Annotated in this window: 44 protein-coding genes (1 of these 44 running past the window's edge); 23 read left to right on the top strand and 21 right to left on the bottom strand. The window is 70.9% G+C overall.

The window, feature by feature from the left end:
* Positions 1 to 100: 100 nt before the first annotated feature.
* Positions 101 to 283 carry a hypothetical protein gene (locus tag WH85_RS50835; RefSeq protein ID WP_045745517.1) on the bottom strand — a complete coding sequence of 61 codons (183 nt, stop codon included), beginning with the start codon at positions 281 to 283 and terminating at the stop codon, positions 101 to 103.
* 251 nt (positions 284 to 534) lie between these two features.
* Between WH85_RS50835 and WH85_RS30580 the strand changes: the two genes are divergently transcribed.
* The 5 genes from WH85_RS30580 (at position 535) to cspE (ending at position 9,736) form a co-directional block, all read left to right on the top strand.
* Complete coding sequence (locus WH85_RS30580) at positions 535 to 1,299, top strand: LOG family protein (RefSeq protein WP_045745518.1); 765 nt, start codon at positions 535 to 537, stop codon at positions 1,297 to 1,299.
* On the top strand, positions 1,299 to 1,847 hold the full coding sequence (locus WH85_RS30585) for an LOG family protein (protein ID WP_045745519.1): 549 nt from the start codon (positions 1,299 to 1,301) through the stop codon (positions 1,845 to 1,847). Before WH85_RS30580 ends, WH85_RS30585 begins: the two co-directional genes overlap by 1 nt.
* Positions 1,848 to 1,876: 29 nt before the next feature.
* Positions 1,877 to 5,836, top strand: coding sequence for an ATP-dependent helicase (locus tag WH85_RS30590; RefSeq protein ID WP_045745520.1), 3,960 nt, complete (start codon positions 1,877 to 1,879; stop codon positions 5,834 to 5,836).
* Positions 5,833 to 9,231, top strand: coding sequence for an ATP-dependent helicase (locus WH85_RS30595; RefSeq protein ID WP_045745521.1), 3,399 nt, complete (start codon positions 5,833 to 5,835; stop codon positions 9,229 to 9,231). The genes WH85_RS30590 and WH85_RS30595 overlap by 4 nt, the downstream gene beginning before the upstream one ends.
* Before the next feature lie 298 nt (positions 9,232 to 9,529).
* Positions 9,530 to 9,736, top strand: a complete 207-nt coding sequence (cspE, locus tag WH85_RS30600; protein ID WP_045745522.1) for a transcription antiterminator/RNA stability regulator CspE — start codon at positions 9,530 to 9,532, stop codon at positions 9,734 to 9,736.
* A gap of 105 nt (positions 9,737 to 9,841) precedes the next feature.
* Here the strand turns inward: cspE and WH85_RS30605 are convergent, their stop codons facing one another.
* The gene (locus tag WH85_RS30605) at positions 9,842 to 10,117 is read right to left on the bottom strand and encodes a chorismate mutase (protein WP_245674161.1); all 276 of its coding nucleotides are present in this window, start codon (positions 10,115 to 10,117) and stop codon (positions 9,842 to 9,844) included.
* A 290-nt stretch (positions 10,118 to 10,407) separates the two neighbouring features.
* Positions 10,408 to 12,234, bottom strand: a complete 1,827-nt coding sequence (locus WH85_RS30610; protein ID WP_045745523.1) for a bifunctional metallophosphatase/5'-nucleotidase — start codon at positions 12,232 to 12,234, stop codon at positions 10,408 to 10,410.
* Between the two features lie 167 nt (positions 12,235 to 12,401).
* Between WH85_RS30610 and pcrA the strand changes: the two genes are divergently transcribed.
* A complete protein-coding gene (gene pcrA, locus WH85_RS30615) occupies positions 12,402 to 14,831 on the top strand; it encodes a DNA helicase PcrA (protein WP_245674156.1) in 2,430 nt (809 codons plus the stop codon).
* Here pcrA and WH85_RS52420 read toward each other — a convergent pair.
* Positions 14,802 to 16,433 (bottom strand): M23 family metallopeptidase, encoded by a 1,632-nt coding sequence (locus tag WH85_RS52420; RefSeq protein WP_211275496.1) that lies wholly within the window; start codon positions 16,431 to 16,433, stop codon positions 14,802 to 14,804. The two genes, pcrA and WH85_RS52420, sit on opposite strands and share 30 nt — an antisense overlap.
* Before the next feature lie 349 nt (positions 16,434 to 16,782).
* Positions 16,783 to 17,520 (bottom strand): M23 family metallopeptidase, encoded by a 738-nt coding sequence (locus WH85_RS30625; protein ID WP_045745557.1) that lies wholly within the window; start codon positions 17,518 to 17,520, stop codon positions 16,783 to 16,785.
* Positions 17,521 to 17,941: 421 nt separating this feature from the next.
* Here WH85_RS30625 and icmB point away from each other — a divergent pair, with 421 nt between their 5' ends.
* From icmB to WH85_RS53845, 4 genes are all read left to right on the top strand, one after another.
* Positions 17,942 to 18,346 carry a coenzyme B12-dependent isobutyryl CoA mutase small subunit gene (gene icmB, locus WH85_RS30630; RefSeq protein WP_045745524.1) on the top strand — a complete coding sequence of 135 codons (405 nt, stop codon included), beginning with the start codon at positions 17,942 to 17,944 and terminating at the stop codon, positions 18,344 to 18,346.
* 550 nt (positions 18,347 to 18,896) lie between these two features.
* Positions 18,897 to 20,075, top strand: a complete 1,179-nt coding sequence (gene sucC / locus WH85_RS30635) for an ADP-forming succinate--CoA ligase subunit beta (RefSeq protein WP_045745525.1) — start codon at positions 18,897 to 18,899, stop codon at positions 20,073 to 20,075.
* Positions 20,076 to 20,079: 4 nt separating this feature from the next.
* Positions 20,080 to 20,961, top strand: coding sequence for a succinate--CoA ligase subunit alpha (sucD, locus tag WH85_RS30640; RefSeq protein ID WP_045745526.1), 882 nt, complete (start codon positions 20,080 to 20,082; stop codon positions 20,959 to 20,961).
* 109 nt (positions 20,962 to 21,070) lie between these two features.
* Positions 21,071 to 22,834: a cell division protein PerM gene (locus tag WH85_RS53845; RefSeq protein WP_211275497.1), complete on the top strand. Its 1,764-nt coding sequence runs from the start codon at positions 21,071 to 21,073 to the stop codon at positions 22,832 to 22,834.
* Positions 22,835 to 22,927: 93 nt separating this feature from the next.
* Here the strand turns inward: WH85_RS53845 and WH85_RS30650 are convergent, their stop codons facing one another.
* On the bottom strand, positions 22,928 to 23,248 hold the full coding sequence (locus WH85_RS30650) for a DUF4190 domain-containing protein (RefSeq protein WP_045745527.1): 321 nt from the start codon (positions 23,246 to 23,248) through the stop codon (positions 22,928 to 22,930).
* 180 nt (positions 23,249 to 23,428) lie between these two features.
* On the opposite strand from WH85_RS30650, the gene purN reads away from it, so the two are divergent.
* Positions 23,429 to 24,046: a phosphoribosylglycinamide formyltransferase gene (purN, locus tag WH85_RS30655; protein ID WP_045745528.1), complete on the top strand. Its 618-nt coding sequence runs from the start codon at positions 23,429 to 23,431 to the stop codon at positions 24,044 to 24,046.
* The gene (gene purH / locus WH85_RS30660; RefSeq protein WP_045745529.1) at positions 24,043 to 25,608 is read left to right on the top strand and encodes a bifunctional phosphoribosylaminoimidazolecarboxamide formyltransferase/IMP cyclohydrolase; all 1,566 of its coding nucleotides are present in this window, start codon (positions 24,043 to 24,045) and stop codon (positions 25,606 to 25,608) included. Before purN ends, purH begins: the two co-directional genes overlap by 4 nt.
* Positions 25,609 to 25,729: 121 nt before the next feature.
* Here the strand turns inward: purH and WH85_RS30665 are convergent, their stop codons facing one another.
* Positions 25,730 to 26,611 carry an endonuclease domain-containing protein gene (locus tag WH85_RS30665; RefSeq protein WP_045745530.1) on the bottom strand — a complete coding sequence of 294 codons (882 nt, stop codon included), beginning with the start codon at positions 26,609 to 26,611 and terminating at the stop codon, positions 25,730 to 25,732.
* Positions 26,612 to 26,790: 179 nt separating this feature from the next.
* Here WH85_RS30665 and mdh point away from each other — a divergent pair, with 179 nt between their 5' ends.
* The 3 genes from mdh to adhE all read left to right on the top strand — a co-directional run bounded on the left by mdh (position 26,791) and on the right by adhE (position 32,211).
* The gene (gene mdh / locus WH85_RS30670) at positions 26,791 to 27,741 is read left to right on the top strand and encodes a malate dehydrogenase (protein WP_045745531.1); all 951 of its coding nucleotides are present in this window, start codon (positions 26,791 to 26,793) and stop codon (positions 27,739 to 27,741) included.
* Between the two features lie 483 nt (positions 27,742 to 28,224).
* Positions 28,225 to 29,442, top strand: a complete 1,218-nt coding sequence (locus WH85_RS30675; protein WP_045745532.1) for an NADP-dependent isocitrate dehydrogenase — start codon at positions 28,225 to 28,227, stop codon at positions 29,440 to 29,442.
* A 162-nt stretch (positions 29,443 to 29,604) separates the two neighbouring features.
* On the top strand, positions 29,605 to 32,211 hold the full coding sequence (gene adhE, locus WH85_RS30680) for a bifunctional acetaldehyde-CoA/alcohol dehydrogenase (RefSeq protein ID WP_281179103.1): 2,607 nt from the start codon (positions 29,605 to 29,607) through the stop codon (positions 32,209 to 32,211).
* A gap of 305 nt (positions 32,212 to 32,516) precedes the next feature.
* Here adhE and galT read toward each other — a convergent pair whose 3' ends face one another.
* From galT to WH85_RS30700, 4 genes are all read right to left on the bottom strand, one after another.
* Positions 32,517 to 33,608 carry a galactose-1-phosphate uridylyltransferase gene (gene galT / locus WH85_RS30685; RefSeq protein ID WP_045745534.1) on the bottom strand — a complete coding sequence of 364 codons (1,092 nt, stop codon included), beginning with the start codon at positions 33,606 to 33,608 and terminating at the stop codon, positions 32,517 to 32,519.
* Positions 33,605 to 34,381 carry a DeoR/GlpR family DNA-binding transcription regulator gene (locus WH85_RS30690; RefSeq protein ID WP_045745535.1) on the bottom strand — a complete coding sequence of 259 codons (777 nt, stop codon included), beginning with the start codon at positions 34,379 to 34,381 and terminating at the stop codon, positions 33,605 to 33,607. The genes galT and WH85_RS30690 overlap by 4 nt, the downstream gene beginning before the upstream one ends.
* 91 nt (positions 34,382 to 34,472) lie before the next feature.
* Positions 34,473 to 35,387 carry a glycosyltransferase family 2 protein gene (locus tag WH85_RS30695; RefSeq protein ID WP_045745536.1) on the bottom strand — a complete coding sequence of 305 codons (915 nt, stop codon included), beginning with the start codon at positions 35,385 to 35,387 and terminating at the stop codon, positions 34,473 to 34,475.
* Positions 35,384 to 36,313: a sulfotransferase gene (locus tag WH85_RS30700; protein ID WP_045745537.1), complete on the bottom strand. Its 930-nt coding sequence runs from the start codon at positions 36,311 to 36,313 to the stop codon at positions 35,384 to 35,386. Before WH85_RS30700 ends, WH85_RS30695 begins: the two co-directional genes overlap by 4 nt.
* Before the next feature lie 64 nt (positions 36,314 to 36,377).
* On the opposite strand from WH85_RS30700, the gene WH85_RS30705 reads away from it, so the two are divergent.
* A complete protein-coding gene (locus WH85_RS30705; protein WP_045745538.1) occupies positions 36,378 to 37,169 on the top strand; it encodes a WecB/TagA/CpsF family glycosyltransferase in 792 nt (263 codons plus the stop codon).
* A gap of 29 nt (positions 37,170 to 37,198) precedes the next feature.
* Here the strand turns inward: WH85_RS30705 and WH85_RS30710 are convergent, their stop codons facing one another.
* From WH85_RS30710 to cysC, 9 genes are all read right to left on the bottom strand, one after another.
* Entirely contained in the window at positions 37,199 to 37,735 is a 537-nt protein-coding gene (locus tag WH85_RS30710; RefSeq protein ID WP_063775561.1) for a DUF4262 domain-containing protein, read from the bottom strand.
* A 106-nt stretch (positions 37,736 to 37,841) separates the two neighbouring features.
* Positions 37,842 to 38,834, bottom strand: a complete 993-nt coding sequence (locus WH85_RS30715; protein WP_045745539.1) for a glycosyl hydrolase — start codon at positions 38,832 to 38,834, stop codon at positions 37,842 to 37,844.
* Positions 38,827 to 39,561: a methyltransferase domain-containing protein gene (locus tag WH85_RS30720; protein ID WP_045745540.1), complete on the bottom strand. Its 735-nt coding sequence runs from the start codon at positions 39,559 to 39,561 to the stop codon at positions 38,827 to 38,829. The genes WH85_RS30715 and WH85_RS30720 overlap by 8 nt, the downstream gene beginning before the upstream one ends.
* Entirely contained in the window at positions 39,558 to 41,123 is a 1,566-nt protein-coding gene (locus WH85_RS30725) for an MATE family efflux transporter (RefSeq protein WP_045745541.1), read from the bottom strand. The genes WH85_RS30720 and WH85_RS30725 overlap by 4 nt, the downstream gene beginning before the upstream one ends.
* Positions 41,120 to 41,998 carry a sulfotransferase family protein gene (locus tag WH85_RS30730; protein ID WP_045745542.1) on the bottom strand — a complete coding sequence of 293 codons (879 nt, stop codon included), beginning with the start codon at positions 41,996 to 41,998 and terminating at the stop codon, positions 41,120 to 41,122. The genes WH85_RS30725 and WH85_RS30730 overlap by 4 nt, the downstream gene beginning before the upstream one ends.
* Positions 41,999 to 42,003: 5 nt before the next feature.
* A complete protein-coding gene (locus WH85_RS30735) occupies positions 42,004 to 43,233 on the bottom strand; it encodes a hypothetical protein (protein WP_052720915.1) in 1,230 nt (409 codons plus the stop codon).
* The gene (locus WH85_RS30740) at positions 43,230 to 44,597 is read right to left on the bottom strand and encodes an O-antigen ligase family protein (RefSeq protein ID WP_245674157.1); all 1,368 of its coding nucleotides are present in this window, start codon (positions 44,595 to 44,597) and stop codon (positions 43,230 to 43,232) included. Before WH85_RS30740 ends, WH85_RS30735 begins: the two co-directional genes overlap by 4 nt.
* Entirely contained in the window at positions 44,594 to 46,165 is a 1,572-nt protein-coding gene (locus tag WH85_RS30745; RefSeq protein ID WP_245674158.1) for a lipopolysaccharide biosynthesis protein, read from the bottom strand. The genes WH85_RS30740 and WH85_RS30745 overlap by 4 nt, the downstream gene beginning before the upstream one ends.
* A gap of 174 nt (positions 46,166 to 46,339) precedes the next feature.
* The gene (gene cysC / locus WH85_RS30750; RefSeq protein ID WP_045745544.1) at positions 46,340 to 47,860 is read right to left on the bottom strand and encodes an adenylyl-sulfate kinase; all 1,521 of its coding nucleotides are present in this window, start codon (positions 47,858 to 47,860) and stop codon (positions 46,340 to 46,342) included.
* Between the two features lie 160 nt (positions 47,861 to 48,020).
* Between cysC and WH85_RS30755 the strand changes: the two genes are divergently transcribed.
* From WH85_RS30755 to WH85_RS30775, 5 genes are all read left to right on the top strand, one after another.
* Positions 48,021 to 49,046 (top strand): glycosyl hydrolase, encoded by a 1,026-nt coding sequence (locus WH85_RS30755; protein ID WP_245674159.1) that lies wholly within the window; start codon positions 48,021 to 48,023, stop codon positions 49,044 to 49,046.
* 80 nt (positions 49,047 to 49,126) lie between these two features.
* Positions 49,127 to 50,041: an ABC transporter ATP-binding protein gene (locus tag WH85_RS30760; protein WP_045745546.1), complete on the top strand. Its 915-nt coding sequence runs from the start codon at positions 49,127 to 49,129 to the stop codon at positions 50,039 to 50,041.
* Positions 50,034 to 50,897: an ABC transporter permease gene (locus tag WH85_RS30765; protein WP_045745547.1), complete on the top strand. Its 864-nt coding sequence runs from the start codon at positions 50,034 to 50,036 to the stop codon at positions 50,895 to 50,897. Before WH85_RS30760 ends, WH85_RS30765 begins: the two co-directional genes overlap by 8 nt.
* A gap of 11 nt (positions 50,898 to 50,908) precedes the next feature.
* Positions 50,909 to 51,847, top strand: a complete 939-nt coding sequence (locus WH85_RS30770; protein WP_425394674.1) for an ABC transporter ATP-binding protein — start codon at positions 50,909 to 50,911, stop codon at positions 51,845 to 51,847.
* Positions 51,847 to 52,557: an ABC transporter permease subunit gene (locus tag WH85_RS30775; protein WP_045745549.1), complete on the top strand. Its 711-nt coding sequence runs from the start codon at positions 51,847 to 51,849 to the stop codon at positions 52,555 to 52,557. The genes WH85_RS30770 and WH85_RS30775 overlap by 1 nt, the downstream gene beginning before the upstream one ends.
* A gap of 76 nt (positions 52,558 to 52,633) precedes the next feature.
* Here the strand turns inward: WH85_RS30775 and WH85_RS47550 are convergent, their stop codons facing one another.
* Positions 52,634 to 54,166: a S1 family peptidase gene (locus WH85_RS47550; RefSeq protein WP_052720916.1), complete on the bottom strand. Its 1,533-nt coding sequence runs from the start codon at positions 54,164 to 54,166 to the stop codon at positions 52,634 to 52,636.
* 526 nt (positions 54,167 to 54,692) lie between these two features.
* Here WH85_RS47550 and WH85_RS30790 point away from each other — a divergent pair.
* Positions 54,693 to 55,199, top strand: coding sequence for a hypothetical protein (locus WH85_RS30790; protein WP_157411307.1), 507 nt, complete (start codon positions 54,693 to 54,695; stop codon positions 55,197 to 55,199).
* A gap of 337 nt (positions 55,200 to 55,536) precedes the next feature.
* Positions 55,537 to 57,671, top strand: the 5' portion of a protein-coding gene (locus WH85_RS30795; RefSeq protein WP_052720918.1) for an ALF repeat-containing protein. 1,537 nt of this gene lie beyond the right edge of the window; only the first 2,135 of its 3,672 coding nucleotides appear in the window; its start codon is at positions 55,537 to 55,539; the stop codon falls past the right edge of the window.

Raw genomic sequence — 57,671 nt, forward strand, 5'->3', positions numbered from 1 at the left:
CTTGGAGTGACAAACCTTGATACCGGAACTCCGCTTCTTACTCCCCGATCAACACACCCCTTGACCAGCCACACCAACGCCTAACTGAACGGCGTTGCGACTAGATGTGGGGAACGGCGACCCGGCCTATCGCCGCGGGCGTTATCTCGATCGTCGTTTCCGGATCCATCGCCTGATCGGAGGCGTCGCGGGCCGCAAAGGCGACCCGCCGTTCCTCCACCACCAGGCGGATCCGGCGCTGCATGCGGCGCTGCATCTTGAGGCGTTCGAATCGGTTCGTCACGGTGGCCGCTCCTTCGCCGGCACCCGGTCAGGCCGGGCGAAACCCGTGCCTGCCGCGTGGTCGCGGTCGGTAACTGTGCATGGCCCGGTAACTGAAGAGCCTGATAACTGAAGAGCCCGGTAACTGAAAAGACGTAACAGAGCTACCGTCGGTTGCTTCAATCTGGCAAAAAGGTCTGCGGGTCGCAATGCTCTTGCCGAAACGCAGCCCGTTGTTCACCGGGTCCTGACCGTCCGCACTACCTTGGTGGCATGACGGAGAGCACCAACGGGCGACCGCCGGCGTCCCCGGAACGTCACCGCGGCGCGGTCACGTTGCGCCGGGATGCCATCCCACCCAGCACCGCCGACGCCAAACTGCTCGACTCACCCCACCGCGGGGAGTGGAAGACCAAGGACGCCTGGCGTGCCCTGCGGATCCTCTCCGAGTTCGTCGAGGGCTTCGACACCCTGGCCGACCTGCCGCCCGCGGTCAGTGTCTTCGGCTCGGCCCGCAGCCGCCCGGACAGCTACGAGTGCGAACTGGCCGAGAGCGTCGGCGCCGCCCTGGCCCATGCCGGGTACGCGGTGATCACCGGTGGCGGTCCGGGCGTGATGGAGGCGGCCAACCGTGGCGCCACCGAAGCCGGCGGGATGTCCGTCGGCCTCGGCATCGAACTCCCCTTCGAACAGGGCCTCAACGACTGGGTGGACGTCGGCATCGACTTCCGCTACTTCTTCGTCCGCAAGACCATGTTCGTCAAGTACGCGCAGGCCTTCATCGTGCTGCCCGGCGGCTACGGCACCCTCGACGAACTGTTCGAGGCGATCACCCTGGTGCAGACCAAGAAGGTCACCCGCTTCCCGGTGATCCTGATGGGCGTCGACTACTGGAGCGGCCTGCTCGACTGGATGAAGACCCGGATGCTCGACGACGGCAAGATCAGCCCGGCGGACCTCGACCTGATCCAGGTCACCGACGACGTCGCCGAAGCGGTCCGGATCATCATGGACGCCGACGAACGGGACACCCACTGATGGCCGCCATCTGCGTGTTCTGCGCCTCCTCCACCACCCTCGAACAGCGCTGGCTCGACCTGGCCACCGAAACCGGCCGGGCCCTCGCCGAACGCGGGCACACCCTGGTCTCCGGCGGCGGTTGCGTCGGCATGATGGGCACCGTCGCCGACGGCGCCCGCTCCGCCGGCGGGCACACCCTCGGCATCATCCCGCAGTGTCTGGTCGACCTGGAGGTCGCCGACATCGCCTCGGACGAACTCGTCGTCACCACCGACATGGGCGCCCGCAAGAACGTGATGATCGAGCGCTCGGACGCGTTCATCACCCTGCCCGGCGGCCTCGGCACCCTCGACGAACTGTTCGAGGTCTGGACCACCGCGACCCTGGCCGTACACCGCAAACCGATCGTCCTGCTCGACCCGGACGGCTTCTACGACGGCCTGGTCACCTGGCTCGGCGGCCTGGTCGACGACAAGTTCGTCCGCCCCGCCGCGATGGAGATGCTCCGGGTGACACGCTCCGTCCCCGAGGCTCTCGATGTGATCGAGCAGGTCCTGGGCGAATAACGTCATACCGGCGTGCTCTCATAGATGCCGTGAGCACGCCGGCCCCCCAGTCCCCGGTGCGCCGGCCGGCCTATCGCCTGGTGCGGCGTCCCCGCCCGGTCGTGCCCGCGTTGCCGGCCGACGACATCCAGCGCCGGATCGCCGGGCACACCAGCGGTCCGCTGCTGGTCGTGGGCGGTCCCGGCACCGGCAAGACCAGCGTGCTCGTCGAGTCGGTCGCCGCGCGCATCGCCGAGGGGGCCGACCCGGAACGGATCCTGGTGCTCACGTTCGGGCGCCGCGCCGCCGCGTCCCTGCGGGACGGCATCGAGGCGCGGATCGCCGACAACCCCGGGCGCATCGTGCACGAGCCGCTGGTGCGGACGTTTCATGCGTATGCGTTCGGTCTGCTGCGCCGGGCCGCGGCCGAACGGGGCGAGCCGTCGCCGCGGCTGCTCACCGGTCCCGAACAAGACCTGATCATCCGGGAGCTGCTGTCCGCCGTCGGCGACCCGGAGACCCCCGACGCCATCGGCTGGCCGGACGCGCTCCGGCCGGCCCTGCCCACCAAGGCGTTCGCCCAGCAGCTGCGCGACCTGATGCAGCGCGCCGCCGAGCGTGGCATCGGCCCGGTCCGGCTCGCCCAACTCGGCGAACGCCTCGGTCGCGACGACTGGCCGGCCGCGGCCCGCTTCCTCCGGGAGTATGTCGCGGTGCTGGCCCTGCGGGACGTGACCACCCGGGGATCGGCCGCCTACGACCCGGCCGAACTGGTCCGGGCCGCCTCCGGGCTGCTCGCCGACGACCCCGTCCTGCTGGCGGCCGAACGCCGGCGGTTGTCGTTCGTCTACGTCGACGAGCTGGCCGAGACCGACCCGGCCCAGATCGAGCTGCTGTCGCTGGTCGCGGGCGGGGGGACGCCGCTGGTGGCGTTCGCCGACCCGGACTCGTCGGTGTTCGGGTTCCGCGGTGCCGAGCCGGGAGTGGTGGCGACCTTCCCAGACGAGTTCCGGACGGTCTCGGGGGAGCCGGCGCCGACGATCACCCTGCATACGAACTATCGGATCGCGGCGCCGTTGCTGTCGGCTACGGGGCGGGTGGCTCGCCGGATGCGGGGGGCGATCGGTCATCGGCCGATGTTCCCGCCGGCTCCTTCCGCCTCGCCGGGAGATCCGGGCGAGGTCTCGCCTCGGCCGGGTGCTGTCTCCGGCGGCTCGGGTGCCGTCTCTGACGGCTCGGGCGCTGTCTCCGGTTCGGGTGCCGCCGCCGGCGTGGCTGGTGAGCGGTCCACGGCGGAGGCGGTGGAGGAGCGGTCCACGGCGGAGCCGGCGGAGGAGCGGTCCACGGCCGAGCCGGGGGAGGAGCGGTCCACGGCCGAGCCGGAGGAGGAGCGGCTCACGGCGGAGGCGGTGGTGCGGACTTTTCGGTCGCCGGCCGCTGAGACGGCGTTCATCGCGCATGCGCTCCGCGAGGCACACCTGTTGCACGGCATCCCGTGGTCGCGGATGGCAGTGCTGATGCGGTCCACCTCGTTGCAGCAACCGACGGTGCAGCGGGCGCTCGCCGCCGCCGGGGTGCCGACCGTGGTGCACGCCGAGGACCTGCCGCTGCACCTGCAGCCCGCGGTCGCGCCGTTCCTGCTGCTCCTGCGCTGCGCCCTCGACCAGCGGATTCTCGACGAGGAGGCCGCGGTCGCCCTGCTCCACTCGCCGCTCGGTGGCGCCGACCCGCTCGCCGAACGCCGCCTGCGGCAGGGACTCCGCGCCCTCGCCCTGGCCGCCGGTGACCGCCGGCCCTCCGGTGAGCTGCTCGTCGACGCGCTGCGCGACCCGGCCGGGTTGGACCTGGTCGAACGGCGTTGGGCCCGGCCCGCCCAGACGGTCGCCCGGCTGCTGCGGGTCGGACGCGAGACCGCCGCCGTACCGGGCGCCTCGGCCGAGGACGTGCTCTGGACCGTGTGGCGGGCCAGCGGCCTGGCCGACCGGTGGTTCGCGATGAGCACCGGTGCCACCCCCGCCGCCGGTCACCGGGAGGTGGGCCGGGCCCGTCAGTGGCGTGCCGAGGCCGCCGACCGCGACCTGGACGCCATGGTGGTGCTCTTCGACGCGGCCGCCCGGTTCGTCGACCGGCTGCCCGGCGCGGGCGCCGAGGTCTTCATCGACCACGTCCTCGGGCAGGACCTCCCGGCCGACTCGATCGCGCCCAGCGCCGACCGGGGTGAGGCGGTCCGGCTGCTCACCGCGCACGCGGCGAAAGGCCTGGAGTGGGACGTCGTGGTCCTTGCCGGCGTCCAGGAGGGCATCTGGCCCGACCTGCGCCTGCGCGGCAGCCTGCTCGGTTCGGAACGCCTGGTCGACGTGCTGGCCGGCCGTCCCGCCTCGGGCCCGGCCGCGGTGGCGGGCGAGACGTCGGCGCTGCTCGACGAGGAACGCCGCCTGTTCTATGTGGCGATCACCCGCGCCCGGCGCCGTCTCGTGGTGACCGCGGTGGCGTCGTCGGGCGTCGGCGGCGCGGCCGGCGAGGAACAACCAAGCCGTTTCCTGACCGAACTGGCCCTGCCGATCGCCCAGCCGGGCGGCGGCCGCGACGACGGTCCGGAGGGCGACGGGACGGGCGGCCCGACCGGACCGATGCCCGGGCCTCCGAGCCCCGACGACGATCTGTGGGCCACCGGCGTCCCCACCGAACCCGACGACGCCGACGACCCGATCGACCCCGCCACCGATACCACCGAACCCGCGGTCGCCGAACCCATGGTCACCGAACCCACTGACCCTGGTGCCGACGAGTTCGACGGCAGCACCGAGTTCGCCGCCGCCGACCCCGGCCACGCCGATCACCCCGTCGGCCCGGTCACCGAATCCGCTGTCGGCGAACCCACCGACGCCACCGACGCCACCGACCCCGCAGCCGGCGACCTCATCGACCCCGCTACCAACGCCGATCGGCCCGCAGCCGACGGCGGCGATTCTCGCGGCGAGAACGGTGCGGGGCACGAGGGCGACGACGGGGAGGAAGCTGAGCTTCCGGTGGGGCGGCCGCCCCGGGCTCTCACACTGGCGTCGTTGGTGGCCGAGTTGCGTACCGTGATCATCTCGGAGGGGTCGACGCCGCGACGGCGGTTTGCCGCCGCTCGGGAGCTCGCCCGTCTGGCGGCGGCCGGGGTGCCGGGTGCTCATCCCGACGAGTGGTGGGGGCTGCGGCCGCTCTCCGACGACCGGCCGCTCGTCGACGAGGGCCAACCGGTGAAGGTCACCCCCTCCAACATGGAGAGCGCGTTGCGGTGCAGCCTGCGCTGGCTGCTCGAACGGCACGGCGGGGCGGCACCGGCCGGTCCGGCGCAGGGCATCGGCAACCTGGTGCACGCCGCCGCCATGCTGGCCGAGGACGCCAACGCCGACCGGGAGAAACTGGTCGAGTACGTCTCCGCCCGCTTCGACTCGATCGAGCTGGCCGCGCGCTGGCTGGCCGGCCCGGAGCAGGAACGCGCCCAGGGCATGGTCGACAAACTGCTGCGCTGGCTGGCGGTCAACCCGCGGCGGCTGCTCGCGATCGAGCACGAGTTCACCGTGCGGCTGGAGGACGAGCAACGGCCGATCCAGCTCACCGGCCGGGTCGACCGGTTGGAGATCGACGAGGAGGGGCGGCTGGTGGTCATCGACCTGAAGACCGGCAAGACCACCGCCGTCTCCGGCGCTGACGTTGCGGAGAACCCGCAGCTCGCCGGCTATCAGGCGGCTGTCGACGCCGGGGCGTTCGCCGACTACGGCACCGACAGCGGCGGCGCGGCCCTGGTGCAGCTCGGTCCGGGCAAGGACGCCCGGGAGCAGATGCAGTTGCCGATCACCGAGGCGACCGACCCGCAGTGGGCGTACGCGATGGTCCGCCGTACCGCCGAGACGATGGCCGCGTCCACCTTCTCCGCGGTGGCGAACAGCCGATGCCGGGTCTGCCCTGTCCGGACCAGTTGCCCGATCTCCGGCAAGGGCCGTCAGGTGGTGGAGCCGTGAGCCAGCCGAGTCTTTTCCCCGACGTGCCCCGTCCCCGGCGGCGGGCCGACGCCGGCCCCCGCTACACCCCCGGCGAGCTGGCCCGGCTGCTGCGCCTGCCGCCGCCCACCAGCGAACAGGAGGCGATCATCGCGGCGCCGGTGGAGCCGCTGCTCGTGGTCGCCGGCGCCGGTTCGGGCAAGACCGAGACGATGGCCTCCCGGGTGGTGTGGTTGGTCGCCAACGGGTATGCGCTTCCCGGCGAGATCCTCGGCCTCACCTTCACCCGCAAGGCCGCCGGTGAGCTGGCGCACCGGGTCCGTGCCCGGCTCGGTCAGCTGGTCCGCCGCCTCGGCCGCGACGACGCGTTCACCGGCGAGGCCACCATCTCGACCTACCACGCCTATGCCGCCCGGGTGGTGACCGAGCACGGTCTGCGCGCCGGGTACGAGCCGTCCGCCCGTCTGCTCACCGAGGCCGCCCGCTGGCAGATCGTGGACTCGCTCGTCCGCTCGTACACCGGTGAGATGACCGGGGTGAACCGCGCGCCCGGCACCGTCACCGACGATGTGCTGGCGCTCTCCGCCGAGATGGCCGAGCATCTGGTCGGCCCGGACGATCTGGCCGCCTGGACCGGGCGGTTCTTCGCCGAGGTGCAGGAGTATCCGGGGCGGGTCTACAAGGACGTCACCGAGATGCTGCGCCGCCAGCAGCACCGGCTCACGCTGCTTCCGCTGGTCCGCCGTTACGAACAGCGCAAACTCGGCCTGGAGGCGATGGATTTCGGCGATCAGATGGCTCGTGCCGCGCTGGTCGCCCGCGATCATCCCGAGGTCGGTGAGGTCGAGCGCGGCCGGTTCCGGATCGTGCTCCTCGACGAGTACCAGGACACCAGTCACGCCCAGGTGACCATGCTGAACAATCTGTTCGGTGGCGGGCATCCGGTGACCGCGGTCGGTGACCCGTGCCAGTCGATCTACGGCTGGCGGGGGGCGTCGGCGGGCACGCTCGAGCGTTTCCCGGTGGATTTCACCGGTGCCGACGGCCGGCCGGCGTGGACCCGCAGTCTCTCCAAGAGCTGGCGTAACCGTCCGGAGATCCTCCGGGTGGCCAACGTGCTGTCCGCCACGCTGCGGGCCGGGGTCACCGAGTTGCAGCCGGCCGACCGGGTGGCCGAGCCGGTCGGTGGCCGCACGGTCACGTGTGCGCTGCTTCCGACGTACGCCGAAGAGGCCGAGTGGATCGGTGACTCGATGCTGACCGCGTGGCGGCTGGCCGCCGGGATGCGGGAGGCGCCGGCCGCCGAGATCCCGCTCGAGTCGCGTCCGACCAGTGCCGTGCTGGTGCGGGTGCGCAGCCAGATCCCGGTGATCGAGGAGGCGTTGCGGGCCCGGGGGCTACCGGTCGAGGTGGTCGGTCTCGGCGGCCTGCTGGACACTCCCGAGGTCCGGGACGTCGTGTGTACGCTGCGCGTCCTCGCCGATCCGGCGGACGGCGCCGCGTTGCTGCGGCTGCTCACCGGGGCACGGTGGCGGATCGGCCCGCGGGACCTGGTGGCCCTGCACCGCCGGGCACGGGCTCTCGCGGCGGACCGGGCGGCCGCGACCCCCGCCGGGGCGGAGCAGGACGAGGTGACCGCGGACCGGTTGGACGACGCGTCGCTGGTGGAGGCGATGGCCGACCTGGGTTCCCCGCTCCAGTACTCGTCCGAGGGGTTCCCGCGGCTGGTCGCGTACAGCGGAGAGTTGCGCTCGTTGCGGCAGCGCCTGGACCAGCCGCTGCCCGATCTGCTCGCCGACATCGAACGCACCATCGGCCTGGACGTGGAGGTCGCGGTGCGCGGCTGGGCGGCCGGGGACGCCGGTCTGGCCCGCGGGCATCTGGATGCGCTCGGCGCGGCGGCCACCCGCTACACCAGTGAGAACGAGAGTGGCACGGTCGCCGGTTTCCTGGCTTTCCTGGCCGCGGCCGAGGAGGAGGAGCGCGGCCTGGAGCCGGGGCAGGTCGACGTGGTCGAGGGCGCGGTGCAGATCCTCACCGCGCACGCCGCGAAGGGCCTGGAATGGGACGTCGTCGCGGTCGCCGGGCTCTGCAAGGGGGTCTGGCCGGGGATGGCCCGCGCTTCGGATCACTATCTCGGTGGCATCGGGGTGTTGCCGTTCCCGTTGCGGGGTGACGCGTCCGGTCTGCCCGAACTGGATCTGTCCGACGCGGTCGAGCAGAAGGACGTCTTCGCGGCGCTGACCACTTTCGGTCGTCTCTGGCGGGAGCACGATGTGCGGGAGGAGCGCCGCCTGGCCTATGTGGCGGTCACCCGGCCGCGGCGGCTGCTGCTCTGTTCCGGCTACTGGTGGGGGGACGGGGTGAAGCGGCCCCGTGGGCCGTCGGTCTTCCTCGACGAGATCCGTGCGGCGTGTGCGGACGGTGCCGGGGTGGTCGACGTGTGGACGCCGGAGCCCGCGCCCGGTGCCGCGAACCCGAGCGAGCAGGTGGTGGCGAGCGCCGAGTGGCCTGCGGACCCGCTGGGTCTGCGGCGTCCGGCGATGGCCGCGGCCGCCGATCTGATCCGCCGCATGATCGTCGACCCGGACGCCGGGACCGCCGAGGCGTTCGCCGAGCTGGCCGGCGCCGACCCGGAGGTGGCCGCCCGGGCCGGTCTGGCTGCGGACGCCGCCGGTCTGGCGGGCCACGGAGCCCGGATGGGCGAGGACGCCGCCGAGGAGGACGCCGACATCGTCCGCTGGCGCAAGGAGGCCCGTCTCCTGTTGGCCGAGCGTGCCGAGCTGCTCCACCACGACGGGCCGCTGGAGGTCGTGGTGCCACCGCACCTGTCGGTCTCGCAGCTGGTCGTGCTGCGCCGGGATCAGCAGGCCCTGGCCCGTTCGCTGCGCCGTCCGCTGCCGCAGCGCCCGGCGCCGCAGGCCCGCCGGGGCACCGCCTTCCACGCCTGGCTCGAGCAGCGTTTCGGGTCGGCCCGCCTGATCGACATCGACGAGCTGCCCGGTGCGGCCGACGACGATGCCGCCGGTGACGAGGAGCTGGTGGCGCTTCAGGAGGCGTTCCTGACCGGGGAGTGGGCCGACCGGACGCCGGTCGAGGTGGAGGTCCCGTTCGCGACGACGATCGCGGGTGTGGTCGTTCGCGGGCGGATGGATGCCGTCTTCGCCGACTCGGACGACCGGTTCGACGTGATCGACTGGAAGACCGGCAGGCGCCCGTCCGGTGCCGAGGCCGAGGCGGCGGCGGTGCAGCTGGCGGCGTACCGGATCGCGTGGGCGTCGTTGGCGGGGGTCCCGCTGCATCATGTCCGGGCCGGCTTCCATTACGTGAAGGAGCAGGTCACCGTCCGACCGGCGGATCTGCTCGACGCGGTCGCGCTGGCCGCCCTGATCGAGGACGTTCCGGTGGAGGTCTGAGGGGCGGCTGCACCGCGTTAACCAGGTAAAACCCGCCATTGTGGGCTGACGTGCGACTTGCCCGCCGAGGGCTTCCCCGCCCTTCTCGCCGTGCTAGGCTCGCGAGCGTTGTCAGTTTGGTTCCCAAGTACTCAGGAGCGCCTGTGGGGAAGTCTGCCCGAGGCGCTCTTTGTCGTAACCCGGGTCTTCTCCCGGACGGGCGATCAGTACGGCGACACGAGTCCCACGAGATGTGGGGTCTTACCACCTCGTTGCCGGCCACAGAGGTCGGCAACGATCGACCGTCGAGGAGACGATCATGGTTACCGGCGTTGTGAAGTGGTTCAACGCGGACAAGGGCTTCGGGTTCATCACCCCGGACGACGGCGGCGCCGACGTTTTCGCCCACTTCAGCGCGATCCAGATGTCGGGCTACCGCAGCCTGGAGGAGAACCAGCGTGTGGAGTTCGAGGTGACCCAGGGCCAGAAGGGCCCGCAGGCCGCGAACATCCGTTCCGCTTCCTGATTCGCGGCTGAACCGCTGGGCTGCGTGAGCAGCCCACGGGAACCGTGTAACTCGATCGGCGCCGCACCCGTTTCCGGGTGCGGCGCCGATGCCGTTGAGGTGGGGTTACAGCGGTCCGCGGCCGGAGCGCAGCAGCAGCAGCGCGACCTGCGTCCCGTCCGGGCCGAGCGCGGCCCGGAAACGGTCGACGATCTCCTTCTCCCGGGCCAGCACGAGGCGGGTGCCGCCGCTGGCCATCCGGGTCTTGCCGACCTCCTGGGAGATCTTCGCGCGCTCTAGCCAGAGATCGATGATCGTCTGGTCGATCTCGTCGATGCGTTCGCGCTTGCCCCGGATCGCGTCGGCGGCGGGTGCCGCGCCTGCTCCGGTGTTCTGGTCCATCACGTCGGCGGTCATGTCTGCTCCTCGGGTGCTCACGCCCCGGTCGAACCGGCCCGGGCAGCATCAAGCCCCGGGCGGTGAAGCCCGGGGCTTGATGTAGGTCTGACGTTCAGGGGCGACCTACGGCTGCCGGGCCTCCGGTGCCGTAGTAGAAAAATCGCGCCCGCTGGATCACGAGCCGAGTATGCCCCGCCCCTGGACCGGGCCGCAAGGAAACCGCCCGAACCTTGGGATGGTTTGTGCTGGTCGTCCGGGTGATGGCGGCCGATGTGCGGTTGGCCGCCGGTTGGTCATCCGGTGGTGCTGATCCGGTTCGCCGGGCCGGGTGCGACCGGGCCGGTCGCCAGGTACGCCACCAGCGCGTCCACGTCGAATCCGGGCGCGGTGACCCGTCCTGTCCCGAGCGTCAGGTTGCTGAATCCGTCGCCGCCGTTGGCCAGGAAGTCGTTGGTGGTGACCAGGTAGTTCGCGGCCGGGTCGACCGCCGTCCCGTTCAGCTGCAGTGCGCTGACCTTGGCGCCGGCCGGGGCGGACGCCGACCAGGTGTAGGTCAGTCCCGCCGACACCTGCAGGATCCGCTGGGCGGTCTGCCCGCCGAAGCCCACGAACTGCTGCTCGAGGACGTCCTTGAGTTGTGCCCCGGTGAGGCTCTGGGTGACCACCAGGTTGTTGAACGGCTGGACGGTGAACGCCTCGCCGTAGGTGACCTGCCCGTACGCCTCCCCGCCGGACGACTGGTCGGCGTCCAGGTCGGCCCGGATGCCGCCCGGGTTCATCAGCGCGATCCGTGCCCCGGCGCTCTGCGTGTACGCCAGCTGCGCGTCCGCGATCACGTCGCCGAGCGGGCTCTCCCCGGCCGGGTTCGCGGTCCGGCTGATGTCGGCGCTGATGCTGCCGACGAGCCGGTTCGCGATCGGGGCGACCGCCGTCCGGTACTTGTCGGCGACCTTCTCGGCGGCGGCGTCCACGGTGTCCGGATTCTTGGCGTACGCCCCGGTGGCGTCCTTGACCCAGCCGCCGTTGCCGTCCGGTACGCCGTTCTCCACGATCACATTCCGCGCGGTGACGGTGGCGAACCGCCCGGTCCTGCGGTCGATGCTCCAGTCGATGTCGGTGATCAGCTGCCCGTTGCTTCCGGCGCTGGTCACGACCGTGTCGGCGCCGGCGGCGTTCGGTAGCGCGCAGGAGTAGAACCGGTGCGTGTGACCGGAGATCACGATGCCGATCTCCGGGTTGAGCCCGGCCACGATCGGCACCACCGGACCGGTGAACCCGGTGCAGTCGGAGACGCCCGGGGTGGGTGTGGCCGACGCCTGCGAGCCGCCTTCGTGCAGCAGCAGCACCTGCGCCTTCACGCCGAAGGCCTTGAGCAGGCCACTCCACTTGTTGGCGGTCTCCACCTCGTCGGTGAAGTGCACGTTCGTGATGCCGGCCGGGTTGACGATGCGCGGGGTGCCGGCGAGCGTCATGCCGATGAACCCGACCGGCACGCCCCCGACGTACCTGATGTCGATGGGCGGCAGGATCGGCAGGCCGGTCTTGTTGTCGATGGTGTTCGCGGCGAGATATTTGAACTTCGCGCCGGCGAATCCGTCGCCGTCCTGGCAGCCGTCGGTGGGGTGGCAGCCGCCGCGCTGGATGCGGAGCAGTTCGCTCACACCCTCGTCGAACTCGTGGTTGCCGACCGAGCTGACCTGAAGGCCGACCTGGTTCATCAGTTCGATCGTGGGCTCGTCGTGGAAGGCGGCACTGACCAGCGGCGTCGCCCCGATCAGGTCACCCGCCCCGGCGGTGATCGTGGTGCGGCCCTCGGCCCGTGCCTCGGCGCGCAGCGTCTTGAGATACGTCGCCAGGTATTCGACCCCGCCGGCCGGGGTGCTCGTGCCGCTCGCGTTGACCACCGCGCCGCTGCCGGTCGGCGGGTCGATCGCCCCGTGGAAGTCGTTGTAACTGAGGAACTGCCCCTTCACCGTGCCGCCCGACGGCGTCCCGTACGAGACGGACACCGGGGCGAACTCGGGTGGCGCGGCCGCTCCCGGGTTGCCGGGGAGCGCGGTGAGCACGCCGGTGGCGGCCAGGACGGCCACCGGCAGGGCGAGACGCTGGGATGAAGCCATCGTATCGATCCCCCGTTCGGAGAGAGATTTCCACCAACCCGGACAGCCTGGTGGATCAGGTGATCCATTACCACCACCCCGCGGTGGAATCGCATCGCCGAACGCCGATGAAGGACCCGTCCGGGTGTACGAGTGTTGTCGGGGGGTCGGCATACACTGGCCCGGCGATGCGACCTTCCTCTGAACCTTCCGACGCCCTGTTCTCCCTGCCCCCGGTGCGGGTCCCGGAGACACCCCGGCCCGCGCCCCGGCGGCTGGACCCGGCAACCCTGCTCGAGGGGCTGAACGGCCCGCAGCGGGACGCGGTCACCCATGCCGGTGGTCCGCTGCTGATCGTGGCCGGTGCGGGCTCGGGCAAGACCCGGGTGCTGACCCACCGGATCGCCTACCTGCTGGCCGAGCGGGACGTGCATCCCGGCGAGATCATCGCGATCACGTTCACCAACAAGGCCGCCGGCGAGATGAAGGAACGGGTGGCCCAGCTGGTCGGCCCGCGCGCCCGGCTGATGTGGGTGTCGACCTTCCACTCGGCGTGCGTGCGGATCCTGCGGGCCGAGCACGAGCACGCCGGGCTGAAGAGCACCTTCTCCATCTACGACGCGGACGACTCGCGCCGGCTGATGCAGCTGGTCGCCCGGGAGCTCGACCTCGACCCGAAGCGCTACACCGCGCGCGGGCTGGCCGCCCAGGTGTCGAACCTGAAGAACGAGCTGATCGAGCCCGAGGACTACAAGAACAAGGCGAAGGGGCCGAACGAGCGGGCCGTCGCCGAGGCGTACGAGTTGTATCAGCGTCGGCTGCGTGAGGCGCACGCGCTGGACTTCGACGACATCATCATGACCGTGGTGCACCTGTTCCAGTCGCACCCGATGATCGCCGAGACCTACCGCCGCCGGTTCCGGCACGTGATGGTCGACGAATACCAGGACACCAACATCGCGCAATACCAGCTCATCCGGGAGCTGGTCGGCACCGAGGGCGGCGAGGTCGAGCCGAGCGAGCTGTGCGTGGTCGGTGACGCCGACCAGTCGATCTATGCCTTCCGCGGTGCGACGATCCGCAACATCCTGGAGTTCGAGCGCGACTACCCGCAGGCCCGCACCATCCTGCTGGAGCAGAACTACCGGTCCACCCAGACCATCCTGACCGCCGCCAACGCGGTGATCGACCGGAACACCTCCCGCAAGCCCAAGCGCCTCTGGAGCGACCAGGGCGCCGGCGAGCAGATCGTCGGCTACGTCGCGGACACCGAGCACGCCGAGGCCGACTGGGTGGCCCGCGAGATCGACCGGCTCACCGACAACCACGACGTGCGCCCCGGCGACGTGGCCGTCTTCTACCGCACCAACGCGCAGTCCCGGGTGTTCGAGGAGGTGTTCATCCGGGTCGGCCTGCCCTACAAGGTGGTCGGCGGGGTGCGCTTCTACGAGCGCAAGGAGGTCCGCGACGCGCTGGGCTACCTCCGCGCGATCGTGAACGACGACGACACGGTCAGCATCCGCCGCGTGCTGAACACCCCCAAACGGGGCATCGGCGACCGGGCCGAGGCGTGCATCGAGGCGCTCGCCGGACGCGACCGGGTCTCGTTCGGCCAGGCGCTGCGACGTGCGAAGGACGCCCCGGGCATCTCCACCCGCGCGGTCAACAGCATCACCGACTTCGTGCAGCTCCTCGACGACCTGCGCGAACTGGCGCTCGTCGCCCCGCCGGAGGAGGTGCTGGAGGCGGTCCTGCAGCGCTCCGGCCTGCTCGGCGAGCTGGAGGAGAGCCTCGACCCGCAGGACCAGGGCCGGGTGGAGAACCTCCGCGAGCTGGTCAGCGTCGCCCGCGAATACACCGAACGCGTCGAGACCCTGGCCGCCGGGGACGACCCGGACCCGGAGGCGCCGTCGACGGCGTCGCTGGCCGGTTTCCTCGAGCAGGTCGCGCTGGTCGCCGACGCCGACCAGATCCCCAGCGACGACCCCGACCACCAGGGCGTGGTCACGCTGATGACCCTGCACACGGCCAAGGGCCTGGAGTTCCCGGTGGTCTTCCTGAGCGGCCTGGAGGACGGCGTCTTCCCGCACATGCGGGCCCTCGGCGACAACACCGAGCTGGAGGAGGAGCGCCGCCTGGCCTACGTCGGGATCACCCGGGCCCGCCAGCGGCTCTACCTCTCCCGCGCGGTGACCCGTTCGGCCTGGGGCCAGCCGCAGTACAACCCGCCGTCCCGGTTCACCGACGAGCTGCCGCCGGAGTTGGTGCGCTGGGAGCGCACCGGCGGGTCGTACACCTCCTGGTCCGGGACCGGGGGCGGGGTGGGTGGTCGCGGTGGGGGAGACCGCCAGCGCGGCGGAGGCTTCGCCGGGGGTACGCCCAAAGCACAGCGGATCGCCGAGCGGCTCGGGATCGACGCCTCCCAGTTGTCCACGGCCAGTGAACTGAAGAAACAGGCGCCGAAGGTGGACGCCGGAGACCGGGTCAACCACCAGCGGTACGGTCTGGGCCGGGTCGTCGCGGTGGAAGGCCACGGTCCCGGCGCCCGGGCCCAGATCGACTTCGGTGACCAGACGATGTGGCTGGTATTACGGCACGCGCCGATCGAGAAGCTCTGACGCCGCGCCCAGGAGCGTGGCCAGCGTCGCCGGCTGGCCCGCTTCCGGGGCCCGGTCGCGGGCGTGCCGCGGGGCGGTCCGTGCCGGGGCCTTCCACAACGCCGGGTCCAAGGCGTTGAACCCGGGCTGATCCTCGTCGCCGGGAAGCGCGTGCTTAGGTGCCTGCTTCTGCGTGGTGGTCGCGGCCTGGTGCTGCGCTGTGGTCTGTTTCTGCGGCCCGGCCTGTCTTTGCGGCCCGGTCTGTTCGTGCGGCCCGGCCTGTTTCTGCGGCCCGGCCTGTTCGTGGGGCGCGGGTGCGGTCTGAGGGGCCGGGGCGGCTTCGAGTGCGTGTTTCGGCGCCTCGATCGTGTCCGGTTGCGCCGCGTGCCGGGGTTCCCGTGCCGTCGTGGTGTCCCGTGCGTGCTTGGGCGCCACCACCGGCGCCTGCTGCGGCGGCCGGGCTTCCGCGGTCGCCTCGGTGCCAGCAACACCCGTGCCAGCAAAACCCGTGCCAGCAGCACCCGTGTCGGTCGTGTCCGTACCGGTCACGACTGTCCGGGTTGCGGTGGTGCCGGTCGCGGTGGTCCGGACAGGGACGCGTTTCGGGACGACCGACGGGACAGCAGGCGGGGCATTCTCCGGGATCGTCCTCGGTGGCATCTTCGCCGGTGCCTTCCCCGGTGCCTTCGCCGGCGTCCTCAGCTGCGAGTCTGCCGGGTTCTTCGGAGCGTCGAGAAGCGGGTTCCCCGGTTCGACGGCCGGGAAGTTAGCCGAACCGCTGACCGGCGCCGGACACCCGGTGATCTCGACGCCGTGCGCACGCATCCACGAGGTCGGCTCGATCGGATTCTGGTAATACCCCTGATGCACCTCGAAATGCAGGTGCGGACCGGTGGACCGGCCGGTCGAGCCCTCGTCGCCGATCCGCTGCCCGGCCACCACCCGCTGGCCCGCGATCACGCCGATCACCGCCATGTGCCCGTAGTGGGTGAGATACCCGTCCTCGTGATCGATCAGGACGGCGTTGCCGTACCCGTTCTCGACCCGGGCGGACACCACCACTCCCGCGCCGGCCGCCACGATCGGCGTCCCGTGCGCGGCGGCCAGGTCGACGCCGGCGTGCAGACGGCCCCAGCGCGGCCCGAAACAGGAGGTGACGCGCGCGCTGGGAATCGGGTGCACCCATCCGGTCATCCCGGCCGGGATGACACCGCCCGCCGCGAAACCCCAGTCCGCGAACGTCCACGCCGGGTCGATCAGCGGTTTGCGCAGCACCTCGGACGGGGTCGGGGCCGCCGACGGATTCTCGGCGGCCATCCGTTCGGCGAGGGGGAACTCCTTGCCCGGTGCGGCGTCCCAGGGAGGCGGGACGATCGGCAGGGCGGCCGGGGCGTGCGCCGCCGTGTGCCCGCCGGAGACGGTTCCGCTCAGCGGCTCGGCGGCGGCCGCGGACGAGCCGATCGCCCCGATGCCGGCGGCCAGGGTGGCACTCATGGCGGTGACCGAGACCGCGGAACGGGCACCGGTGGCGACCAGTTCGGGAACGCTGGAAGCGGCGCGATGTCGGTGCAGCTGCTCGCTGCGGTGTCGTCCGACCTGTCCGGATGACGAATCCTGCCCCACGGGTTGCTCCCTTTCCGACCATGACTACGTCGTCACGTTTCATGTCGGCGGGAAGGCGCGGGGTGCTGAGCGGGAACGGCAACAAACTTGCACCCGTACGGAACCCGTTCGTGCCGGGGATCGGGTGGAAAGATCAGGAAGAGCCGGTCGGAGGCAGCCGGCAGGGAGTGGCTCAGGCGGGGGAAGTTGCGGCCCGGACGGGAGTGGCTCAGGCGGGGGAAGCTGCGGCCCGGACGGGAGCGGCCCAGGCGGGGGAAGCTGCGACCCGGACGGGAGCGGCTCGTGAAGCGGCGGTCGACCCGGGCAGGAAGCGTGCTCAGGCGGGAGCGGAGGCCCGGACGGGAGTGGCTCAGGAAGCGGCGCCGACCGCCATGCCCGCATACACCGATTCGATCTGCAGCTTGATGTCGACGCCGCGGTCGCGCAGGAAGACGATCGGGTCGGTCGGGGTGCCGTTCACGTGGACCTCGAGGTGCAGGTGCGTTCCGTAGGACGCTCCGGTGTTGCCGACCTCGCCGATGACCTGGCCTGCCTGGACGGTGGCGCCCTTCTCGACCAGCAGGCGCCGGGAGTGGGCGTAGATCATCTCGGTGCCGTCGTCCTGCTGGATGGTGATCGAGTAGCCGTAGCCGCCGTTGTATCCGGCCGCCGTCACCGTGCCACCGTGCACCGCCTTGTAGGGCGTGCCCTCCGGGGCGGCGAGGTCGATGCCGGCGTGCAGCTTGCCGAAGCGGATGCCGTAGGGCGACGTGAACTGGTAGTCGTCGAGGGGTAGGAGGTAGATGTCCTCCGTGTTGACCTCGGACTCGAGAGCGGCGTCGGCGGTGCGGTCCTCACCGCGCGAGGCGCGGGTGTCGTCGGAGCGGGAGTCCAGGGCGTCGGCGGCGACCTGAGAGGTCTCCAATCCCTGGAGGACGTCCGGGTTGACCGCCTTCTGATCGGGAAGGTTGGAAGCTGCGCCCAGGGCGACGACACCGGCTCCGACGAAGGCGGAGGTGACGACAGCGGCGTAACGGCTGCGGGGAGGGGTGGGCACGCGGCGGCGGCCGCGATAACGATCGGGCTCAGACGACAAGCGCTGGCGCACGAAGAAACCCTCCGTCGGTGGCATTGCGGGCGGCTTCCACACATCCGGCGTGGTGCCGTCAGCTGTGGTGTGCCGGGCTGCTGCGGTTGGGGGGACCTGTGCGACAGCCGTGGCCACGGTAACGAAACGGCAGCCCCCTCACAAGTCGCAGCGCCAATTTCGTGACAGTTCCTGGTCAGTATTGATCAGCTATTGTCCGAATTGGTTACCTTTTCCGAGGGGCGATATCACAACCCTGAGTAATGGCTCGGAAAGCGCTCGGTTATGTGACCGGGGCTACCATTGCGTTTCCTGAGTGGCCCCTGTGCGCCAACCGTACGGCTATCCCCGCACCCGCGGCGCGGGTTACCGTTCGTTCAGGTGACCTCGGTGCGGCCCGGCCGGCGCGCGGACGCCGGGGCCGGAACCCGAAGGGGTCGACATGCGAGCACGGATCAGGGTGGTCGTCGCCAAACCCGGCCTGGACGGGCACGACCGGGGTGCCAAGGTGGTGGCCCGCGCGCTGCGCGACGCCGGCATGGAGGTCGTCTACACCGGGCTGCACCAGACGCCCGAGCAGATCGTCGAGACCGCCGTTCAGGAGGACGCCGACGCGATCGGCCTCTCCGTTCTCTCCGGCGCACACATGACGCTTTTCCGGAGAGTATTGGAGTTGTTGGCGGAGCGTGACGCGGCGGACATCGTCGTTTTCGGTGGCGGCATCATTCCGGACGGCGACATCGCGGAATTGGCGTCACTCGGTGTGGCCCGGATATTCACGCCGGGTGCGACGACCGCTTCCATCGTCGAATGGGTACGGGCGAATGTCGCCACGCCGGTTGCCTGATCAGGCTGTTTCCCCGCACTGACCCGCGGTCGGTGCATTAGGGGAGGGACCGGACGCACCCCTCACACGTCCGGCCCCTCTATGCGCGATGCCCCGCCGCCACCCCTCGACCGACAGGGCATCGGCCGCTTGCGTGCCGGGCGCCGTAGCGCTCCGACACCTGACTCAACGACGCCCTGCCGGACCGGTTACGCACGCGCGTTCCTTTTTTCTGCGACATCGACACGGGTCTCCGGCGCCCGGGGCGCCGTGCCTGGTGCCGGTGGGGACGAAGGGGCCGGACCCGACCTGTGAGAACACTCGCGCCGCGGTCGCCACGAAAGCCCCGGAGCTGTGTTTTCGTCACACTGGTGTGTGGTCTTGCACACCATGCACCCGCGCGGTCACCGGGGTCGAAACGGTCGCTACTCTGCGGATGAGGGCCATTCCGTACTTGCGGAGGGGCCGAAGATCCTCACGCTGGCGGCGCTGCTGCGACGCGCCGCGCACACAGGTCGGGACGCAACGGTGCGGCTTGCCGGCGCTTGGCGTCGCGAGCGAAAGGAGACACGTGGACCTGTTCGAGTATCAGGGGCGCGACCTGTTCGAACGGCACGGCCTGCCCGTGCTGGGCGGCGGCGTCGCTGAGACCCCGCAGGAGGCCCGGGCGATCGCCGAGCGCCTCGGTGGCAAGGTCGTCGTCAAGGCTCAGGTGAAGGTCGGCGGCCGCGGCAAGGCCGGCGGCGTCAAGCTGGCCGACGGCGCGGACGAGGCCGAGGCCCGGGCGACCGACATCCTCGGCATGGACATCAAGGGCCACACGGTCCACAAGGTGATGCTGGCCGAGACGGCCGACATCAAGGAGGAGTACTACTTCTCCTACCTGCTGGACCGGGCCAACCGGACCTTCCTCTGCATCGCCAGCGTCGCCGGCGGCATGGAGATCGAGACCGTGGCCGAGACCGACCCGGACCGGGTCGCCAAGGTCGCCATCGACGCCAGCAAGGGTGTCGACGAGGCGAAGGCCCGCGAGATCGTCGCCGCCGCCAAGTTCCCGGCCGACGTCGCCGACCAGGTCGTCGACATCGCCGTGAAGCTGTGGCAGGCGTTCGTCGCCGAGGACGCGCTCCTCGTCGAGGTCAACCCGCTCGCCAAGGTGGGCGACGGCCGGGTGCTGGCGCTGGACGCCAAGGTCACCCTGGACGAGAACGGCGGCTTCCGCCACCCCGACCACGAGGCCCTCGAGGACAAGTCCGCCGTCGACCCGATCGAGCAGGCGGCCAAGGCCAAGAACCTCAACTACGTCAAGCTGGACGGCGAGGTCGGCATCATCGGCAACGGCGCCGGCCTGGTCATGTCGACCCTGGACGTGGTGGCCTACGCGGGCGAGCGGCACGGCGACGTCAAGCCGGCCAACTTCCTCGACATCGGTGGCGGCGCGAGCGCCCAGGTGATGGCGAACGGCCTGGAGATCGTCCTCGGCGACCCGTCCGTGAAGTCCGTCTTCGTGAACGTGTTCGGCGGCATCACCGCCTGTGACGCGGTGGCCAACGGCATCATCCAGGCCCTGGCCCTGCTCGCCGAGCGCGGCGAGACGGTCACCAAGCCGCTCGTGGTGCGTCTCGACGGCAACAACGCCGAGGCCGGCCGTGCCATCCTCGACGGCGCCAACAACCCGCTGGTCGAGCGGGTGGACACCATGGACGGGGCGGCCGAGCGCGCCGCCGAGCTCGCGGCTGCGGGGAAGTGAACTAATGGCTATCTGGCTCACCAAGGACTCCAAGGTCATCGTCCAGGGCATCACCGGCGGTGAGGGCTCGAAGCACACCAAGCGGATGCTCGCCGCGGGCACCCAGGTCGTCGGCGGTGTGAACCCGCGCAAGGCCGGTACCAAGGTCGACTTCGACGGCACCGAGCTGCCCGTCTTCGCCACGGTCGCCGAGGCGATCAAGGAGACCGGCGCGGACGTGTCGGTCATCTTCGTGCCGCCGGCGTTCACCAAGGCCGCGGTCCTCGAGGCGATCGACGCCGAGATCGGCCTCGCCATCGTGATCACCGAGGGTGTGCCGGTGCAGGACTCGGCGGCCTTCTGGGCGTACAACGTGGCCAAGGGCGAGAAGACCCGGATCATCGGCCCGAACTGCCCGGGCATCGCCTCGCCGGGCGCCTCCAACGCCGGCATCATCCCGGCCGACATCACCCCGCAGGGCCGGATCGGCCTGGTCAGCAAGAGCGGCACGCTGACCTACCAGCTCATGTACGAGCTGCGGGAGTTCGGCTTCTCCACCGCCGTCGGTATCGGTGGCGACCCGATCATCGGGACCACGCACATCGACGCGCTGAAGGCGTTCCAGGACGACCCGGACACCGACGCGATCGTCATGATCGGCGAGATCGGTGGCGACGCCGAGGAGCGGGCCGCCGAGTTCATCAAGGCGAACGTCACCAAGCCGGTGGTCGGTTACATCGCCGGCTTCACCGCCCCGCCCGGCAAGACCATGGGTCACGCCGGTGCGATCATCTCCGGCTCGGCGGGCACCGCCGATGCCAAGAAGATCGCGCTCGAGGCGGCCGGCGTCAAGGTCGGCAAGACGCCGAGTGAGACGGCGCAGCTCATGCGCGAGATCATGAGCTGAGGTCAGTGACCGAACGGCGCGCCGCTGACCGGGTCGAACGCGACCCGATCGGCGGCGCGCCGCTGTTTCTGCGTCGCATGCGGCGCCGTGGCGTGAAAAAGTAGGCGCGATGCCCAGCACAACCGACCGGCCCGACGGCTCGGAGGACCCCTTCGCGGTCGCCGAGGCGCTGCAGTCCGTCGTGCGGGAGACCGAGCCGCTGTCCCCGGGCGACCGGCCGGACCGCACCACCAGCCGAGACACCGAACCCTTCGACTTCGAGCGTTTCGACCGGGAGACCCGGGAGAGACGAGTCCGGGCGCGGGAGGCGCGGGACGGCGGTTCCCGGGCTCCCGAGCCACGGGACGCCGGACCCCCGGCCCCCGAGCAGCCGGACGCCACCACCCCGGCCGGCTCCCGGACCGCCGCCGAGCGGACTGGCACCGACCGGACCGCCGCCGAGCGGACTGGCGCCGACCGGACCGCCGCCGAGCGAGCCGGCGCCGACCGGACCGCCGCCGAGCGAGCCGGCGCCGACCGGACCGCCGCCGAGCGGAACGGCACCAGGCGGGCCGATACCGAGCCGGTCACCGACGTGCGCGAGACCGTGCTCGTCGACGACGCCGTGCTCGGCCGCCGGGAGACCGTCCGGCTGCCCTCGCAACGCCGCCCCCCGGAGAGCCGCCGCAGCAGCCGCGCGCCGCTGCCGATAGCGGTCGCCTTCGCCACCACCTGGGCGGCCCTCTTCACCTACCTGCCGGTCGCTGCGGTGATCGGTCTGGCCCGCACGCTCGAGGGCTCCGGCGGCATCGGCGGCGCCGCGCACGCCGGGCTGGCCGGGTGGATGCTCGGCCACGGCGTACCGGTCGGCACCTCGATCGGGCCACTGGCCATCACGCCCCTGCTCCTCACCGTCCTGGTGGTGTGGCGGCTGAGCGCGGCGGGACTGCACGTCACCCGCGCGATGGGTGCCCGGCACAGCGGGTCCGCCCCCCGGGCACTGCTCGTGGCGGTCGCCGTCGGCGTCACGTACTCCCTGATGGGAACGGCGGGCGCGCACCTGGTCGACGGCCGCGGCACGGAGGTCTCGGCCGTCGAGGCCGCGCTGCACTTCCTGGTCCTCGGCGTCGCCGGGGCGGGCCTCGGCTCGCTGCGCGGCACCGGCGCGGTCTCCACCCTGGCCCGCAGGCTGCACCCCATCCTGCGGCACGGCATCCGATCCGGACTGGTCGCGGCATTCCTGATCCTGGCGGCGGGCGCGGTCGCCGGCGGCCTGTCACTGGCCCTCGGCGGCGGATCGGCGGCCGAGATGATCGCCGCCTACCGCACCGGGGTCGCCGGGCAGGCCGGGATCACACTGCTGAGCATCGCGTACGCGGTGAACGCCTCAGTCTGGTCCACCGCCTACCTGCTCGGCCCGGGGTTCGCGCTCGGCACCGACTCGGCGATCCGGCTGACCGAGGTGACCGTCGGCCCGCTGCCCACCCTGCCGCTGCTGGCCGGCCTGCCACCGGGGCCGATGGGCGCGTGGGGCGCGCTGCTGCTGACCCTGCCGGTGATCGCCGGCGGCGCGGCGGGCTGGCTGCTCACCCAGCGTCTGCGGCACGGACGGCAGGGCCCCGGACGGCAGCAACGCCCGAAACGCCGTGGCGCGGAGGTCCCGGAACCGTCGTGGTCGCTGCTCGTCGGCGCGAGCCTGCTCTCCGGCCCGGTCGCGGGCGTGACGCTGGGGCTGCTCTCCTGGGCGTCCGGCGGCGCGCTGGGCGACGGCCGGCTCAGCCGGATCGGCCCCGACCCGGTCCAGGTGGGCCTGGTCGCGGCGGTGATCGCCGGAGTCGCGGTGCTGCTCGGTACGGCTTCGGCACGCCTGTTCGCCCCGGCCCGCCGCTCCTGAGACGGCGACCGGCTCACCCGTACCGGAAAAGGCCGGTGGCCCGGCGTCGTGACGACCGCCGGACCACCGCGTGCCCCGCTCCGATCAGTGCGGTCAGTTGCCGCTCTGCTGGATCTGCTGCTGCTCCTCGACCCACTTGTTGAGCTGGTCGACGTCGATGCTGCCCAGGGCGACCAGGATGATGATGCTCAGCACGAGACCGATCGCGCTGCAGATGATGCCGGCCAGCGCGACACCGTTGTTGTTGGCGTAGCCGGTCGACACCTTCTTCTTGCCCAGGAAGCCGAACACCAGGCCGATGCCACCCAGCAGGATGCCCAGGTAGGGGCAGCAGGCGGTGACGATCGAGACGATGCCCAGCACCATGCCGGTGATGCCGAAGCCGTTCTGCGGGGCGGCCGGCGGCTGGCCCATGGGCGGTCCGTATGCGGGGGGCGGGTATGCCACGGTGTGTTCCTTCCGAGTTCGCCGCGAGCGACGACGATCAAAAACAGTTTCAACTGTTCGCGCAGCGTAATAGATGCAGCCCGGTGCGGGGTGTCCCTTATTGACCCGTTGTCGGCAGCCTCACCCCGTGCCGGATAGGGTGCACAGGTGATTGACCCCGCGCCCGCCCGCCTGGTCGTCCTCATCTCCGGATCGGGCAGCAACCTGCAGGCTCTTCTCGAAGCGACCAGTGACCCGGCGTTCGGCGCCGAGGTGGTCGCCGTCGGAGCGGACCGGGACGGCATCGCCGGTCTCGAGCACGCGGCCGCGGCCGGCGTTCCCACTTTCGTGGACTCGGTGAAGGCATACCCGAGTCGCGACGACTGGGACGTGGCGCTGGCCGGTCACGTCGCCGAGCACCGCCCCGACCTGGTGATCTCGGCCGGCTTCCTGAAACTGGTCGGCAAGCGGTTCCTGGAGTCCTTCGGCGACCGCTACATCAACACGCACAACGCGCTGCTGCCGTCCTTCCCGGGCATCCACGGCCCGCGGGACGCCCTCGCGTACGGCGTCAAGGTCACCGGCGCGACGCTCTTCTTCGTCGACGCCGGCGTCGACACCGGCCCGATCATCGCCCAGACCAGCGTTCCCGTGCTCGACGGTGACACGGAGGAGACGCTGTCCGAGCGGATCAAGGTGGCCGAGCGCGCCCAGCTGGTCGAGTTCGTTGGCCGGCTGGTCCGCGAGGGCTGGACCATCGAGGACAGGAAGGTACGTATCCCGTGACCACCTCATCTGACGAGGGGCGTCGTCCGATCAAGCGGGCGCTGCTGAGCGTCTGGTACAAGGACGGCATCGTCGAGCTGGCACAGGCGCTGCACGCCGCCGGTGCGGAGATCGTCTCGACCGGGTCGACCGCGTCGACCGTGGAGAAGGCCGGTGTCCCGGTCACCCGCGTCGAGGAGCTCACCGGGTTCCCGGAGGTGCTCAGCGACCGGGTCAAGACGCTGCACCCGCGGGTGCACGCCGGTCTGCTGGCCGACCTGCGGCTGGACAGCCACGTGCAGGAGCTCGCCGGCCTGGGCATCGAGCCGTTCGACCTGCTGGTCAGCAACCTCTATCCGTTCACCGAGACGGTCGCGTCCGGCGCGGACGAAGAGGACTGCATCGCCAAGATCGACATCGGTGGCCCCGCCATGGTGCGGGCGGCGGCGAAGAACCACGCCTCGGTGGCGGTGGTGACCTCAGTCGACGCGTACCCCCTGGTGGTGGAGGCGGCCAAGAACGGCGGTTTCTCGCTGACGCAGCGCCGGGTGCTCGCCGCTCGCGCTTTCGCCGACATCGCGGAGTACGACGTCGCCGTCGCCAACTGGTGCGCCCGCACCCTGACCGACGAGGCGTGGCCGGAGTTCACCGGCATCGCGCTCAAGCGGACGTCGGTGCTGCGCTACGGGGAGAACCCGCACCAGCAGGCCGCGATCTACACCGATCCGGAGGCGCCCGCCGGGCTCGCCCAGGCGACGCAGCTGCACGGCAAGGAGATGTCCTACAACAACTACGTCGACGCGGACGCCGCCTGGCGCAGCGCGAACGACTTCACCGAACCGTGCGTGGCGATCATCAAGCACGCCAACCCGTGCGGCATCGCCGTCGGCGCGGACGTGGCCGAGGCGCACCGCAAGGCGCACGCCTGCGACCCGGTGTCGGCGTTCGGCGGCGTGGTCGCGGTCAACCGTGAGGTCACCCTGGCCCTCGCCGAGCAACTCTCCGAGATCTTCACCGAGGTCGTCGTCGCGCCGTCGTTCGAGCCGGCCGCCCTCGCCCTGTTCCAGGAGAAGAAGAACCTGCGCGTCCTGGTCGCCCCCGCGTGGAACCCGCCGGCGGCGGAGGTCAAGCAGGTCGGCGGCGGCATGCTGGTCCAGTTGGCCGACCGGATCGACGCCCAGGGCGACGACCCGTCCCAGTGGAAACTGGCCACGGGGGCCCCGGCGTCGCCCGAGGTGCTGGCCGACCTGGCGTTCGCGTGGCGGGCCATCCGCAGCGTGAAGAGCAACGCGATCCTGCTCGCCTCCGGTGGCGCGACCGTCGGTGTGGGCATGGGCCAGGTCAACCGGGTCGACTCGGCGCGCCTCGCGGTGTCCCGGGCCGGCGCCGAGCGGGCCACCGGCAGTGTCGCCGCGTCCGACGCGTTCTTCCCGTTCCCCGACGGGCTCGAGGTGCTGATCGAGGCCGGGGTGAAGGCGGTCGTCCAGCCCGGCGGTTCGATCCGCGACAACCTGGTCATCGAGGCCGCCGAGAAGGCGGGCCTGACCGTCTACTTCACGGGCACCCGCCACTTCTACCACTGAGGTCGCACGCTGCTGCCGCTGCCGTCGGGCGCCGCTGCCGCCGGGTAGTTGATCACCCAGCCCCGCGATACTGCTGCCAACAGCCCGATTCGGCAGCCGTTTCGCGGGGCTGGGTGATCGACTACCCCGTGCGGCCGGCGGCGGCCAGGGCGGCGGTGATCACCGTGACGGTGCGGGCCGGGTTGCGCAGGACATCGGGAGCGGTGAACCGCAGCACACGCCACCCGGCGAGGTGCAGCGCGTTCAGCCGCGTGGCGTCACGACGGAACCGGGCCCGCTCCCGGTGCTGGTCTCCGTCGTACTCCAGGGCCAGCCGCAGGTGCGGCCAGGCCAGGTCGACCCGGGCGACGAAGTCGCGGCCATGCCGTACCACGAATTGCGGGGTGGGTTGCGGAAGCCCGGCGTCGCTGATCAAAAGGCGCAGTCGTGTCTCCATCGGGGACTCCGACCGCCCGTCGGCGAGCCGGAGCAGATCGGGCAGCCGGTCGGTCCCGTGCCAGCCGTGACGACTCCGGAGCATGTCGCGGACCAGATCGCGATCGAGCGCCCGGCGGCGGAGAAGCGCGTCCCACACGATCAGGGCCTCCTCGCGGGGCCATCGTCGGCCGATGTCGAAGGCGGTGCGTTCCGCGGTGGTGAGGGGCAGCCCGCCGATCGCCATGACGTCACCCGGCCAGAGCGCCGTGGAATGAACCTCGATCCGCGGTATCCGTGGCGGGGTGATCTCCCGCGGGAGCACCACGGTCACCGGAGCATCCACGTCCCGCGCCGCGACACCCCACAGGGACGCAGCACTGGCGCCGCCGATCGCGGCCGGGCCGGGCAGCCGCTGCAGGGCTGCCTCGCACCAGAGCCGGTGATCCATCTCGGTCTCTCGGTGGGTGTAGACGCCGCGGAACAGGCGACGCCACGCCGGCCCGCGTAGTGTGGCCGGCGTGAGCAGTCCGGCGTCGATGGCCGCGGATCCGCGGAATACGGCTCCGGGTGGCGGCGGGCTCGGCATCGGAACAGCATCCCCGGGCGGCCAGGCCTGTGGACGGACCTGTGGATAACGCTCTGACGAGGGGAAGTTGGTCCTGAGTCAGTGGCTTAGGTCCCGTTCAGCCGACCGGTCGGTAATGCTCTGTTAACCGGCTGATACGGTCGCGAAAATATCGCCAGGAGACTGGGAGAAGAGAAGCTATGGGCAAGAAGGTAACCGTCGTAGGCGCCGGTTTCTACGGGTCCACGACCGCGCAGCGTCTCGCCGAGTACGACATCTTCGAGACCGTTGTGCTCACCGACATCATCGACGGCAAGCCGGCCGGTATCGCGCTCGACCTCAACCAGTCCCGGGCGATCGAGGGCTTCGAGTCCAAGGTCGTCGGTGCCAGCACCGGGCCGAACGGCGAGGGCTACGAGGCGATCGAGGGTTCCGACGTCGTCGTCGTGACCGCCGGTCTGCCGCGTAAGCCGGGCATGAGCCGGATGGACCTGCTCGAGGTCAACGCCAAGATCGTCCGCCAGGTCGCGGAGAACATCAAGAAGTACGCGCCGAACGCCGTCGTGATCGTCGTGTCGAACCCGGTCGACGAGATGACCGCGCTGGCCCAGCTCGCCACCCAGTTCCCCAAGAACCAGGTGTTCGGCCAGGCCGGTGTGCTCGACACCGCGCGTTTCACGAACTTCATCGCCGAGGAGCTCGGCGTTCCGGTCGCGAGCGTCAAGGCGCTCACGCTCGGTTCGCACGGCGACACCATGGTCCCGGTCCCGTCGCGCTGCACGGTGGACGGCAAGCCGCTGTCCGAGCTGCTCCCGGCTGACAAGATCGAGGAGCTGGTCGTCCGGACCCGGAACGGCGGCGCCGAGGTGGTCGCGCTGCTCAAGACCGGTTCGGCGTACTACGCCCCGTCCGCTGCGGCGGCACGGATGGCGAAGGCCGTGGCCGAGGACTCCGGTGTGGTCCTGCCGGTCTGTGCCTGGGTCGACGGCGAGTACGGCATCTCCGGCGTCTACCTGGGCGTCGAGGCCGAGCTGGGCGCGCAGGGCATCCGCAAGGTCGTCGAGGACAAGCTCACCGACAGCGAGGTCGCGGGTCTGAAGGCGGCTGCGGAGGCGGTTCGCGCCAAGCAGGCCGACGTGGCGAACCTCTGACGAGGTCGCGCGAGATCTGATCGGGAGAGGCCGGGGCACGTGAGCCCCGGCCTTCCTCGTCCTGTACGCCCACTCCTCACTCAACCGCAGCCACCCATGCTCCGGACCTACCCACGGAGTGGCGGGTGTGAGTCCTCATGGTCGTCGATCGCGTGGACCGGGCCGTCGACGCGGCTGGACGATGTCTCCGGCGCCGATGAGTGGCGGCCCGGCAAGGGGGCGGCCACCGAGGCGGTGCCGGCAAGGAGCGGGCGACGACTGATCGATAGTGGCATATCTCGATGCCGCTATCGCTTGGTCGCGGCACTCCCGGCGGCGCTGACCAGGGTGGCGACCGCCTTCTGAAGCTTATCGGCCCGCCGGTACGGGCAACCCTGCGAAGGTGGAGGGTGGCGCCTGGCCGGGGTCGGTCGGCGATCTTCAACGGACGGGCAGTACGCTCGTACTGCTACAGCGAGTGTTTCGGGAGAGGAGCGCCGGCGGATGGCGAAAATCAAGGTCAAGAACCCGGTCGTCGAGATCGACGGCGACGAGATGACCCGGATCATCTGGAAGCAGATCCGTGAGCAGCTGATCCTGCCCTACCTCGACGTCGAGCTGGAGTACTACGACCTCTCGATCCAGTACCGGGACGAGACCGACGACCAGGTGACGATCGACGCGGCCAACGCGATCAAGCGCCACGGCGTCGGCGTCAAGTGCGCCACCATCACGCCGGACGAGGCCCGGGTCGAGGAGTTCGGCCTGAAGAAGATGTGGCGTTCGCCGAACGGCACGATCCGCAACATCCTCGGCGGCGTCGTGTTCCGCGAGCCGATCATCATGAGCAACGTGCCGCGTCTGGTGCCGAGCTGGACCAAGCCGATCATCATCGGCCGGCACGCCCACGGCGACCAGTACAAGGCGACCGACTTCGTCGCGCCCAGCGCCGGCAAGATGACCGTCACGTTCACCCCGGCCGACGGTTCCGAGCCGATGGAGTTCCTGGTCTCGGACTTCCCGGCCGGCGGCGTCGGCATGGCGATGTACAACTACGACGAGTCGATCCGCGACTTCGCGCGCGCCTCGTTCCGGTACGGCCTGGCCCGCAACTACCCGGTCTACCTCTCCACCAAGAACACCATCCTGAAGGCCTACGACGGCCGCTTCAAGGACCTGTTCGCGGAGGTCTTCGAGGCCGAGTTCGCCGAGGCGTTCAAGGAGGCCGGCCTCATCTACGAGCACCGGCTGATCGACGACATGGTCGCCGCCGCGATGAAGTGGGAGGGCGGCTACGTCTGGGCCTGCAAGAACTACGACGGTGACGTGCAGTCCGACACCGTCGCGCAGGGCTTCGGCTCGCTCGGCCTGATGACCAGCGTGCTGATGACCCCGGACGGCCAGAGCGTCGAGGCCGAGGCCGCGCACGGCACCGTCACCCGGCACTACCGGCAGTGGCAGAAGGGCGAGAAGACGTCGACGAACCCGATCGCGTCGATCTTCGCCTGGACCGGTGGCCTCAAGCACCGTGGCAAGCTGGACGGGACCCCCGAGGTCACCAAGTTCGCCGAGACGCTGGAGCAGGTCTGCATCGAGACCGTCGAGGGCGGTCAGATGACGAAGGACCTCGCGCTGCTGATCTCCAAGGACGCGCCGTGGCTGACGACCGACGAGTTCATGAACGCGCTCGACGAGAACCTGGCGCGTAAGCTCGCCGCCTGATCTCACATCGATAAAGGCCCGCCGGGGAACCGGTGGGCCTTTTGTCGTGAACGGGACCTACGTCAGTTGAGATAGTGCCTTTACGCAGCGTGCGCGAACTGCTAGGCCGCGAAGGATGGGGATTGAGCGGGAGAACCCGCGAAGCCCTACCGAGGAGTGGCAGTGGCAGTGGCGGAGAAGGAGCAGGTGTCGATCGACACCCTGGTGGTGAACGCGACGAAGGCGCTCGCTGATTACGCGGAGTACACCCAGGAACAGATCGACCACATCGTCGGCAAGGCCTCGGTGGCGGCGCTGAACAAGCACGGGCACCTTGCCCGGCTGGCGGTCGAGGAGACCGGCCGCGGTGTCTTCGAGGACAAGGCCGTCAAGAACATCTTCGCCTGTGAGCACGTCACGAACAGCATGGCGGGGATGAAGACGGTCGGCGTGATCTACCGCGACGACGTCGACGGGATCACCGAGATCGCCGATCCGGTCGGAGTGGTCTGCGCGGTCACCCCGGTCACCAATCCGACCTCGACCACGATCTTCAAGGCGCTGCTGGCGTTGAAGACCCGCAACCCGATCATCTTCGCCTTCCACCCCAGCGCGCAGCGGTGCAGTGCCGAGGCGGCCGCGGTGGTGCGGGACGCGGCGATCGCGGCCGGTGCGCCGGAGAACTGCGTGCAGTGGGTCGAAACGCCGTCACTGGCGGCGACCGGTGAACTGATGAACCATGCCGGGGTGGCGACGATCCTGGCCACCGGCGGCAACGCGATGGTGCGCGCCGCGTACTCGACGGGGAAGCCGGCGCTGGGCGTCGGGGCCGGCAACGTCCCGGCCTACGTCCACCCCTCCGCGGACGTGGTCCGCGCCGCGCACGACATCGTGCTCTCCAAGACCTTCGACAACGGCATGATCTGCGCGTCCGAGCAGGCCGTCATCCTGGACACGAAGATCGCCGCGCAGGCGCTGAAGGAGTTCAAGCGGCTGCACGGCTACGTCGTGTCGGCCAAGGAGAAGAAGCTCCTGCAGGACTTCATCTTCCCGCCGGACGGCGACGGCAAGGACTGCGTCGGCGAGAAGCTCAACGCCACGGTGGTCGGCCAGTCGCCGGTGTGGATCGCCGAGCAGGCCGGGTTCAGTGTCCCCGCGGACACCTCGATCCTGCTGGCCGAGATCGCCGAGGTCGGGCCGGCCGAGCCGCTGTCCCGGGAGAAGCTCTGCCCGGTTCTGGCCGTTCTGAAGGCCAAGGACGAGGACCAGGGCATCCTGTACGCCGAGCAGATGGTCGAGTTCCACGGCCTCGGCCACAGTGCCGTCGTGCACGCGAAGGACGCGGCGTTCTCGGAGCGGTTCGGCATGCGGATGAAGGCCGTCCGGATCATCTGGAACGCGCCGGCGTCGCAGGGCGGCATCGGCGACATCTACAACGGATTCCGGCCGTCGCTGACCCTCGGCTGCGGCAGTTACGGGCACACCTCGGTCTCCGACAACGTGTCCGCCCTGAACCTGCTCAACATCAAGCGCATCGGCCGTAGGACGAACAACATGCAGTGGTTCAAGGTGCCGGCGAAGATGTACTTCGAGCCGCACGCCATCCGATACTTCCGTGACATGCCGGGCGTCTCCCGGGTCACCATCGTCACCGACCACACCATGACCAAGCTCGGGTACGTGGACCGGATCAGCACCGTGCTGCGCGAGCGTCCCGACCCGGTGACGATCCAGGTCATCGACAACGTCGAGCCGGAACCCAGCATCGACACCGTGCAGAACGGCGCGGCGCTGATGCGCTCGTTCCGTCCGGACACCATCATCGCGCTCGGCGGTGGCTCGCCGATGGACGCGGCGAAGGTGATGTGGCTGCTCTACGAGCACCCGGACGTCGACTTCGCGGACATGCGGGAGAAGTTCTTCGACGTCCGCAAGCGGGCCTTCAAGTTCCCGACGCTGGGCAACCTGGCGAAGCTGGCCTGCGTGCCCACCACCTCGGGTACGGGTGCGGAGGTCACCCCGTTCGCGGTCATCACCGACACCGCGACCGGTCAGAAGTACCCGCTCGCCGACTACGCGCTCACCCCGAGCGTGGCGATCATCGACCCGCATCTGACCAAGGACCTGCCGGCCGTGGTCACCGCGGACAGCGGCTTCGACGCGCTGACCCACGCCACCGAGGCGTACGTGTCGGTGTACGCCAGCGACTTCACCGACGGGCTGGCGCTGCACGCCATCAAGCTGATCTTCAGCAATCTGGAACGGGCGGTGAAGCAGGGCGGCGCCGACCCGCTGGCCCGGGAGAAGATGCACAACGCCGGGACGATCGCCGGCATGTCGTTCGGCAACGCGTTCCTCGGCATCGTGCACGCCATGGCGCACACCCTCGGCGCGACCTTCCACGTGGCGCACGGCCGGACCAATGCGATCCTGCTGCCGCACGTGATCCGGCACAACGGCACCGTCCCGGCGAAGCTGAACAGCTGGCCCAAGTACGAGCGGTACGTGGCCCCGGAACGTTTCCAGGACATCGCCCGGCACCTGGGGCTGCCCGCCGAGACCCCGGAGCAGGGCGTCGAGTCGTACGCCCAGGCGGTCGAGCGCCTGCGGGACGCGGTCGGGATCCCGTCGTCGTTCAAGGGCGCCGGCGTGGAGGAGCGGGAGTTCCTGGACGCGCTGCCGCAGCAGGCGATGAACGCCTACCTCGACCAGTGCGCGCCGGCCAACCCGCGGATGCCGATGCTGGCCGACCTCGAGCGGATCATGAAGAACGCCTACTTCGGCGGCTGACCCCACCGCGTTGACTTCAGGCGCCCAAATTCAACACACCCACCGCGGTGTGTTGAATTCGGGCGCCCACGCCGCCCGAATTCGACACAGGCAGTGGGGTGTGTTGAGTTTGGGCGCTCACGCCGCCCGAATTCAACACAGGCAGTGGGGTGTGTTGAGTTTGGGCGCTCACGCCGCCCGAATTCAACACAGGCAGTGGGGTGTGTTGAGTTTGGGCGTCCAGTGCGCCCGAATTCGACACAGGCAGTGGGGTGTGTTGACTTCGGGCGCGTAGGACGCCTGAAGTCAACACACCGTTTGGGGGTTCAGACGGCGTCACGCAGCAACTGGGCGGCGTTCTCCGGGACGATGTCGTTGACGAACGCGCCCATCGCCGACTCCGACCCGGCCAGGAACTTCAGCTTGTCCGCCGCGCGGCGGATGCTGAACAGCTGCAGGTGCAGGTAACCCAGCTCGCGGCCCTCGCCGACCACGGCCTGGTGCCACGCCGAGATGTACGGCATCGGCTTGCCGAACAGCCCGTCGAAGCGGTGCAGCAGGTCGAGGTAGAGCGGGCCGAACGCGTCCCGCTCGGCGTCGGTCAGCGCGGGCAGGTCCGGCACCTGACGGTGCGGGGCCAGGTGCACCTCGAACGGCCAGCGGGCGGCGGCCGGCACGTACGCCGTCCAGTGCTCGTTGGAGGCGACCACCCGGACCTTGGCGGTCTGCTCGGCGGCGAGGACGTCGGCGTACAGGTTGCGCCCGCCGGTCTTCTCCGCGTGTGCCCGCGCGGCCCGCAGCATGGCGGCCGTCTTCGGGGTGACCGTCGGGTAGGCGTAGATCTGGCCGTGCGGGTGGTGCAGCGTCACGCCGATCTCGACGCCACGGTTCTCGAACGGGAAGACCTGCGCGACGCCGGGCATCGTGGAGATCTCCGCGGTCCGGTCGGCGAGGGCGTCGATCACGGTGCGGACGCGCGACGGCGGCAGCGAACCGAACGCGGCGTTGTGGTCGCTGGTGAAGCAGACCACCTCGCAGCGCCCCTGACCCGGGCGGACCGGCACCAGCTCGGTCACCTGGGTCAGTTCGTTCGCCACGATCCGGTCGCTGAACGACGGGAACTGGTTCTCGAAGACCGCCACGTCGTAGCTCGGTGCCGGGATCTCACTGGCGAACCGCTCGGTCGTCGGGCAGAGCGGGCAGGCGTCCGACGGCGGCAGGAAGGTCCGGGTGTTGCGGTGCGCGGCGATCGCGACCCACTCGTCGACCAGCGGGTCGTACCGCAGCTGCGAGGCGGGCGGCGGTGGGGGCAGTTGGCGGGTGTCCGCGAACGAGGCCCGGCCGCTGTCCGGCGTCTCGTCGAAATAGATCAGTTCTCGGCCGTCCGAGAGACGTACGGCCGAGCGGGTCGGGGTCACTGGGGGTTCACCACCACGAGTTCGGGAACAGTTTCCGAGAGTAGAGCGCGAGCGTCGTCGTCCACGCCGGTATCGGTGATCAGGACGTCGGCACGGTCGAGGGAGACGATCGAGGAGATGCCGACCGTGCCCCATTTGGTGTGGTCGGCCAGCACGACGAGACGCTCGGCGGCTTCCACCAGGGCACGGTTGACGTCCGCCTCCATCAGGTTGGGCGTGGTGTACCCGGCGCGCTCGCTCATGCCGTGCACGCCCAGGAACAGCACGTCCAGGTGGAGGGTGCCGATTGCGGCCACCGCCACCGGTCCGACGAGCGCGTCCGACGGTGTCCGTGTGCCGCCGGTGAGCACCACGGTCTGGTCCGGGCGGCCGGCCCGGTAGAAGACGTCGGCGACCGGGATCGAGTTGGTCACCACGGTCAGTGAGGGGACGTCGACGAGACGCTGGGCCAGCTCGGCGGTGGTGGTGCCGGCGGAGAGCGCGATGGCGTCGCCGGGCGAGACGAACGAGGCGGCGCGCATGGCGATCGCCGTCTTCTCGTCGCGCTGGCGCACCGACTTGGCGGCGAAGCCGGGCTCGTGCGCGGAACCGGGGTTGACGGTGGTCGCGCCGCCGTGCACCTTGGCCAGCAGGCCCCGGTCGGCCAGGGCCTCCAGGTCGCGGCGGATCGTCATGTCGGAGACGCCGTACTCGGTGGCGAGCTCGCTGACGCGGACGCCGCCGGTGGCGCGGACCCGGTCGAGGATCGATGCCTGACGCTGCTGAGCGAGCATCAGGGTTCCACCACATTCGTTGGGGGGAACCGCACTAATTCGAACACACTCGAACACTACCTCCTCGGGAGGCGTGTTCGGAAGGGTGAGTTCAGATACCCCGGCCCCGCTTGTGCAGGGCGGAGAGCACGTTCTCCACCTTCACCGCACCGGTGATCGCGGCCAGGGCGATCGCGGTCCGCGGCTCCTTCCAGTTGGCCCGCACCGCCTCCTTGCTGTACCGCCAGGCCTGACTGCGGTTGCCGGTCGCCGCCGACCAGCACGCCAGCTGCCCGTACACCCGGGCCGCGCCGGGACGGCAGCCGCTGATCTCCGGGTGCCGTTGCATCATCCACCGCAACGAGGAGATCTTGGTGGCGTACTCGTACGCGTAATGCGAGGTACGCCCCCACAGCACCTGGACCAGCGGTTCGTCCAGGTGCACGATCGGCGCCCGGCGCGCCGCCCGCAGCAGCAGATCCCAGTCCTCGTTCTGGCTGCCCGGCGCGTCCTCGGCGACCAGCCCCATCGCGTCCTCGGCCAGCGCCTCCCGCCGGATCAGGAACGACGACGAATGCAGCATCGCCATCCGGGACCGGGCCAGATGATCCACGGTGACCCGGTTCGCGCCGGCCAGCCGGGGCGTGGTGTGCCCCTCGTACTCCACCTCGATCGCGCAGGTGGCGAACTCGGCGTCCGGCTCGGCCAGCAGGGCGGCGACCTGGCGGCGCAGCTTGTCCGGCAGCCAGCGGTCGTCGTCGTCGCAGAACGCCACCAGCTCGGTGCCGAGTGCCAGCACCCCGGAGTTGCGGGCCCCGGCCAGGCCGGACGCGCGCCAGTTGGTCAGCACCAGCACCGGCACGCCGTCGGTGGAGGCCAGCAGGTAGTCCGGCTCGGTCTGGTCGTACACCACGACGACCTTCATCTCACCCGGATAGCGCTGCTCGCGGACCGCGGCGATGGCCCGGCGGACCAGCTCGGGACGGTTCCGGGTCGGGATGACGATCCCGACGGACGGCCAGTTCATCGTGCCTCCGGGTTGAGGGGGTAGCCGTACGCGTGCAGCAGCGGACTACAGACCGCGCCGACCAGCCGCCGCTGCGACCTCGGCAGCGCGTGGACCCAGGCGTCGTCGCGGCGCAGTGCCAGCCGTCCGACGGTGAAGCGCATCGGGTTGCCGGCCGCACTGTGCCCGGCCCGCAGATCGGCGTGCCCGGCCCGGAGGAAGTCCAGGTCAGCCGTGTGCAGGGTGAGGCCGGCGAAGTCGGCGAGCCGGATCAGCCCGGCCCGGGGCGAGGCGAGGAACTCCTCGTAGCGGATCCGGCGCACCGGCACGCCCCGCCGCGCGAGCAGCCCGAAGGCGGCGTTGTGCGCGTTCCAGAGCAGTGCCGAGCGGCCGGGGGAGTAGCGGGTCATCTCGCCCGCGCCGTCGGTCTCCGGCCGGGCCACCCGCTTGGTCCACGAGTACGCGACCCCGCGGGCGTCGCGCACCATGTGCACCACCCGCAGGTCGATGTCGGGTGCCCAGCGCAGCACGTGGGCCAGGGCCGAGTGCTTCGACGAGTCGATCACCACCGGTGCGCCGGAGACCTCGGCGGCGGCGGCGTAGACCCGGGCGTAGTAGGAGGCGTACTCGGTGACCGCGGAGCCGGGCGCGGTGGTGGTGGCCAGGCGCGGGATGTGCCGGGTGCGTTCCACCGCGTCGCGCAGGGCGTGCACCCGGTCGACGTCGACCTTGTCCCAGCCGCCGAAGGCCCGCTCGCCGATCTTGCGCCAGAAGTCGCAGCCGGAGAACCGTTCGCCGCAGCCGCACCGCTCGTCGTCGCGGATGTCGCGCTGCCAGAGGTGGACGACCTCGCCCAGGGCACACATCCCGGGGAGCTCTCCGAGCAGACGTTCGACGAGCGTTGTCCCGCTTCGCCCCAATCCGCCCAAAAAAAGCACCCGTGCCACTTTGCTCACCTTCGCTCGTTTCGCTCTGGTAACGAGCGAAGAGCGCAAAAGGAGGCGTTAGATAATGATCGAGGCTTTCGACCGTGTTCGGCTGGACGGTACGGGCATCGACCGGATCACCGAGGAGGAGGTCGTGGCCGTGGTCCGGGACGCCCTCGCCCACCGGCGGGGCGGGCGGATCATCACCCCGAACGTCGACATCCTGCGCCGTGCGGCGGCCGACCCCCGGATCCGCCGGCACCTCGACGACGCCGACCTCATCGTCGCCGACGGCATGCCGCTGGTCTGGGCCAGCCGGCTCGGCGGCTCACCGCTGCCCGGACGGGTGGCCGGCAGCGACCTGATCTGGTCCCTCTCCGCGGGCCTCGGCCGCGACGGCCGGTCGATCTTCATCGTCGGCGGCACCCCGGAGAAACCCGGACCGGACGGCGCGACCAGGGCGGCCGCACGTCTGGCGGCCGCGTCTCCCGGTCTGCGGATCGCCGGAGCGACCAGCCCGGAGTACGGGTTCGAGCGCGACGAGGACGCCTATGCGCGGTTCCGCGCGACGGTGATCGACGCGAAGCCGGACCTGGTCTTCGTCTGCCTCGGGTTCCCGAAGCAGGAGGAGGTGATCGAGCGGCTCCGCCCGGAACTGCCGGAGACCTGGTTCATCGGCCTCGGCGCCTCGGTGAACTTCGTCGCCGGTGACGTCTCGCGGGCGCCGCGCTGGATGCAGCGGTCCGGTCTGGAGTGGGCGCACCGCCTCGGCTCCGAACCGCGCCGGCTGGCCGGACGCTATCTGCGGCACGACGCGCCGTACGCCCTGCGGCTGCTCGCCACCGCCCCCGTCGCCCGGGTCACCGACCGCCCCTGATCGGTCCTGCCCCGACCAGCCGGCCCGGGTCACCGGGCGTGCCTCGCCCGCCGCCGGGGGAAGCCGCGGAAACCGGCACAGCGCGGGGCCGCGCCGGCCGGGCGTTCCGGCCGGCCGATCGTCGGCTGCGGGCAGGCGGCCGACTCGTAGTCCTCCTGCCAGGGGAAGTGATCCCACGGGTCGGGCCAGACGATCTGCCGCAGCCGGACCCGGGGCCCGCCGTAACGCGCCACGGCGGCGCCCGGGAACAGCAGATCGGTCGGCTCCCCGGCCACGATCACCACGTCGTGGCCCTCGAGCAGATCGCCGACGCGCTGGCCGTGGCGCAGCCGCACGCCGTCCTCGGTGAGGCGGGTGGCCAGCTCGTTGAGCAGCGCCTGACCGGTCTCCGGCGGCAGCCCGGCAACGGTCAGCTCGGGCAGCCCGGCCTCGGTCAGGCCAACCGTGTAGGCGAAGGGCATCGCGTCGTCGGGGTCGTCGAGGTCGGGCAGCACGTGCACCACCGCCCAGCCGAACTGCTCGATGATCTCGCTCTGGCGCTGGAAGAAGTCGTCGCGGAAGGACATCGGTGGCACCCCCGGAGTCGGTGCGGTCGGTCGGACGAACCCACTATGGAACACGTGTACGACACTTTTCCGCTGCCGGTGGCCGAGGGCGCCACCGTTCGACCGATCAGGGATTGAAATAGGGGTCCCGAACGAGGGAGTGGAACGCGCCGAAGGCCGCCTTGTCGCCGCTCAGCTGGAACTGCTGGTTCGGCCCGTTGCCCTCCGGATCCGACTCGAAGTACGCGACCGCCTTGATCTGCTGGTTCGCCTTGAAGGTGCGTTCGGCGTCGCGCAGCCAGGCCGCCCGGTTCGCCGAACCCCACGCCTTGGCCACCCCGAACTCGCCGATCACGATCGGTTTCGGCCGCTGTGCCGCCCAGTCCAGGAACGGCCCCATCAGCGTGCCGATCGGCTGGAACTCGGCGCCGGCGTACACGTCCACGCAGGTCCAGTCGACCTGGTCGTCGCCCGGGTAGAAGTCCGGCGCCTCCCCCCGGACGAAACCCTCCGCGGTAGGGCACCACACCCAGGACACGTTCTCGGTCCGCTCGTCGCGGAAGATGTCCCGCACGTACTTCCACGCCGCGATGTAGTCGGCGCCCGACCACATCGTCGCCCGCAGGTTGGGCCGGTCCATCTCCCAGCGCATCCGCAGCAGCACCGGCCGCTTGATCTTCTTGATCGCGCGGGCCTGCCTGCGGATCAGCCGGTCGTGCTCACCCGCCAGGACCGACCGGTTGTCCCCGGTGGCCCAGCTGATCATCAGCGACGCGCCCTGGGACAGGAACTCCCTGTCCGAGGCGGTGCCCATCATCTGGTCGAACCGGCGGTACGTGTTGATGAAGTTCAGCCGCCGCCCCAGCGACTGCTCCAGACCACCGACCGCGGCCAACCGGCCGACATGGGTCAGCTCGTCCGGCTTGATCCACGCGCCCAGGTACGCGCCCCGTCCGGGCGGCGCGAACGGCCCGGCCGCGAACGGCCCCGGGGCGATCGCGACGGCCCGCGGCCGGCTCGTCAGGTCCGGGGCCGGCTGCGGGGCGTCGTCCTTGTCGTCCCGGCCGCACCCGGCGGCCAGCAGGAGCAGCACGGCGACGGCGGCGGCACGCTTACGCATGGACCCGCCGCGCGGTGTAGAGGACGTTCACCGCGTACGCGTCGCTGCCCGGCACCCGCCGTGCCGCCGCGTCGGCCAGCCGCGCCGCCCGGCTTTCGTGCAGCGACGGCGTGAGCATGGTGAACCCGCGACGTTCGACGACCTCGAAGCCGTGCCGGGCCAGCAGCTGCTCCACCTGGTCGTGGGAGAGTTCCGCGAACCAGCGCTCGCCGTCGTGCCGCCGCGCCCGCAGGTGCCGCACCGAACCGGCGTTGCCGTGGTTCTCCACCACGAGCACCCCGGATCCGTGGTGCGGCAGCACCTTCGCGGCGAACGCCAGCGCCCGGTCCCGGACCGCCTCGTCCACGTTGAGCAGCAGCCGGAAGATCGTCACGATCGCCGGGAAACCGGCCGCCACCGGGTTCGGCACCGGACCGTCGGACGCCACGTGATGCCAGTACGCCCGGGCGCCCACCTCGGACGCCTTCTCCATCATCTCGGCCGAGGTGTCGTACCCGTGCGCCTCCCGGACCAGGCCGTGCAGCCCGCGGATCACCCGTCCGGTGCCGCACGCGAAGTCGTGCTGCACCGGCGGATTCTCCGGGAACTCCCGGCGCACCAGGCCACGCAGGTAGTCCCGCTGCCGCGTGCTGATCCGCGACGCGTAGCTGTCCGGCGCGTAGGTCACCGTCTCGTACTTCTCGACCGCCTCGGTGTCCTGGAACACCTCGGTGTACTCGCTGGTCATCCATCCTCCACATCAGATCGCCGGGCGAAAGCGCCGAGCGCCAATTCGTCGCGCAGCAGCCATACCCCTGCGCAGTAGGCGGCCACGGCCACGGTCAGAACCGGGACCAGCACGGCCGGGCCGTCGCCGAGCAGCGCGACCGCGCCCTGCGGAAGGACACCGCAACAGCCGGCGGCCAGCAGCGCCGCCGTCCGGGTGCCGCGGCCGAACGGGTGCAGGCCGGCGGCGCGGTACACCTGGGCCAGCGGAAGCAGGTTGTTCACGACCATCGCGCAGGCCAGCCCGGCGGCCGCGCCGAGCGCACCCCAGCGGGGGATCAACAGCACGTCGAGGCCGATCGTGACGGCCAGCGCGACCAGCACGTTGCCCAGGTTCAGCGAGGTGCGCCCGGCCATCGCCAGCACCATGTCGACCATGCCGCAGCCGGTGGCCACCAGCATCGCCCCGGCCAGCACCCGCACCACCGGGGCGCCGGCGGCGTACTCCGGGCCGAACAGCCGCAGATACCACGGGGCGCAGACCGCCACCAGCAGACAGATCGGCCAGGTGACCAGGACCAGCCAGCCGGTCGCGGTCCGGTAGAGCCGGTTCGCCGCCTCCCGGTCGCCGGTGCTCAACGCCTCGGCGAGACGCGGCTGCACCGACTGGGACAGGCCCTGGTTGGCGAACTGGATCAGCACCACGAACCGGCCGGCCACCGCGTAGACCGCGGCCGGGGCCAGCCCGCCGAGCGCTGCGACCAGCAGCACGTCGACGCGCTGCAGGGCGAGCTGGGCCACCGCGGCCAGGGCACGGGGCCCGGTGAAGGCCCAGAACTCGCGCCGCAGGCCACGGCGCTCGGTCCGGTCCGGTCCGGCCCCGGGCGGGCGCCCGGCCAGGTAGACGCGGCGGGCGGCGTACCCGGAAAGGATCGCGACCGGCAGATAGGGGGCGGCCCACGCACACGCGAAGACCGGGAGGGACGCGGCCAGCCAGAGCGTCGCGACCCCGGCCACGCTCACCGCGGCCAGCTGCAGACCGCTGCGCAGCAGACGGTCGAGCAGCACGGTGGGACGCATCCGGCGATAGCCGCGGGTGACCGTGAGCAGCACGTCGGTGAGCGCCTGCAACGGCAGGAAGACGGCGAGGACCCGCAGGCCGGCGGTGTGCGCGGCGATCACGTGCGGGGCGTCGTCCGCGGTCACCCGGGCGATCTGCGGCGCGGCCAGCCACATCCCCGCCGCCAGCATCAGGGAGAAGACCAGCACCGGGGTCAGCCCGGTACGCAGACAGGCGCCGAGCAGATGACTGCGCCCGGTGGCCCGCAGCCGGGCCGGCCAGTACACCAGACCGGTGCCGGTACCCAGCTTCGCCAGGCCACCGAGCAGCACGAACGCCGCCGTCGCGGCGAAGAACGCGCCGGCCTGCGCCGGCCCCAGCACCCGGGCGACGATCCAGGTGACCGCGACCCCGGTGCCGCCGGCCAGCGCCGATCCGGCCATGTTCGCCAGACCGCCGCGGGCCGCACCGGCAGTGCCGGCCGTGTCGGCCGAACCCCCCGGAACGGTCGCGGTCGTGGTCATCCGCGTCGCCAGATCGGGGTACGCCCCAGCCACCCGGCCAGTGCCTCGTCGTGCGGCCGGTAGTAGGCGGTCAGGATGCGGCGCAGATCCGGATCCATGTCGCTCTGCCGGGGCCGGGCGTTGTGCCGCTCGAACGGCGGACGGCCCAGGTCGGCGGGGAGGCCGAGGAACGCGCACACCTCGTCGTAGACCGGCTCCGGGTCGGTGAAGAACCGCTCGCTCTCCACCACGTGGATGCGTTCCCGGCCGACGTGCTGCGCCATCACGCTCAGGTAGCGGGCGTACTCGCCGCGGGCCCGGTACGCGTGGTGCTGGTGGGCGAAGCTGTAGAAGTCCGGGTCGGCGGCGAGCCGGTCCTCCTGCCGGTGCAGACGGGCCGGTTCGAGGGCCAGGGCGGCCCCGAAGTCGCGTTCCGGCTCGAAGGCACGGGCCACCTCGTGATGGTGCTGCGAGTAGGCGCGTTCGACCGGGTCACGGACCAGCACGACGAGTTTCGCGTACGGCAGGTCCTGGGCGATCCGGGCGGCCGCCTGCGGGTGGTACATGTAGTACGGGCTGGACTCGAAGGTCTGCGCGGGCACGCCGTACCGCCCGGCCACCTTCTCGGCGCTGCGCAGCAACGGGAAATGCGCCCTGTACCAGTCCATCCCGCGGTCGTACGACGTGTCGAAGAAGTGCACGCCCTTGTGCAGCACGGCCTTCAGCACCACCGGGTGCGACGCCAGAGCCCGGTACAACGAGGTCGTGCCGCACCGTTGCCCGCCGCAGATCAGGAACGACGGCAGCATCCGGTTCTCCGCGGTGAGCCGTCCGTACGAGCGGGAACCGAGGTGCACCACCCGTTTCATCGGGGCGGGCAGGTCGCGTACATGCATCTTGATTAGAGCTCCTCTACGCGCCGGACCAGAACCGGCAGCAGCCACGTGCCGAGCACACCGAGCCGGGCACCCGCCTCGGCCTGCCGGTCGGACAGGTAACGAACGGCCAGGTCGGCGAGGTAGAGCAGGGCGGTCATCTCGCGGGCCGCCGGGTCCACCCCGAACGGGGCGAGCAGCTCGCCGGATCGCCGCACGGTCGCCTCGACCGCCTCCCGGGCGTCCCCGGTGGACTGGATGCGCCGCTGCAACTCGTGGTGCACGGCGTCGAAGCCGAACGGGACCCCGGTGGCGAACCGCTCCCAGTCCCACACGAGCAGCGTCTCGTCCAGGTTCGCCATGTTCCAGGGGGCCCAGTCGCCGTGCCAGGAGCCGTACCGCAGCGTGGTGTCACCGGCGTGCGCGGCCAGCACCCGGGCCGCGGCCGCCAGCCCGGCGCCCTCCGGCCGGTCGGCCACCGTGTCGATGCGGTGCAGCAGCTGCCCCCAGTACCCGCTGGCGGTCAACGGCCCGGTGGTGTGCCCGCAACAGCCGGCCACGTCGAGCATCGCCGCGGTCAGCCGGTGCGGGCTCAGGGGCGCCCGGGGCAGCCAGACCGGCAGCGCCGACTGGACCAGCACCTGCATGTCGCGCCACTCGCCGGCGTGCAGCACCCGCGGCACGGTCAGCCGGGTCAGCCCGCTGGTGGCGAGGGTGGACAGGGCGGCCGTCTCGGCGGCGACCAGTCGGCGGGTCAGCGGACCGGTGCTCAGCTTGCCGAAGGCGAACGTCTCACCGTCCGGGCTGAGCAACTGCAGGACCGGCTTGCGGTTGGCGCGGGCCGGGCCGATGTGGATGCTGACCGACAGGTCACGGCGCAACGCCTCGCTGAGGTAGCCGTCGATGCCCGCCGACACCGGTCCGGTCACCCGGATCCGGTCGCGCAGCAGCAGGCCCGCGGTCCGGGTGTGCACGGCGGCCACCACGGCGTCACGTTTGAGCCGGGCCAGGCGGGACTGGGGTTCGGCGTACCGGCGGACGGCCGCGGCGGCGACCCGGGGGGAGTGCGCGGGCACCAGCAGGCGGGGCCGGCGGGCGTTCGGCACCACCAGGTACTCGGCGATCAGCGGACCCGGCTCGCCGTCGGTGCGGCACGGCTCCGGGTAGAGCCGGCCGAGAACCTCGGCGAGGTATCGGGTCCGCAGGGCCGCGTCGTCGGCGGTCAGTCCGGCGGGTGCGGTCTTGACCGGGCTCATGGGGTGTCCCCCTCCATCCAGTTGCGCCACAGCAGGGCGTACGCCAGAACCATGAAGGCCAGGGGGGTGACCAGCGAGTTGTACCAGAGCATCGCCGAGAACGAACCGACCAGCGCGGCGCCGCCGGCGATCCCGGCCGGGCTGCGGTCCCGGCGGAAACGCCACAGGCCGTACCCGAAGAAGCCCAGGTAACCGACGGTGCCGACCGCGCCGTGCGCGTAGAGCAACTGCCAGAGCTGACCGTTGCCGCCGACGGTGAAGTTGCCGCAGCGTTCGCAGCCGGCGCTCTCCCCGACCGTGATCGAGTTGCGCCCGCCGAGGGTGTTGCGGGTGCCGCCGTACCCGATCACCGGGGATTCGGCGAAACCGTCCAGGGCCCGTTCGATCAGGAACGAGCGGACCCCGTTGGACTTGCCGTTGTCCATCCGGGCCTGCACGGTGCCGCCGAGCGGGGTGGCGAGCAGCGTGAACGCGAGCGCCCCACCGGCGAGTGCCACCGCGCCGAGGACCCAGAGGCGGCCGGCCAGCACGTAGCGGATCGCCACGTAGACGACCATCACGCCGATGCCGATCCACAGGCCCCGGTTGAGCGAGGCGACCGCGGGCACCACCGACACCGCCAGGATGCCCATGGCGAGGGCGCGGCGGCCGTTGCGGTGGCTGGCCCAGGCCGCGACGAGCAGCCAGCCGACCAGCAGGCAGAAGTTGTTGCCCCAGGTGTTGGTGTACCCCCAGGGCGCGGCCGGCCGGGGCTTCTCACCGCCGACCAGGTCCATGATCTGCGCCGCGTACGGGTGCACCAGCGACCGCACGAAGCCCTTGTTGCGCACCCCGGACGGGAGCAGCCACTCGACCGGTGAGGTGAACTCGAAGGTGCCGGCCACCATGCCGAGCAGACCGCCCAGCACGGTCACCACGAACATCCCGGCGAGCAGCCGGACCAGTCGACGGCGGGACAACTCCGACTCGGCGAGGTTCCCGGCGTAGACCAGGAGCACGGTCAGCGACGCGTACATCGCGAATTTGTAGACGACGGCCGGGAGCCGGGCGCCGGCCCGCTCCACCACCGTGCCGGCCGGATCCGCACCCAGCGCGGCGATGCTGACCAGCACCGCCACCAGGAAGATCACCCACCAGGCGAAGCCCGGCGGCAGCAGCACCGGCCGTCCCGCCGCCCGTCTGCGGATCAGCAGGAACATCATCGGGGCGGCCATCAGACCGAAGATCAGCACGCCCAGGCCGAGCGCCCACCAGAGCGGGTAGAGCAGCAGGATCCCGGCCACCGGCCAGGCCGGCAGGGTGCGGTTGCGGGTGCCGCGCCGGTCCGGTCCGGCGGTGGGTGCCGCCGCCGCGACCACGGTCACTTGGTGTCGCCGTCGCGCCGTTCCAGAACCGCGGCCAGCTGCTGGGTCGGGGCCTCGTGCCCGTCGTCCTTCGCCGGTGACGGCCGGGGGGAGGGCGCCGGCAGGGTCACCGCCGGCGCTTCGATCTCGCTGGGACGCGGCACGGTCAGCCGGGGCATCACCACCGCGCCGAGCAGGCGGGTGCCGACCCGCTGCAACTGCTCGGTGGCGTCCTCCAGGGCGGGCCGGCGTGAACGCCGCAGCTCGACCGCGAGGATCGCCGCGTCGGCCAGGCTGGCCAGGCTCTGCGCGTCGGCGCTGCTGCTGGTGGACGGCGCCTCGATCACCACGTAGCCGCCCTGGCCGCGCAGCGCCTGCAGGGTGTCCTTGAGGCGCTGCGACTGCATCAGGCCGGCCGCGGTGGCCGCCCCGCCGGTGGTGATCACCCGCAGCGAGGGGATGCGCGGCGTGCGCTGCAGGGCCCGGGACAGGCCGACCCTGCCGGCCAGCAGGTCGGAGAGACCGGGCACGGCGGAGACCCCGAGCATCCGGGCCAGCGGCGCGGCGTCGACCACGCTGTCCGGCAGGTGCGCCCCGATCAGAACCACATCTGATCCGGTACGCGCCAGAGCAGCCGCCAGGTTCGCGGCGACGAGCGTGCTCGCCGATCCGCGGCTGGTCCCGGTCACCACGATGATCTGGTCGTCCGGCTCCAGGCTGGCCAGCACCTCGTTACGCAGCCGGTTGAAGACCCGCCCGCCCGGCCCGTACGGCTGCAGCACGTCGTCGAAGTGCGGGGTGCTGCGCTCGTCCAGGGTGGCCAGGACCGGCACCCGTCCGCGGTCCCGGACGTCCGCCGCGGTCACCAGCCGGCGGTCGAAGCGTTCCCGCAGGTACGCCAGGCAGAGCCCGAGCAGCAGGCCGATCATGGCGCCGGCGCCGATGTTCAACCAGGTGTTCGGGCTGCTCGGCGTCTCCGGCAGGCGGGCGTCGCTGATGATGCTGCCGCCGCCGACCGTGGTGGTGGTCAGCTCGTTGAGGCGCCCGGTCAGCGAGTTCAGCTGGTTCTGCGAGTTGTTCCGCAGGCTCAGCAGGTTGCTCTCGGTCGGGCTGCCCGGCACCGCCGACGCCAGCCGCGCGTTGATCCCGGTCAGCGCCCCGGTGAGCTGCTTGACCTTGAGGTTGAGTGAGCGGATCTGCTTGTCCAGCTGGTACCGGGCGGTCTCCTCGCGGTTGCGCAGGTACGCCTCCGCGAAGGCGTGCGACCCGGCCTGCGCCTTCTGCGGCGTGTCCGCCTGGAACGTGATCACCAGGACGGTGGTGTTCGCCGGCACCTGCACCGACACCGAGCGGGCCAGTTCCACCGGGGAGATCCCGCTGCGCAGCAGGGTGCCCGCCTTGACCGCGACCGCGCCGGAGCCGACCAGCTGGGCCTCGGTGTCCAGGTTGACCGCGCCCTTGGTCCGGCCGCCCTGGGCGTTGGTGTCCTGGTCGACCGACTGGACCAGCACGGAGGTGGCCGACTCGTACACCTTCGGCATGGTCTGTGTCACGACCGCGCCCGCGCCCAGGCCCGCCCCCGTGGCCACCAGAGCAATCCACCAGTGCCGTCGGAGCGCCCCCAGATAGTGAGAGATATCGGCGGACGCTGGGCGTGGCGCTTCCATCAGAGTTCGGCGGCCTTCCGGGAGGAGTGGTGTTGCCAGCTTTAGGGCGTTTCGCCCCAGAGGGGTAACGCCACACTCCCGCCGCGAGTGATGGGGTTACGTCAGTTTCGGCTCCACCCAGCCGTTCTCCACCAGATACGCCAGCACCAGCTCGACCGCCTCCACGACGGTCATCGTGGTGGTGTCGATCGTCATCTCGGCGTCGGACGGCTCCTCGTACGGGTCGTCGATCCCGGTCATGCCCCGCAGCTGACCGGCCCGTGCCCGGGCGTACAGGCCCTTGCGGTCGCGCTGCTCGCACACCTCCAGCGGGGTGGCCACATGCACCAGCAGGAACCCGGCACCGGCCTCGATCGCCATCCGCCGGGCCGCCTTGCGGGCCGCGTCGTACGGCGCGATCGGGCAGGCCACCGCCACACCCCGGTGCCGGCCCACCTCGGCGCCCACCCAGCCGATCCGGCGGACGTTGCGGTCCCGGTCGGCCTTGCTGAAGCCCAGGCCGGCGGTCAGCTCGCGGCGCACGATGTCGCCGTCGAGCAGGGTGACCGTGCGTTCCCCGGTCTCACGCAGCGTGTCGGCCAGGTTCCGGGCGATGGTCGACTTGCCGGAACCGGACAGGCCGGTGAAGAACACCACCAGGCCGCGCTGCCGGCGCGGCGGGCGGACCCGGGCCAGCTCCTTGGCCACGGCCGGCGGGGTGTGCCACTCGGGCAGCGGGAACCCGCGGTCCAGCAGATCGTCTATCTCGGCCGGGGACATCGCCAGGCGGCGGTTGCGCGGCGGGATGTCGTCGCGCCAGCGCCACTGGCCGTCCCGGTTGTCGTACGCCAGCTCCCGCGGGACCAGCACGCGCAGACCGGCACCGGCCAGCGACTCGCCGGTGGACAGCACGTGGGTCACGCCGTACGACTGGGCGACCCGCGCGCGCAGCAGCGCGTCACGCATCTCGTCGCCGCGGGTCAGCAGCGGCACCGCCACGACGGTGGCCGGTGGCATCCGGTCCCGGGCGGCGAAGATCGAGCGGACCAGCGCCTCGGGCGGCAGGCCGTCCGGTCCGGGACCGCTCACCGGGATGAGGATCAGCAGGTGGGCCGCGAGGGTCCGGGCCGCGTGCGCGATCTGGGCGAGTTGCGGGCGGTGCAGCGGGCGGTCGGCGATCACACCGAGCACCCGTCCGGGCGGCAGCAGACCGCTCACCTCGGCGGGGGTCCGGCGCAGACGCTGGAACGGGCCGTGCCCACCGTCGCCCAGCGGCTGGACCGGCCCGCCGACGCCGAACCTGTTCTCGCCGGTCTGCCAGACGTCGGTCACCTCGATCGCGGCGACCGGGGCGCCCTCCAGATCGGTCAGCACCACCGTCCGGCGCGCCGGGTCCGCGGCGTCCAGGTTTCGGGCCAGCTCACCCGGGATCTCGAGGGTGACCGGAACCGGCCATGGGGTGCCGTCGGCGAGGCGGCCCTGACGGGTCAGGGTGGCCAGGTCCTCGCGACCGAGGAAGCCGGTCAACGGTGTGTAGGCCCCGGAGAGCAGCAGCTCGAGATCCGCTAGCTCGTAGGGGCGGGGCGTGAACGAGGGAGCGTCCCGCAAAACGTCCTCGGGAAGTACCGAACCATTCACCTTCGCATCCCCCTGAAGCCGACTTGGGGGACAGTTTCGCAGCCTCGATCGAGTCGGTCGAGACGGGCTCTCGCTCTCGATCCGATCTTTGTTTTTCCGAATACGGCTTCAAACCTAACTTACTGGACAATATCGGATTATCCTTCAATACTGGGCGTTTGTGAGACAGACCAGGACGCTCGCTGCACTGGCCATGATCGCTGTTTTGACGGCTCCGGCTCCCGTCGTGGCGGCTCCGGCCCGCTGCCACACCGGTGCGAAACTGGTGCCCACCTGCGGCATCCTCTGGGGAGTCGCGCCCGGCGCGCACACCGAACAGGACAGCTACCGGTCACTACGTGAATTCGAGCGCAAGACCGGGCGGTACCAGGTGATCCACCACGCGTACCACCGCGGTCAGCGGCAACTCTTCCCGACACCCCGCGAGGCCGCGATCTCCCGCGAAAACGGGCACCGCCGGATCCTGCTCCTCAACTGGCGGCCGGAAGGCGTCAGCTGGGCCCGGATCGCCCAAGGGGACCCGGGCGTCGACGCCTTCCTGGACCGGCTCGCGGTGCACATCCGGCAGAGCTACCGGGAACCCTTCTTCCTCGCCATCCACCACGAGGCCGAGAACGAGGTACGGGCCCGCACCGGATCCGGATACACCGCCCGGGACTACGCGGCGATGTTCCGGCACGTGGTCCAGCGACTGCGGGCCCGGGGCGCGACCAATGTGGTGACGGTCCTCGTGCACATGGCGTACGTCCCGCACACCACACAGAGCTGGTTCAGCCAGATGTACCCGGGCGACGACGTGGTCGACTGGGTGGGGTTCGACACGTACGCGTACAGCGACCCCGGATACGGCCACGGCGGCTTCGCCGAACTCCTCAACCGCCGTTCCGCGAGCCGCCCCGGCTGGCCCGGCTTCTACAACTGGGTCCGCGCCCGGCACCCGAACAAGCCGCTGATGATCGCCGAGTGGGGCGTCTGGTTCTCCCGCCGCAACCCCGGCCACCAGGCCGCCTTCTACCGCGACATGGGCCGCCAGATCGGGAACTTCCCCAGAATCAAGGCGATGGTGCACTTCGAGACGCCCCGCAACTACAAGGGGCAGAACTCGTCGGTGGACAACACCCAGGCGGGCCTGCGGGAGTACCAGCGCCTCGGCCGGCTGCCGATCTTCCAGGTGTCGGTTTCCTGAGACTGCGCTGAGAGACCCTGAGTACGGCTCAGGGGTTCTCCCGATCCCGAGGAGGTGCCCCGGGTTCCTAGGCTGAGGCCGTGACCATCATCGCTACGGAGGCGCTGACGAAGACGTACGGCGGCGGGGTGACCGCCCTCGCCGACCTGACCGTCGCTGTCGACGCCGGAGTCATCGGGCTCGTCGGCGCCAACGGCGCCGGCAAGAGCACCTTCATCAAAATCATGCTCGGACTGGTGCCGCCCAGCAGCGGCACCGTCCGGGTCTTCGACCTCGACCCGGTCACCGAGACCGACAAAGTGCGGGCACGCGTCGGCTACATGCCGGAGAACGACTGCCTCCCGCCGGACGTTTCGGCCTCCGAGTTCGTCACCCACCTGGGCCGGATGAGCGGCCTGCCCCGCACCGCCGCCCGGGAACGCGCCTCCGAGGCACTGCGTCACGTCGGCCTCTACGAGGAGCGCTACCGCCAGATCGGCGGCTACTCCACCGGCATGAAACAGCGGGTCAAACTGGCCCAGGCCCTGGTGCACGACCCCGACCTGCTGCTGCTCGACGAGCCCACCAACGGCCTCGACCCGGCTGGCCGCGACGCCATGCTCGCCCTGGTCCACCGGATCGGCACCGAATTCGGCATCTCCGTGGTGGTCTGCTCCCACCTGCTCGGCGAAGTCGAACGGATCTGCGACTCGCTCATCGCCATCGAAGGCGGGCGCCTGCTGCGCGCCGACCGGATCTCCAGCATGACCGCGGTGTCCGACGTCCTCGCGGTCGAGGTCGCCGACGGCACCGACGAACTCGCCGCCGCCCTCACCGCACGGGGCCTGACCGTCTCCCGGGAGGGGCGCCTGCTGCTGGTGCCACTGGAGTCGGATGCGGCGTACGACCGGATCCTGCAAGCGGTGAGCGAGCTCGACCTCAACCTGCACCGCCTGGACCAGCGCCGGCACCGCGTCGCCGAGCTCTTCACCACGAAGGAGACCGCCGATGTCTGAGACCGGCGTCATCCACGACATCGGCTACCAGCGCTACGCGGGGGAGCGCCTGGGCCGGCTGGCAGCGTTGAACGCGCTCTACGTCCACGGCCTGCGGGCCTCGTTCGGCCTGGGCCGCTCGGCCAAGGCGAAGATCTTCCCCTGGCTCGTGGCCGGCATCATGCTGCTGGTCGCGGTGATCCTGGCAGCGGTCCGCTCCCAGCTCAAGCAGGTCATCTTCACCTACGTGCAGTTCGCCGACCAGATGAGCTGGCTGATCATCTTCTTCGTGGCGATCCTGGCACCCGCCCTGGTCTCCCGGGACATGCGCTCCGGCACGCTGCCGCTCTACTTCAGCCGGCCGCTGCGCGCCGCCGACTACGTGACCGCCAAGTTCGCCGCCCTGACCACCGCGGTCTGGCTGCTGCTCGGCGTACCCCAGTTCATCATGTTCCTGGGGGCCGCCTTCACCGGTGACGACGGTGCGAAGGGGGTCTGGAACGAATTCCTCGACCTGGCGCCCGGCTGGGGATACAGCCTGCTCTGGGCCCTGCTGTTCAGCGGCATCAGCCTGCTGATCGCCTCGTTCACCGGCAAGCAGGCGTTCGCCGCCGGCGGCATCGTCGCGGTCTTCCTGCTCACCACCCCGATCTTCGGCGTGCTCAGCATCCTGCCGTCCACCACCGCCAACGAGATGGCCGGCCTGGCCAGCCCGATGACCCTGATCGCCGGGGTCGGCGCCTGGCTCTCCGGCAACACCGAGAACACCCTGGACCCCGGCCGGTTCGGACCGGTCTACGGGATCGAGGCGGTCTGCCTGATCGCCGTCTGCCTGCTCCTCCTGCTCGCCCGCTACCGGAAGGTGGCCTCGCTGTGACGGCCCAGACCATCGACGCTCCGACCGGCACCGCCACCACCGGTGTGATCGAGCTGCAGAACGTCACCCGCTGGTACGGCAACGTCGTCGCCGTCAACGACATCACCATGTCGCTCGGCCCCGGCGTCACCGGCCTGCTCGGCCCGAACGGCGCCGGCAAGACCACCGTGCTGCACATGATGGCCGGCTTCCTGGCACCCTCCCGGGGCACGCTCACCATCGACGGCAAACCCACCTGGCGCAACCCGTCGGTCTACCGCGACCTGGGCCTGGTCACCGAACGCGAGGCCGTGCACGGCTTCCTCACCGCCGGACAGTTCGTGCTGGCCTGCGCCAAGATGCAGAAACTGCCCGACCCGGCCGGCGCCGCCCGCCGCGCCCTCGAACTGGTCGAGATGACCGACGCCGCCGACCGGCGTATCGAGACCTTCTCCAAAGGCATGCGCCAGCGCACCCGGGTCGCCGCGGCCCTGGTCCACGAACCGCGGGTGCTGCTGCTCGACGAACCGTTCAACGGCATGGACCCGCGCCAGCGGATGCACATGATGGAACTCCTGCACTCGCTCGGCGACCGCGGCCACACCATCCTGTTCAGCTCGCACATCCTGGAGGAGGTCGAACAGGTCGCCGGCCTGGTCCAGGTGATCGTCGCGGGCCGCCTCGCCGCCTCCGGCGACTACCGCCGGATCCGCAGGCTGATGACGAACCGGCCGCACGTCTTCGCGGTGCGCAGCTCCGACGACCGCAAACTGGCGGTCGCCCTGATCGCCGAGAAGTCCGTCAGCGGCATCGAGGTCGAGGCCACCGGCCTGACCGTCCGGGCCGCCGACTACGGCAGCTTCACCCGGGCGCTGCCGCGGATCGCCCTCGACCAGGGCATCCGCCTGCACCAGCTGGTGCCGTCCGACGAGTCCCTGGAGAGCGTCTTCTCCTACCTGCTGGAGGCCTGATGTCGACCGTCGCACTCATCACGGCGCGCGGCCTCTTCGGCCGTCGCAGGGCGCTGCTCCTGCTGCCCCTGCCCCTGCTGCTGATCGCCCTGGCCGCGATCTGCCGGGCGTACGACGTCCCCGCCGACCAGTGGGGCCAGGCCGTCATCGTCGGCCTCGGCTTCGCCGTGGTGCTCCCGGTCGTCGCCCTGATCGTCGGCACCGGCGTCCTCGGCTCCGAGGTCGACGACGGCACCCTCGTCCACATCCTCACCAAGCCGCTGCCCCGCCGCGACATCATCCTGGCGAAATTCCTGGTCGCCGCGGTCGCCACCACGATCACCACGGTCATCCCGCTGTTCGCCGTCGGCCTGCTGGCCGGTTCGGCGAAACTCGGCGCGGCCCTCTCGGTGGCGGCGGCGGCCGGCGCGCTGGCGTACTCCGCCCTGTTCGTCCTGCTCAGCCTGCTGACCCGGCGCCCGGTCCTGCTCGGCCTGGTCTACATCCTGGTGTGGGAGGGCCTGCTGGGCCGTTTCCTCTCCGGCACCCGCATCCTCTCCATCGAGCAGTACGTCATCACGATCGCCGACACGATCGCCCCGACGAACATGCTGACCGCGCAGATCGGCCTCACCACCGCCCTGGTGATGAGCGTGGTCTTCGTGGTGGGCTGCACCGTCGCCGCGATCAACCGCCTGGGCAGCTTCACCCTGGCCGGCGAGACCAGCTGACCCTCGTCACTCCTGGTTCACCCGGCCCGCGACGCCCTTCGGCATCGCGGGCCGGTCACTCCTGTGGGGTACCTGCCTACCAGACCGTGGTCCAGGTGGCGCTCAGGCCGCCGTGCTTGACCATGGCCGCGCTGTCGTAGGTGACCACGCCGACCCGGCTGTCACTGACCGACATCTCCCGGACGCCGGTGTACTGCGTGACGAACGCGGACGTCAGCGCGCCCTCCTTGACCAGGGCCGCGCCCGCACCGGTGAGAACGCCGACCCGGTCGTCGCGCAGCACGATCGAGTCCGCGCCGGACGTGGTCTGCGAAACCCAGGAGGCGCTGAGGCCGCCCTCCTTGACCAGCGAGGCACCGCTGTTCGTGACGATGCCGATCCGGTCGCCGGAGATCGAGAACTGCTTCACACCGGAGTACTCGGTGGTCCACCCGGTGCTGAGGCCACCCTCCTTGACCTGCAGCACACCCGCGGTGGAGAGCACCCCGACACGGGTGTCGGTGACCTCGAGCTGCTTGATGCCGGAGGCCTCGTTGACCCACGAGGAGCTCAGGCCACCCTCCTTCACGTACGCGACGCCGGCGTCGGACAGCACGCCGACCCGATTGCCGGAGATCGCCAGCTGCTGCACGCCGCCGGACTCGTTGACGAAGGTCGCGGTCGTCGCGCCCTCCTTGACGTACGCGACGCCGGCCTGGGTGAGCACGCCGATCCGGTCGTCGGCGACCTCGATCTGCCGGGAGCTCGACAGCAGCTGGGTCCAGCTGGTGCTGAGGCCGCCCTCCTTCACCTGGGTGCCGTAGTCGCCGCGCAGCACGCCGACCCGGGTGTCGGTGACCGAGACCTGCAGCGCGTGGGGAACCGGTGTGTTCGCGGTGATCCAGGGCGCGATGTCGTCGACCCGGGTCTCCACCGCTGACTTCTCGGTGCCGGTCACGGTCAGGCAGCCGGCCTGCGTGGACGTGTGGTGCAGCCCGGCCAGCTGGTAGCCGCCGTCGACGGACCGCAGGATCGGGCCGCCCGCGTCACCCTTGCAGATGGCGGCGTCGCCGCGGGGCACGACGCCGATGGTGCCGTCGTCCACCGAGGACACCGCGAACGAGCCGGTGTGCAGCTGGTTCGGCACCCAGGTGTCGGCGGTCCGGCCGTATCCGGCACCGAGCAGGATCTCGCCCTCGGTGGGCGCCGAGTTCGCCGGTGCCACCGTGGTGGCGCCGAGCGCTGCCGTCCGGAGCCGGGCCAGCACCAGGTTGCGGTCCGGATGCGGGACGATCTTGTCGATGGCGGCCACTGTCCCGGCCGCCGTGGTCAGGTCGAGCCGCCCGATCGTCGCGGTGGTGGCCTGCCTCGGCGCGCCCGCGACGACCCCGGTGCCGTCGTCGAAGCACGTCTTGGCGGTCACCACCCACCACTGGTCGAGCAGGGCGCCGGTGCAGGAGCGTACCGCGTCACCGGTGGTGATCTTGACAGCGAAGGCGAGAGCGGTGTCGGTGGTGGACGTTCCGGAGAGCGCCTGGGCGGCGGTTCCTCCGGCCAGCGGCGTGAGTCCGGCACCGATCAGGGCAGCCGTCAGCACCGCCGCCCGTCGCCGGGCGTACGTAGTCTTCATGGAATCCCCGTTCACTCGGCGTAGCCCCGCAGGGGGGTACGCCGTCCCCATGTGTCGTTGGTGATCCTCGATGGCTGCGTGTGGTCGATCCACCACGCGCTGATGTGACAATCTACATACGAACGTGGATATGTGAAGTCCCTGAACAGTGATCGCGCTGCTGAGCAGTGGATATTTCGGCGATGTCACCGTCGGTCGCCCCGCGGTCGTCGCTGTGTGACGCGCATCCCATCGGGGTTCGTGCATGGCAGAGATCGCAGATGCGACAGACTGTCGGCTGTCCATGTCGAACACGCGATCGATCCACGGCGTTGTCCGGCATCGATGAACACTGGTAGTTTGCACCGACCAGAAACGCTTCCACGGGGGTTCGCGTGCAGATGGGGACGTCGCTTGCCGCGTCCGTGCAGCCGGTCGTGACCGCTGCCGTCCCGGCGCCGCGGTCCGGGAACGACGCGCCCGCCGGCGCGCTCCTGGTGCGGCGGCGGACGAGTACATGCAGGCACGACGAATTGATGAGGCGAGAATGAAGACTCTGGCATGGGGTGGGGCGGTCGTCATGGCCGTCGCCACGGGGGCGTTCGCGTTCACCGCCGTCGGCTCCGCGGCCGAGGCCGAGGACACCCCGGCTTCCCTGGTTGAGGACTACACGCACCCCGGTGCGGACAAGATCCTGGCCGACTACGAGCTCAAGGTCCTCAAGGGCGACGGGCACATCATCTTCTCCTCGCGCAAGTCCTTCGACGACGGCGGACAGTGTGCGACGGCCGAGATCCAGGTGGAGAAGTCGCTCGACGTCGAGCCGTACGGCTACTTCTACTGCTTCAAGACCATCGGCACCACGGGTGTGCTGACCCTGGAGGTCCCGGGCACGTTCGGCGTCCGCGCCGGCAACCTGCCGGTGACCGCCAAGGCCCAGACCTCGGACGGCACCGAGACCTACCAGATCCCGGCCAACACCCCGGTCCCGATCGACCCGGGCGACGGCACCAACCTGCCCACCGCGGTCCTCGTCGAGCTCCGCCTCTCCTGATCGCATTGCCTGGTAAGGCCCGCCGGGTGAGCTACGCCCCGGCCTGATCGAAACGACAGGGCGGCACGGCCGGTGTGCCGTGCCGCCTTCAACGTCTGCACCTCTTCCTTCAGGGCGTCCGCACTACGCGGAACGTCCTCCTTGCCATGGGGTGAAACGCCGCCATAGGCGCTTACTTCAACCCTTTGGCCAAACCTATGGGGGATTTGTGTCCAAACGCTCGCGGCCTGCCGCCCGTTCCGGAAACGGACGGGCCAGGCCTTCCTGGTTCCGAACGCAGGCAGCCCTGCTGATTGCAGTGATGACCGCTGTCATACTCGTTCCCGGTACGCCGGCGATGGCGGACGAGGAGGACGAATGGGACCTCCCGATTCAAGACCGCGCGACCGTGGTCACCAATCTGCTCAACGGTGGAGCCTCGGTGCGCCGGGCCGCCGAAGCTGCCTTGACCGGATCCGAGGCGGATCTCCAGCAGTACTTCAGCACCACCTATCCGGAGGCGCTCGCCGCTGATCAGCTCGTTGCGGCGCAGACCCTGGCGGGTATGGACGGACCTTCGATGCGCGCTGCGGCAACCACCGCCATCGCAACGTCGCCCGCGGCAGTTCAGGAATTCGTCGACGACGGATGGAAATCGAGCTGGGGCGCTGACGAGCGCATCCGTGCCACCCGGATCTTGGACACCACGCCCGGTCCGACGGTGAAGGCTGCTGCTACCGCGGCTCTCGGTGGGACCGCGGAGGAACTCGAGGAATTCCTCTCGGCAGGCTATGCGAAGGCCGCGGCGGCCGATGATCGAATCGCCGTGACACGCATGCTGACCGGCGGTGTGAACAACAGCGGGCCGGTATTGAACACGGCGGCGCAGGAGGCACTGGCCGGTGCTCCCGCAGACCTTCAGGAGTTTCTCAGCTACGGGCAGTTCGTCGCCCGGGCCAGGGACGCCGAACTGGCGTCGCTGCAGAGCCTGACTCAGCAGGCGAAGCAGGCCTCGGACACCGCGGCCCGGGAGTCGGTGGCGGCTACCAGCGCATCCACCCGTGCTGCGAACGCGGCATCGGAGGCGAAGAACGCGGCCAAGGTCGCTGCCGCCGAGACCAAGGCCGCCGGCGGTGCGGCGAAGAAAGCCGACGCCGCTGCCGGCCGTGCAGCGGATGCGGCCAAGGGCGCCGCGGCCGCGGCTCGGGATGCCGTCGGTGCGTCCAACGCGGCGATGCGTGCTGCCCGGATCGCGTCGGATGCGGCGCGGAAGGCCACGACTGCTGCCTCGGCGACAGCACAGGCGGCAGCACGTGCTCAGCAGGCCGCGGCCAACGCGCGGACCGGTGCCGGCGATGCGCGTACCGCGCGGCTCGCCGCTGAAGCGGCCCGGGACGCGGCTGCCAAGACGCGTGAGCTGGACCAGGTCCGGGCAGAACGCGACCGCGCACTCGCCGAGGCGGAGAAAGCCGCGCAGGCGGCGCGGGGCGCCAGCGCCGATGCCGACGAGGCCGCCGCGGCGGCTGACGAGGCCGGTTCCCAGGCGAACGTTTCGGAGGAGCAGGCAGCGCGGGCACGGAAGGCAGCCGAGGACGCTCGCCGCGCGGCGGCCGCTGCGGCTCGGGCGGCTGAGCGAGCCGTCGCTCTGGCGCGTAAGGCTGCACAGGCGTCGGACCAGGCGTTCGAGTACGCCCGCCAGGCCGCCGCGCACGCGGAGAAAGCCGCGGACGCCGCGGAGGCCGCGGCGGCGGCTGCCGAGCGGGGCGAGAAGTCGGCGACCGAGGCATCGAACCATGCCGCTGCCGCGGTAGAGGCGGCCAACATGGCCGTCGCTACGGCGGTACAGGCGGAGAACCTGGAGAAGCTGGCTCGCGAGGATGACACGGCCCGCTTGGCGGAAGCCACCGATCAGGGCGTTCTCGAAGCTCAGGACGCGCTGCGCACCGAGGAGACGGCGAAGGCCGCAGGCGGTGAGGCGGTCGCCTGGAACAACAAGATGCTCTGGGACACCGCGGAAGAGGATCGGGTCGACGCCAAGACGCGGCAGCAGCTGACTGCGGCGACTGCCGTGGGGGCTTCGACCGAGGTCATGCTTCAGCAGGGGCGCAAGGCCGCGATCACGCTGCTCACCACCGGCAGCGAGTGGACGAAGACCGCTGCCGAGGAGGCGCTGTCCGGCGGCGAGACGGAGATGCGGTCGTGGGTGACCGAGGTTCGCCGGACCGCCGTGGGGGAGGACGACCGGGCAAAGGTCTGGCGCCTGATCGACACGCTCCCGGACGGTGCTGAGAAGACCGCGGCGAAGACGGCGCTGGCCGGTACCGATGCGGCGGTGGAGACGTTCCTGCGGACCCGGAACTACTCCGGGAAGTTCGCGCAGGACCGGGTGAAGATCTACGCGATCATCAACAACACCGCGACCGGACCGAACCTGAAGAACGCCGCGGAGGCGGCGGTGCTCGGGTCGGCGGCGGACATGCACAAGTTCCTGCG

The sequence above is a fragment of the Actinoplanes rectilineatus genome (assembly GCF_000962825.1).
GTDB classification, from domain to species: domain Bacteria; phylum Actinomycetota; class Actinomycetes; order Mycobacteriales; family Micromonosporaceae; genus Actinoplanes; species Actinoplanes rectilineatus.

Coding starts and splice junctions, on each gene's coding strand:
- WH85_RS30650 (WP_045745527.1), bottom strand. CDS start 23,248: ATGGGCCAGCCGCCGGCCGCCCCGCAGAACGGCTTCGGCATCACCGGC.
- WH85_RS30715 (WP_045745539.1), bottom strand. CDS start 38,834: ATGCGTAAGCGTGCCGCCGCCGTCGCCGTGCTGCTCCTGCTGGCCGCC.
- WH85_RS30675 (WP_045745532.1), top strand. CDS start 28,225: ATGGCGAAAATCAAGGTCAAGAACCCGGTCGTCGAGATCGACGGCGAC.
- mdh (WP_045745531.1), top strand. CDS start 26,791: ATGGGCAAGAAGGTAACCGTCGTAGGCGCCGGTTTCTACGGGTCCACG.
- sucD (WP_045745526.1), top strand. CDS start 20,080: ATGGCTATCTGGCTCACCAAGGACTCCAAGGTCATCGTCCAGGGCATC.
- WH85_RS30585 (WP_045745519.1), top strand. CDS start 1,299: ATGGCCGCCATCTGCGTGTTCTGCGCCTCCTCCACCACCCTCGAACAG.
- WH85_RS30690 (WP_045745535.1), bottom strand. CDS start 34,381: ATGCTCGCTCAGCAGCGTCAGGCATCGATCCTCGACCGGGTCCGCGCC.
- WH85_RS30765 (WP_045745547.1), top strand. CDS start 50,034: ATGTCTGAGACCGGCGTCATCCACGACATCGGCTACCAGCGCTACGCG.
- WH85_RS30790 (WP_157411307.1), top strand. CDS start 54,693: ATGAAGACTCTGGCATGGGGTGGGGCGGTCGTCATGGCCGTCGCCACG.
- cspE (WP_045745522.1), top strand. CDS start 9,530: ATGGTTACCGGCGTTGTGAAGTGGTTCAACGCGGACAAGGGCTTCGGG.
- WH85_RS30695 (WP_045745536.1), bottom strand. CDS start 35,387: ATGAACTGGCCGTCCGTCGGGATCGTCATCCCGACCCGGAACCGTCCC.
- WH85_RS30725 (WP_045745541.1), bottom strand. CDS start 41,123: ATGACCACGACCGCGACCGTTCCGGGGGGTTCGGCCGACACGGCCGGC.
- WH85_RS30720 (WP_045745540.1), bottom strand. CDS start 39,561: ATGACCAGCGAGTACACCGAGGTGTTCCAGGACACCGAGGCGGTCGAG.
- WH85_RS30705 (WP_045745538.1), top strand. CDS start 36,378: ATGATCGAGGCTTTCGACCGTGTTCGGCTGGACGGTACGGGCATCGAC.
- WH85_RS30605 (WP_245674161.1), bottom strand. CDS start 10,117: ATGGACCAGAACACCGGAGCAGGCGCGGCACCCGCCGCCGACGCGATC.
- WH85_RS53845 (WP_211275497.1), top strand. CDS start 21,071: ATGCCCAGCACAACCGACCGGCCCGACGGCTCGGAGGACCCCTTCGCG.
- WH85_RS30710 (WP_063775561.1), bottom strand. CDS start 37,735: ATGTCCTTCCGCGACGACTTCTTCCAGCGCCAGAGCGAGATCATCGAG.
- icmB (WP_045745524.1), top strand. CDS start 17,942: ATGCGAGCACGGATCAGGGTGGTCGTCGCCAAACCCGGCCTGGACGGG.
- pcrA (WP_245674156.1), top strand. CDS start 12,402: ATGCGACCTTCCTCTGAACCTTCCGACGCCCTGTTCTCCCTGCCCCCG.
- WH85_RS30735 (WP_052720915.1), bottom strand. CDS start 43,233: ATGAGCCCGGTCAAGACCGCACCCGCCGGACTGACCGCCGACGACGCG.
- WH85_RS30580 (WP_045745518.1), top strand. CDS start 535: ATGACGGAGAGCACCAACGGGCGACCGCCGGCGTCCCCGGAACGTCAC.
- WH85_RS30610 (WP_045745523.1), bottom strand. CDS start 12,234: ATGGCTTCATCCCAGCGTCTCGCCCTGCCGGTGGCCGTCCTGGCCGCC.
- WH85_RS30665 (WP_045745530.1), bottom strand. CDS start 26,611: ATGCCGAGCCCGCCGCCACCCGGAGCCGTATTCCGCGGATCCGCGGCC.
- WH85_RS30730 (WP_045745542.1), bottom strand. CDS start 41,998: ATGCATGTACGCGACCTGCCCGCCCCGATGAAACGGGTGGTGCACCTC.
- WH85_RS47550 (WP_052720916.1), bottom strand. CDS start 54,166: ATGAAGACTACGTACGCCCGGCGACGGGCGGCGGTGCTGACGGCTGCC.
- WH85_RS30775 (WP_045745549.1), top strand. CDS start 51,847: ATGTCGACCGTCGCACTCATCACGGCGCGCGGCCTCTTCGGCCGTCGC.